Raw genomic sequence first — 50,293 nt, forward strand, 5'->3', positions numbered from 1 at the left:
TTAGACTTCCAGCGGGTGTTCGTTATCGACCCGTCACTGCGTGTGTCCTCCGTCGCCATGGCACGGAGGACGCGGCCCGCCGGCCAAAAGTCACAGGGGCCGCAAGCTAGGTGACACCGATGGTTGACAACGAACAGCCGGACTGGAGCTTCTGGTGCTTCGTCATCGCTCTCCTGGACCTGGCACTCCAGGTGATGACGAAGTAGATGCTCCGCCCGGCAGCTCGCTTGTGGTGAGACAGGGCCGCTCCAGCCAGCCAGGCTGGACGGTCCTGTTTCGTTGTGCGGCCGGTGCAACACTTTCTGCATTGCTTGGCCGCTTGCCATTGTACCTTCCATCCCCGCAGATTCGTAATTCGGGATCCTCAATTGCTCGCCTGTTGGACCGAATGACGCTTGTTGAACGATGCTGCGTCCTTGAGCTCTGTCTGCTTCCGCCGGGAGGCTGCTGCGGGATGGCCCCCACAGTCTCACGGTAGCGTTCTTGCAGGTCAGCGCCTTCCTTGTAGGCGATGGTCGCTGTAGTGCTGGCTTCCCAAGCCCTGGCTTGATGGATCCGCCAGCTCAGTTAGGGCGTGCACGGCAGCGTCCATGCGGTCTGGGGAGTCCATGCCAGGGATCCAGGTGACCATCTGTCGTTCCAGGTCAGGGAACTCCCCCACGTGGTGGACGTGGCCCTGTTCATACAGTTGGGCGATGGGCTCTGCCCTCAATCGTTTGCCTTGCTTCGCGTTGACCTCGATGAGCCGGGGCATCGGACGGCCCTCGGTCCGGCCGGATCGTTGCAGCTCCTGCCATGCCTGGATGAGGACCTGTTTGGTCATGTCGCCGCCGAAGTTCGTCTCGACAACGAAGGCGTCTGCGTCGATGTCCAGTGCGAGGAGGCAGGCCTCCAGGCCCCAGGCGTTGGCGCCGTGCCTGCCTGAGCGGTCGGCGAAGAGGTAGTGCTCTCCGTCGCTGTCGCGGCCGGCGGCGATGATGCCGGTCTCGTCGTTGACGGTGCCTGACCCGCCGGAGGGGTCGATCGCTACGAGGCTGCGGGTGAGGTTGACGCCGCGGAAGGCGGCGGGGCTGATGCGGTTGCTGGTGATCCACGACCATTGCCAGACTCCGCCCTCGAGCGGTCTGGGCTGCTGTTGGTAGAGGGCCCACCAGACGCGTTCACCTACGGATTTTCGGATGCGGGCGTAGTCCTCCTCGTTGTACCGCTCGGGCCAGAGGGCGTCGCCGGGTTGCCGGCCGAGGGGGTCGTCGGGGGTGAGGGCGATGGCGGGCAGGTCGATGACGATCCAGTCGTCTGGTTCTTCTTTGAGGAGCCGTCCGGAGAGGTCGTCGTCGTCCCAGCGGGTGTTTACGAGGAGGACGGACCCTTGGGGTTCGAGGCGGGTGAGGAGGACGGACTGCCACCAGTCCCAGACGCGGTCGCGTTGGGTGGGGCTGCCGGCGTCCTCGGAGCCTTTGAAGGGATCATCGACGCAGGCTACGTGGGCGCCGCGGCCGGTCAGAGGGCCTCCGACGCCTGCGGTGACCATGCCGCCTTCGTGGCCGTCGATGTCGAACCGGTTCGCGGCCTGCGACCCGTACTTCAGGTTGATCCCCAGCATGGGAGCGTGTTCGGTGATCGTGTTGCGGATCCAGCGGCCGTGGTCGTCGGCGAGGTGCGCTGCGTAGGAGGCGAGCATGAACCGGTGCTCGGGCTGGCGGCGCAGGTACCAGGTGGGCCCCCAGCGGGAGGTGCGCCGGGACTTCCCGGCACGTGGGGGCATCGTGACCATCGCTCGGATCCGTTCCCCGCGGGCGATGCGCTGGTAGATCCGGTCGATGATGTCGAGGTGCCTGGCCTGCATCTCCTTGCCGTGGGTGAGGACCGCGGCGAGGGCGCCCGGGGAGCGGTCCATGGCCAGTTCGGCTTCGACTGCGGCGAGCTGGGCGCGGAGGTCACTGGAGGCAGTGCGAATGATGTGCCGGCGCTCGGGGGCGGGCAGGGCCCGGTAGCGGGCGAGGATGCCGTCAGGCACTGCTGTCGCCAGGCTGGCCGGGCGGGTCCTCGTCGTCTGGGGTGGGGCCGGGGCCGGCGTTCATGATGGCTTCCAGTTCCGCGTCGCTGGCCTGGCTCATCTGGAGGGGGCCACCGTTGGCGCCGGTGATCTCGGACTTGACGGGCATGTCGAGGCCGTTGAGTTTGGCGCGGCGGTCCATGAGGCGGAGGACGGTGTCGACGGCTCGCATGTCCAGGGCGTGGTCGACGACGTTGCCTTCCTTGTCGAAGACCGGGGAGGGTTTGGTGGCGCGGGGCCAGGCGGCCTCGAGGAGCTGGTCGAGGCGTTCGTTTTCCTGCTGCCGGTAGGCGCTGGCCTCGGCGGCTTCTTCGTCGCGGTGGTTTTCGAGGGCGCGGATGAGGTCTTTGCGTGCGTCGCCGGGGCTGCTGTAGCCGAGGGCTTCGATGCGTTCGTCGTCGTAGCGGACGCCTTGCCGGCGCAGCTCGAGGAGCTTGGTGCGGCGGACGGTGACTTCATCGCGCTTGAGTCTGGACCAGGCCATGGCGGTGGGGCTCCCGCTGGGTTGCGTGTGTGGTTGTCGGCCCCGCGCCTACTGGGATGATCGCTGATTTCCGGGCGGGTGTTCCCCCCTTGCCATGTGAGCGGCCCCCGTCGCGCCCGGCGGGGTGGGGGCGTGGCGGGGGCCGTTGATGCTCGGGGAGCCGAGGGGGGCGGGCCCGAGCGGTTGTAGGCACGGCCCAGGTGTACTGGCTGATACCAGTGGGCGCGGGGACACCCTGGAGGCTCCGGCAGTCCTCCCGGGCCGTGCACTTCTGATGCTGCCGTACATTCGGCGGTTTGTCTGAGGTGCCCTTCCCCCCTGGCGTGCGTCAGCCCCCGGTGGGGTTCCGGGGGCTGGTCGCTTCGGTCGCTGCCCTACGTCTCGTCGGTGATGGGGAGGCGGCCGAGGGCGTAGGTGCCGCGTTCGCGGCCGCAGTCGGCGCCGCGGTGGATGAGTTCCTTGCGGGTCATGGCGCTGAGGGTGTTGTCGAGGGTGGAGCCGGAGACGCCGGAGACGCGGCTGATGGTGTCGCGGCTGGTGTAGATGGTCTCGATGCCGGCGGGGTCGGTGAAGCTCTGGAGCGCTTCGAGGATCTTCTCTTCGGCGGTGGGGGGCTTCTTCGGGCCGAGGTCGATACCGGAGAGGAGAGAGGCGGTGCCGTCGCTGGGGTCGCTGTCGGTGCCGTCTTCGTCGCCGAGGATGGGCGTGGCGGCGATCTCGTCGCGGTCGTCCCAGTCGGGCCAGTCGGCGGGGTAGGCGATGGCCGTCTCGTCGATGTAGGGGGCGGCGGACTCGAGGATGAAGGTGCGCATCATCTCGGCTGCTCCGCCGGGGCCGAGGGTGTAGCCGAGGCCGAACGTGGACTTGGGGTCCTTCAGGGTGACGGTCTCGTCGTACACGAGGGGCCGTTCGACGTCCCAGGAGGCGGGAATCTGGCCGGGGTCGACGCCCTCGAATCCGGTGGTGACGAGGTGCTGCTGCCCGGAGTCGGAGCGGAGCATGACGAGGGATCCGCCCTGGATGACGTTCATGCGGAGGGCGGTGGAGCCGCCGAGCTTGTCGGCGTTCACGGCCTGGTTGACGATCGTGAGGATGATGCCGAGGGAGCGTGCCTTGGCGGCGAGCGCCTCGAGGATGATCCCGGCTTCCTTCTTGTGGTCGACGAGTTCGGACAGGGGGACGTGGGCTTCGTCGAGGATGACGCGGACCCAGGGCCGATCCGGGGTGGCGACGAAGTTCTTCATCTTGAGGCGGGCGGATTCCTTGATGCGCCACTGGAGGAGGGCGTAGGCGACGCGGAGGGCGCCCATGACGCCGTCTTCGCCGAGGCCGTTGTAGCAGGCCATGGTTTCGACGTCGGGGTTGGAGGAGCCCTTGGGGTCGCCGTTGATGATGGCGTGGCCGTTGACGTGGTCGGCGAGGGCGACGATCTGGACGAGGCCGCCTTTGCCGGAGCCGGTGACGCCGGCGATGAAGAGGTGGCGGGCTCCGAGGTGGGGGTCGGTGAACTGGATGCGGGCGGGGAAGCCGGAGACGTGGCGGCCGACCTGTACGTATCCGCCGTCGGAGATCTTCAGGACGTCGGTGCCGGGGAAGGGGACGCCTTCCTGGAGGGGGTTGTGCTTCATGAGGCGAATCTCGCCCTTGCGGGGGTCGCCGGGGACGGGGTTGTAGGAGCAGAGGAGGGTGTTGGTGCGGAGGGCGCCGGCGAGTTCAGCGCGGTCGGGTACGGGGATCTTGTTGATGGTCTCGCCGGCGATGACGTAGGCGACTTCGCCGCCGGTGTTGGGGTCGGTCTGGACGTCTTCGAGGTGGGTGTCGGCCATGACGCCGCCCTTGCGGCCGACCCATTTGCGCCAGGCGCCGGCGAGGGTGTTGGGGTCGAGTTCGGCAGGGGGCTGGAGGTTGACGGTGATGGTGGCTTCGCCGGAGTGCGCGCCGGGCTTGATGGTGATCCAGGAGGCGTGGGCCTGGTAGGGGGTGGCCTGGTAGGCGGAGGAAACGGTGTCGTCGGTGACGGTGACGGCCTGTCCGGGCCGTGCGGTGATGATGCCGTTCCAGCGCAAGGCGGAGAGGGTGCGGAGTTCGAGTTCCTGGCCTTTGTGGGTGCCGGTTTCGTGGTTGGAGATGATCTGGTACCAGCGGTGGACGATCTGCTTGGCGGGGGTGTCGACGGTGACTGCCGCGGGTGTTCCTGGTGGGGCGGTGATGTGGGGGGTGGTCTTCCGCTGGCGGGCGAGGATCTTGCGGAGCTTGAGGGGGACGACGGCGACGGCGGCCCACCAGCCGAGGGAGACGATGCCGGGGATGGGGTTTCCGGCGAGGTCGAGGAAGCCGGCCATGAGGGCGTCGGTTCCTGCGGGGCCTTGGGCGGTGCCCATGAGGAGGGCCATGCCGCTGGTGAGGGTGGAGGTGAAGAGGGTGGTGCGGTGGCCGCGGATGATGTCGCCGGCGGGCAGCTGGTGGAGGAGGTTGTCGGGGAGGCGGTTCATGTAGTTCGCGGCGAGGAATCCGGCGGTGCCGCCGTAGGTGATGGCGCCGAGGATGGCGGCGCTGCCGTCGAGGAGGGGTGCGGTGATGCCGACGCCGATGGGGGCGGCGATGGTGGTCCAGGCGATGGCGCGTTCGGTGGCGGCGGGGCGGGCGGGGGCGGTGGTGGGCTGGCTCATCGGGGTCTCCATCGGCGTGTAGACGGTGGGCTGGGGGCGGGGGCCGGGGGCTATTCCTGGGTGAGCCAGCCGCGGTCGACGTCGTAGATCTCGCGGCCGACGGAGGAGCGGGCGGCTGCTTCCCCGATGCGGGAGTGGCTGGCCTTGTTCTGGTCGTGGGCGGCCTGCGCGGTGCGGGCGGTGGTGTCTCCGGCGGCGGCGTAGTCGGCGGCGGCGGCCGCGACGCCGTCCATGAGGCGGGCGACGTCGCGGGTTTCGGCGACGGTGGCCTGGTCGACGCGGAGGGCACCGATGGATTCGGCGACGCGGGCGGTGTCCTTGGCTTCGTCGGCGATGGCCTTGGCGTGGCCGACGATGGCTTCGCTGGAGCGGGCGATGTCCTTGGCGAGGGCGGAGGTCTGCTTGGCGAGCTGGCCGTAGGTCAGGTCAGGCATTGGCGTGCCCCATCTCTCGGTAGAAGTTCATGACGGCGGGCGCGGCCTCGGGGGAGTCGATGACGGCCTTGTAGATGCCGCCGTAGCGGGTCTCGGTGTTGGCGTGGAGCGCCTTGCAGGCTTCGCTGGATCGGACGGCCCGCTTGTGGATCTCTGCTGCCTTGGTGGCTTGGACCTGGGCGGCGTCGGCGAGCGTGGACAGTGCGGCGACGAGCTTGTCGCCGCCCTTGACGCCGCGGGCCTGCTCGAGGAGCTGGGTGATCTGCTTGGCCTGCTCGTTGGCGTGGTCTTCGAGGGTGCGGGTGGCTTCGGCGACCATCGTCATGCGGTCGGTTTTGCCCTGGAGCTGCTGCTGGAAGTTGCGGAGGGTGCGGACTTCGCCGCGGCTGATGGTGGGGCGGGCCGCGGTGTCGCCGAGGTGGACGTGGGTGCTGTCGACGCCGGCTACGGGGACGGGCTGCGGGCCGGGGGCGTGCGTGGGCTTGGGCGGCACCTGCTGCTGGTAGTCGGCGCTGGAGGCGGTCTGGGTCACGGGGGTGTCCTCCGGGCTGGTGCGGGTCTTCTTGCGGTCGTTGTGGGCTTTGTCGAGGCGGGCCTTTTCCCGGCTGGCGGCTTCGGTGGTGTCGCGGTAGCCGTCGCGGGTGCCGTCGCGCCAGGCGGTGGCGTGCGCGACGGCTTTGGCGGCGCGGGTGCCGTCGCGGTAGCCGGCCTCGCGGGAGGACTGGAGGTTGACCCTCGGGGTGAGGGTGCGGGCGGTGTCGGGGCGGCGGCTGGTGTCCTTGCCGGCGTTGGGGGCTTTGGTCAGGTCGACTTTCTGGGGCGTCTTGGGGGTGCCGTCGGCGGTGGGGGGCTTCTTCTGCCCGCTGCCCGTGGTGTCCGTGTTGGGGCGGCCGGTGGCGTTGTCGGGCTTGGCCTGGTCTTTCGGGCTGGTGTCCTTGTCCGTGGCGGGCGTGGTCTTGCTGCTGGGTGTGGTGGTCTTCCCGTCCTTCGGCTTCGGGGCGGGCGTGCTGCTGCTCCCGCCCCTGCTGTCCTTGGGGTTGTCCTTGCCGGGCTTCCCGGCCGGGCCCGAGTCGCCGGGCTTCCCCGTGCCTCCGGTGTCCCCGCAGGTGTTTCCGGTGCTGGCCTGCTTGTCCTTGCCGGTCTTGGAGCGGGTGCCGCCGTCGGCGCCGGACTTCCCGGCGGTCTGCTTGTCCGCGCCTCCTCGACCCTTACCGGCGTTGCCGGAGGTGGAGGGGCTGCCCGATCCCCCGCCCGTTCCGCCGCGCCCCGGACCACCATTGCCCTTGGGGCCGGTGCCGCCGCCGCTACGGCCGACGTCCTGCTTGTGGCCGCCCGCAGTGCCGCGTCCGCTGCCTCCACTGCCGGGCTTTCCACTCCCGGCCGGTCCCGACGTGTTCTTCGGGCCCGCGCCGGCCGCCTTTCCGGGACCGCTGGACTTACTGCTGAGGGACTTACCAGCGGTATTCGTCTTGCTGCCCTTGCCGGAATTACCGGAGCCGCTGTCGACCTTTTCGGACCGGTTGACGGTCACTGTTTCCTTGACCTGACGGGCTTTCGCCTTCTCCTTCTGAAGGTCGAGGCGCTTGTTCCGGGCGTCGGCGCCCTTCTTCCAGCGTTCCGCTCCGGCGAGCATCCACGCCTTGATGACGCTCTGCTGCTGCTTCGCGGACGCCGCCTTTCCGTTCTTTCCCGGCTCGTCCGCGGGGGCGTCTTCGGCGGTGAACACGGCGCTGCTGGTGTCGGTGACAGCCTGTTCTCCGTCGGCCGTGAGGGTGGTCGCGCCGGGGCCGAGAGTGAACGGGGTGCGGGTGGCTTCGATGGGGGCGAGGAGCCCGGCCACGCCGGTCGGCTGCTGCCCTGCGCCGCTGCTGGCGGGGGTGGTGGGTGCAGTGTTGGGGGGCGGGTCGTGGGGGCCGGGGACGGCCGCGGGGACCGTGTCGCTCGCCATCAGATTCCTCACTGTGGGTAGTTACTACTACTGGTGGATCACCCGTCGGGAGCCGGTGATCGGCTCCCTGGGGGCGGTAGTAGGCCGGTAGGAGCGGGAGAGGGGCGGTAGTAGTAGCTACGTCTGGCTACTCTTCGTGAGCTTCTTCGTTCCGGCGAGGGCGATGAGTCCGAGGGCGCCGGCGCCGATGAGGAGGCCCTGCGTGATGCCCCCGTCGTCGCTGCCGCTGGTGTTGGTGCTGGCGCCGGCGGCCTGCATGGACGCCTGGGTGGCGGTCGGGTACTTGGCCTGGCAGTCGTCCTGGACGGACTGGTAGGTGACGCCCATGAGCTTCCCGACGAGCTTCTGGTTGACCTTCACGCAGGCGTCGACCTGCTTCTTCCGCTCGCTGTTCTCGGTGCTCTGCTGTTCCTGTGCGGCGGTGTTGGCCTTGTTGAGTTCCCGCTGCATTTCGAGCTGGAGTTGCTGCTGCTTGAGGGCGAGTTCCTGGGCCTTGACGTCGGCGTCGGCCTGCTGCGCGGTGTACTGCTGCCAGCCGAAGAGGCTGCCGCAGGCGATGACGGCGGTTCCGATGCCGATGGCGGCCTTTCCTCGGGGGGTGAGGCCGGTCTTTACGGGCTGCGTGTAGGCGGGCGCGGGCGGCGGCCCGTAGGGGGTGGGGTCGCCGTAATTGGCGTGGGAATTCGGCTGGATTCCCTGAACGATGCGCTCGAATTCGTCGGGGCTGTTCATGGCTATTCTCCGTGGTTTCGGGCGGCGCTGGCGGATGCGGTGATGAGGTGTTTGACCTGGGGGAATGTGCGGGTGGGGAGGTCGTTCCAGGCGTGGAAGGGCATGTCTTCTCCGTCCATGCGGAGGGTGTGCTGGAGGTAGTCGACGGCGCGTGCTCGGCTGGCGGGGGTGACGTGTCCGGTGCGTTCGAGGAGGGTCTGGGCGCCGCGGATGCACATGCGGCCGGTCGGTGAGAAGTCGAGGCTGCGGCACCAGCCGTAGCGTTCGAGGACGGCCAACGTCTGGGTGAGGTGGTCGGACGGGCGGAGCGGGATCGGGTTCTGCCACAGGCCGAGGGCGGCCGCGGTGTTGCGGATGCCGGCGGGGATGAGGAGGTGCCAGCGGGTGGGCCAGTCGGGGGCGGCCGGTACCGGGAGGGGGGCCGGGGCCGGCCGGACCGCGGGGCGGGGGGCGCGGGTGGGGGCCGCGGACGGGGCGGCCGTCCGCGGCTCGGTGATCGTGTGGCGGCGGCTCACAGGTAGCCCCCGTCGGTGGTGTTGCGCGCCTTGATGCGGGACAGGACGGTGCGCACGTATGCGGCGTCCGCTTCGATGCCGTGATGCGCGAGGCGCTTCACGATCTGCGGCGCTGACGCGGTCGGGTCCGCATCACGGACGACACGGACCGCCGCAGCCTTCGACAGGCCCTGAAGCGGAAGCGCCTCGCTGTCGCGCAGCAGGGGCGCCTCACCGATGATGCGGGGCGTCTCAGCGGGGGCCAGTGCTACGCGCGACTCGGGCGCATCATGCCGCTCATCAGGGACTTCATCGACCGCATCGGTACGGTCCAGTGATGCGGGGGCGGCGGTCAGTTCGAGGGGGCGGCGCCTCTGAAGCTCCCGTGCGCGGTCCTGGCGCGTCACCTCGATGTCGAAGTCCGTGGACACTTCGGCCATGAGGAGTTCGGCGCGCATCGTGCGGCGCCGCATCTCTGCGGCGTGCTGCGCCTCTTCGAAGACGAGGCCGCGCTCCATCTCGGCAAGGGTGGCCTTCTCCTCGTCGGTGAGTGCGGCGGGGTCGCGCATGTCGGCGAGGGCGAGGGCCCAGACGACCTTGGCTCCGAGGGGGAGGAAGGGGCCGGCGTAGGCCATGGCGAGGTTGTTGTCGGCGATGCCGTGCCAGACGAGGAAGCTGGCGACGGCGAGGAGGGCTGCCCAGCCGAAGCAGGCGACGGGCCACCTCTTGCCGGCGATTCGTACGCCGCGGTACTCGGCGTAGATGACGGAGCCCCATACGGCGTCGGCACAGGCGGCGACGGTGATGCCGGCGGGTCCGGCGCCGAGGAGGTCGAAGAGGCTCCAGGTGGTCCAGATGAGGGAGCCGAAGGACAGGAGGGCGGCGAGCTTGATGAGGGGGGACGTCTTGGCGGTGGTGGCGTTCACTGGACCTCTTCCTTTCGGTGAGCGGTTGTGGGGGTGGTCAGGCGGCGGTGGTGAGGTCGGCCGGGTTGGTGGCGGCCAGGGCGTCGATCTCGGCGAGGTTGATCTCGGTCTCGAAGTCGGTGGTCGTCCAGGTGGTGGAGTCGTTGCCGTGGGCCTTCGCGAACTCGGGTCCGGTCATGGGGGCTGCTCCTTTGCAGCTGGTGGGTGGTCCGCTGGTCGTGCTGGGGGCCGCACCCCGCAGGGGGGTGGTCGGGGTGCGGCCTCCGGCGGGGCCAGAGGTGGGGCCCGGCCGTGTCGGCTCGGTCCGGGCCCCGGTCGGGGGTGGTCAGGCGGCGGGGATGCGGATGTCGCTGATGCGGCCGGAGGGGTCCACTTCGACGCGCATGTCGCAGATGACGCAGTGGTGGGAAGCGGGGCCGTCCGTCACCGCCTGGCGGGTCGTCATCGGGCGGGCGTGGCACTTGAGCGACTTGTTGGGGTCGATCTGGTCGCCGACTCGAACACGGGTGAAGTGGTCGGTGGTGATGGCGGACATGTTGGGTTCCTCTCGGGTCAGGTGCCGTCGATGGCTGCGCTGGTGTCGGATGCGGCTTGGTGGAGTTCGGGGTCGGTGAGGGCGAAGCAGGCGCGTTCACCGGCGAGGGCGGCGTTCTTCTGCTGGTCGAGGGGGAGGGTCCGCAGGGCGGGGTTGGTGTCGGGGTCGGAGAGGCGGGCGATGAGGAGGCCGATCGCGGAGACGACGTTCGTGCCGTCGGAGGCGCCGGCCAACGTGGCGATGAGGGTCTGGGTGCGGTCGACGGTGTGCCGGGTGAGGGCGAGGAGGCGCAGGCCGGAGAGGATCTGGTCGATGGCGGGGTCCTGGACGGCGGCGAGGTCTTCGAGGAGGCCGGCGAGGTCGTCGTCGAGCGGGGGGACGGCGTTGTCGGCGGTGTGGACGTGGCCGGCCATCACAGCTCTCCGTCCCAGTCGGAGACGGCCTCGTCGAACGCGGCGACCGCGCAGTTCGGGTCTTCCTGCGCGACCTGCATGAGGAAGCCGGCGTCGAGGCCGATGCAGTACTCCTCCAGTTCCGCTTCGAGGACCGGGTCGACGGCCACGGTGGGGGCGGGCGGGAGGGTTTCCTGGTGGGCGGCCTTGGTGGCGTTCCACTGGGCGAGGGCTTCGGTGGCGGCTTCCAGGTCGGCGGTGGACAGGCTGGCGTCGCCGATGAACTGACCGGTGGGGCCGAGGAGCATGATCCGGCCGGCGACCTCGGTGTCCTGGGACAGGCCGAGGATCTGCTCGATGAGCGCCATGAGGCGGAGGTCGTTCTCGTTGGGGTTGTCGCGGTTCATCGCTGGCCACCGCCTTCCAGGAGGTGGAGCTTGGGGCGGCTGGTGATGACCGGGTTGTGGGCGTGCTTGGTGCGGAGCGCGTTACCGCGGAAGACGGTGGCGTCGGCGAGTCCGCGGAGGTTGACGGGGTCCAGGTCGGCGTGACCGAGGACCAGGCTGTGGTCCGGGACGAGCAGCGTCGCCGTGATGCGGAGCTGGCCGAGGTCGATACCGGGGGCCGGCACGAACGGGGGCAGGGCACGGAGCGCGTCGAGGAAGGCGATACCGCTGCGCTCGGCGTACTGCCGGTGGAAGTCCTCCATCAGAGCGTCACCGCCTTGAGGACGCGGTCCGAGCCGGTCCAGGTGGCGCCGGTGTAGTGCTCGGTGCCGGCGTGGATGTCGCGGACGAGGACGGCGAAGCGGGCGGCGTTCCGCTTGAGGATGCGGCGGGCTTCGGTGAGGTCGGTGATGACGGCGCGAACCTCGAAGGTGCCGGACGCGTTGTCGTAGACGGTGCCGGGGGTCCGCGGACCGATCTGCGCGGCGGTGACTCGCCGCAGGGCTTCGTCAGCCTGGCCGAGTGTGGTCGTGGTGGAGTGCTGTACCGGTCGGATACGGTTCTGCATGGCAGTCGCTCCTGTTGAGGCGGGTAGCGATCTGTCGGGTCCTTCGGGGCCCCTGAGCGGCCTGGGTGTGCTACCACCCGGGCCGTTCGGCGTTTCCGGGGCTCCGTTGTTCCCGACGACCACCAATGTAGCGCCCTCGCGCTCCTAGCGCTAGTACTCGCGCTGGAGGTTTCTTTCGGCTAATCTCAGGGGTGTACCGCTGCGCTCCTAGAGCGCGGCAGCTAACGACAGAGAGAGGAGGTCGACCCATGCGCGACACCCCCGGATACGCGGAGATCGCCCAGCACTTCCGGCGGCAGATCCGTGACGGAACGCTGAGGCCCGGCGACACACTGCCGAGCTTCAAGGCGGCTAGCGACCAGTTCGGCGTGGCGCACACGACCGTGAACCGCGCCTACCGCGTCCTCAAGATGGAAGGGCTGACGCACGCCAAGCCTGGCGTTGGAACAGTCGTATCCAGCCCCGTCAGCAACAACATCGGCACCCGTGTAGCCCTGCACGCGGCTACCGGTAGCGCTCTCGATGGCGGTGAGGAGTCGCGAATCCTGGAGGTTGGAACGACCGGCGCCGACGAGCTGGTGGCTTCACGGTTGGACGTTGCCCCCGGCACGCCCGTGCAGGTCCGCCGGCGTGTGGTCAGCCGGAACGGTCACCCCATCCACCTGAGCAGCAGCTACTACCCGGCCTACGTGGTCGCGGTGACTCCCGAGCTGACGGAACCGGTGTCTACCGGTGCGTCGCGGGAGCTCGCGGCGTCACGGCTGGGGATGGCTCAGGACCAGGTGCTGGAGGAAGTGACGAGCCGGCACGCCACAGCCGCGGAGAAGGATGCCCTTGGGCTGACCGCGTCCGAGGTGGTCGTCACTCAGGTGGTCCGGACGGTGACGCTGGAAGATGGACGCGTTGTCGAGGTGGCCGTCAAGGTCGCTCAGGGTTCCACGATCCTGCGCTGGACGACCTCGCTCCGTCCACAGGAGTAACAGGAGGCAGCTCTGCAAGTTAGAACTGTCTAAGTAATACGGCCGACCGCACCCAGCGGCACGGCCGGCCGCCCTACTTGCCGTTGCCCTGCGAAGACGTCGGCAGTAGGGAATCCCCAACCAAGGAGATCCGCCATGAGCGTATCGCCTTCGCTTCGCACTGTGCGAAGCGGACCGCGATCAGGGGGGCCACTGTGAGCCCCCGCAACCCCAACAACGCTGGAGAGACCCGCCTCCCGCCCGCCGTGACCTTCGGAACCGGCGCCGAACTGCTGGTCAAGCTGGGAATCGTCAGCAGCATCACCCGCGAAGGCGTCCGGCACATCGCGACGTCCGAGCGGTACGAGAAGCACTGGCCGTTCGGCCCCGACAAGGCCCACCCCTACGGAGAGGGCGCCGGCGCGCTCCTCATGGCCACAGGCCCGTTCCTCGACTTCTTCCGGGACGTCTACCAGCAGGTGGACGAGAACGGCGATCTGATCGCCCCCACGGCTTCATGAACGCATTACGGGTTCTGGGATCGCAGCCCCAGCGCCCGGACACGCAGAACGGCCGGCCTTCGAGGAGGTTCGCAGCTACCTCGGGCCGACCGTTCAAGCACACCCAGCGGCTTGCACCCCGCTGGCTTCGGAAGCTCCACCCTGCAAAGAAGTGAGGTCCTCCTAATGAGGAAGCCTACTCGAACCCACTGGTATGTCGACAAGAGGACCCTCTTGATCCTCCGCACGCCGGAGGCGGCCAGGTGACCGACGCGAAGAAGAGGCCCAGCTCACTGGCCGACAATCCGCCGCTGGAGCTGTACGGCCCAGAGGATGGTGGCTGGTACACCACGCGTGTGTACGACTGGATCCCTCTGTGCCCTCAGCTGCGTGACGCGGACGTCCGGGGCTACCTGGTACTGCGATCCCTGGTGATCGAGAAGTTCAAGAACCCCGTCCGAAAGCTGACCCTGCTGGACCTGTGCGAGCTGATCCCCAGTCCGACTCCGGGGCAGCCCAGCAGCCTCACGCGAGTGCGTGGCATCCTCCAGGCCCTGTCCGCTGTCCAGCTCATCGCTACGCCCGATGGCGATCCGGTGAAGACGTCGTCGCGGGCCTCGGCGGCCAGCAAGACGATCCGGATCCGGGTGAACGATTTGCCGCCTGAGGGCTACGCGGGCTGGCGGAACACGGAGGACAAGTTGTCTCACGTGCAGCGTCTGCGGTCTGCGGCCGAGGCGGGTCGGAAATCCGACCCGGTTGGTTCGGGCGGCGCCACCGGTGGGGGTGCGGGTCGGAAATCCGACCCGGCGGGTCGTAAATCCGACCCCGGGGGTCAGAAATCCGACCCGGATCCGGCGAATGACCAGCCAGAACCCGATGTCCCTCTGGATTCTTCAGTTGGAACGAGGTCGGGGATGGATGTGCCTTCGGCACGTAGTGCCGTTGGCGTGCGTAGCACTTCTTCCTCAGGTAGTAGCGAAGCTGAGGACGGAAGCGGCTTCGCCGCGGCGGGCAAAGAAGGCTCGTCGTCGGATCAGGAAGACGGAACAGCGGGCGTGCCGGAGCAGCGGAAGTCGGATGGCCCGGAGCTCTCGAGGGACCAGCTGGCAGCCGTGCGTGCCGTAGAAGCGCTGTTGCCTCCCACTCTGCTGTCGCTGCTGCCGTATCAGCAGTTCCCCAAGCGGAACCGTGCCGCAGTCCTCGAGGCGCTGGAGTCCCGGACGGTGGAGCAGCTCCGGGATCGGGTGGCCCGCCGGTGGGTTGCCTACGGGTACGAGCCGGCCCTGCACGAGGGCAGCATCACCCAGCCGATCGGTGCCGCCCTGGAGCTGATCGTCCCGCCGCGGTACTGCCCGGACTGGTCGTGCGAGGACGGCACGATGATCGATACCGGTGTGGAGTGCCGGGCCTGCCTCGAGCGGCGCGCGTCTCGCCGGGCCGCCCGCGCGGCGGGCCTCGAGGTCAAGACGGGCAGCAGCAAGACGGGCGGTGGTGGGCGGATGCCGGAGTGCGTCATCTGCCGGGCCCCGTTCCCCGGTGCGGTCCCGGACAGCGGCGAATGCCTTACCTGCCAGAAGGAGACCGAGGCCGCTCTGGCGGCCCTCAGCGCTCGCCTGGACGCTCCCGACCTCGCCTGGGAGTCGTGGGCCGCGCCGGCCGCCGACGGCCCGGCAGAAGACGACGAGAACACCGGCTTGGACGAGGAAACCGTACGGCTACGCGCTCAGCTCGCCCGCCAGTTCGGCACGCCCGAGCAGGTAGAGGCGTACTGCACCGAAGCCCCGTTCTAGCTTCTCGCGGGCCTGGCCAACATCCTGCCAGGCCCGCCCTCGACAAGGAGAATCACGGCATGGCCGTCTACCGATCCCGCCCCCTCCCCTTCATCACACTGCCGCGCGAAGTCCTGCTGAACGGCAACCTGACCCCCACCAGTCGGCTCCTGTACGCCCTGCTGCTGTCCTCCCTGGACGTCGACATGGAGTTCAGCCAGATCGCCACCTTGGCGGGCCTGCGCCACCCTGACGAGCTCTCCCCCTACCTGGAAGAGCTGGCCCAGATCGGCGCCGTGGAGGTGGGTGACCACGAGGGTCGCGGGTCAGTCCTGACCGTGCATGAGATGCCGGTCGTCCCCCAGCAGCGAACCCACACCTGTGTGCCCTGCGAGGACTGCGGCGACTGTTCCTGCGAGTACATCAAGGGCGTCTGCCGGCCCTGCTCCGAAATCCGACGCACCAATGATCAAGCGAAGCGGGACATTGACCGCTGGAAGCGGCAACTTGAGGCCGGCGCCACCTACGCCATCGGTCAGCACGCCGCCCGACTGCACCGCTGGGACTGCCCGACGCTGAACACGCCGGAGAAGGGCATGGCGCGCCTCGAGGAGCAGAAGCCCTACGCAAAGAACGGCGGTTACTACTGGTCCAGGCTGCCGGACCTTTACACGGCCGATGAGCTGCGTCAGAAGGGCTCACGGAAGAAACACTGCGCCGTCTGCGGCCCCGACCCGCTGTAGCACGCTCGTCCATCTCCCGCACGTCTGGCGTACCAATTCGAAGGAGTGCCTGTGCCCCTGCTCGACACACCCTGGCCGCCGATCAACGAGATGATCGACCTGCGCCCCGGCAGCGTGACCACCGTTGCCTCTCTGCCGACCGCAGGACGGTCCACGTTCACCCTGAACATGGCCCTGCACAACGCCCTGAAGGGAACGTGCACCCTCTACACGTCCAGTGAGATCGACGCGGAATCGCTGACGGAGAAGGCCGTGAGCGCGCTCTATGGCATTGACCTGCGCCACCGTGAGGCTCCGCTCGGTGGCTGGGACGTCTTCAGCGCCAGGACCAAGGCAGAGGTGGTTTCCCTCCCGCTCTACCTGCACGCAGCCACGCAGGAAACGCCAGAAGCGGCCTTCGAAGCTGGAACGGTCACCAGTGGCCAGCGCGGGCGCAAGGTTCGACTTTGGGTCCTGGACTCGCTCGCCCACTTCAGCCCGTTCGTCCATGCCGATGACGGAGTCTGGGACTTCGAACAGTCCATGACCCAGCTGCGCCGCATCGCGGAGCGGGAGCAGATGGCAATAGTCGTCACTGCCTGCGCGGAGAACCAGTCGGAAGACGAACTGCTCACCCTCGAGCACGTGCCGTCCCCCGTGGTGAAGCTCTCCGACCAGGTTCTGATGCTGCACCGCGAAGGCGCATACTGGCAGAACGGTCCGGCGTCCGACGTCGCCATCGTTACCCGGCTCAAGCCCGAGCTCGAGAAGCCGGCGACGCTTCGCTTCAAGCCTCGTCTGTGCCGGTTCAGTTCCCTCGAGATCGACATTTGATTTAGGGAAGTGCATTCGGCAAGCGCGCCCCCAGGTTCTCAAGCTTGGGGGCGCCGTCGTTTCCGGCCGCGCTCGACCAGCACTAGCGATCCCGCCGGCGTCCTCGGGTTTGCGGGCCCGGGGACGCCGGCGCTTCCGTCCCCAGTCGCCCCGTTTCCACAGTTCAACCACCATTGTCAGACCCACCCCGTAGCGTGGTACGTCCTACTCGTAGCAGCTGCGGGGGGTACCCATGGACGACGACCTCGAGCGGGACAGCGACGAAGAGCTCTACCGCAACCCGGTCTTCTACGAACCAGCCGAACGCATCCTGGACCTCAGCCGGCCAGACCTCGGCCTGCCGAACGGCGAAGAACTTTTCGCCTACCTGCTCGCCATGCGCGGCCGCCGTGTCCCCGTGGAACGCCGCGGGCTGATCTGCCCCGACTGCCGGGACCTTCGACGCCGGCGCGTCCCCATGTACCTCGTCCAGCGTGACGGCGTCTGGCTCGCCTCCCACTACCGCAAGCCCGGCGAGAAGCCCATCAGCCACGAGTCCGACGAGCACCTCGCCCGCAAGGAACGCGTCGCGACGGACGCCGAGGACCACGGCTTCCCTGCGGAGGCCGAAGTGTCGGCGGCTGACGGGCACGCCCGCCTCGATGTCCGGATCCAGGGCGCGGATGGCATCGTCCTGGGCTACGAGCCGCAGCTGAGCGTCCAGACCGCCCGGGGCATGAGCAGGCGGGAGGGGTTCCGGCGTCGCGGCGGGATCCGGTCCGTATGGGACTTCACCGACCCCGACCATCCAGGAGTGGGCGCTGTTCCGTACGTGAGGACTCCGAACCTGCCGGCGTCCGTGATCCGCGTGCAGAAGAACCCGATCGCGGTCCGGGACGGCAACTTCGTCCTCGAGGAGGGGCATTGCAGCCCGGCCGGGAGCCTCGTGCGCTGCCCGAACAAGCCGTTCGACCCGCAGAACCCCACCGCCGACGGCTACTGCGACGGCTGGCACCGCATCCTCACGCCCATCCACCAGTCGTCCGCCTACGACGGCGGCGGCGAGGGGGAACTGACGCTGACCCGATTCATCGTGGAAGCAGCCGCCGGGGAGCGTGTCCCGTTCCAACACAGGGGGCAGCACGGGTGGCTTCCCTCCGAGCACTGGCGGAAGTACCTGGAAGCGAACGGGCCCGTCCCTGCGGACGACGGAAAGGAGCGCGCCCTGTCCGTGCGGAAGGGCGACCGGCTGGTCCGGTGCACCGAGGACCGTCCAGCCTCCGAGGTCCGAGCTGAGCCGAAGGAGAGGCGCGGGAGTCGCACGATCGTCCTTGAGAGCCGCGCCGCCCAGGAAGTGGAGGCAGCCGAAGTTCCTGTCGACGCGTCGGGGCAGCCGATCCCGCTCTGTCGCTTCGGCTGTGGTGCGCCTGCAAGCCTGCGGGGGCCGGAAGGTCTACCGGAGCACTATTCGTGCCGCAGGAAGCACGAGGACACACAAGGGGCCGCAGGAAAGGCGGCGTGAGGTCCTCCTGCGGTGCTCGTGAGTGCTTGAGGTGAGGGTGAACCTCGTCATCCCGGGCCCCGGCTGCCGAACCCCTTACGGCGCCGGGGCCCGCGCACGTCCGCCGGCTACGAGGCGGTGAGTTCGTCCGTGGTCATCGTCAGCGACACCGTTCCCGGCCCCACGAGCAGCGTCGCCACATACCCGCCGCACGCCACTCCCTCCCCCAGCGTCTCCTCCGACGACCCCGCACAACCGCCCTCCGCATACGCGGTGGACGCGTCCTCCACGTCCTGGATCGCGTCCATCGTCTTCGGGTAGGCGGCGGTCGCGCCCGCGGTGTCGATGGCGTCCCGCACGTCGTACACCAGCTCCGTCAACTTCGTGATGTGGTCCACGCAGGCCTGTGATCCGACGGTCTTGCACACGTTGTCGTGGTCGCCGGCGGTGGCGGCGTCCAGCTTCGGCTGCCACTCGGTGGACAGCGTGGGTGCGGCCGCGGGCGTCGTCTCGGACGGTGCAGCAGAGGACGTGGCCGGCGCCGGCGAGGCCTCCGGCTTCCCGTCCTCTCCTCCGTCCCCGCTGGAGCAGCCGGCGGCGAGCGCAGCAACGAGCAGAGCAGCTGCGGCGGTAGCGGTGTGGCGCATGGAGTCCCCCCAGGTGTAGATCACTGCGGGCATCATCCGCGCACGCGGCAGCAGCAGGAAGAGAAGTCACCGATCCGTGACGGTCACGCCCCCTTCTGCCCCCACGCCCAGTGATCCCGGCAGTCCGGACACTGGTACACCGGCACCCCCGGATCCGGCACCCCCGACTCGCCCTCCGGACAGTCCGATCCGTCCCCACGCCCCACGCACGTCTGCGCCCGTGTATCCGCCATACGTTCGACCGTGCGGCGCCGCCGGTCGGCCGGGGAGGGTGCCCACAGGGGCGCACCGGCGTACAGCACCGACACGACGCCCCAGCATCCGCCAACCACCCCACCAGCCCGCCCCAAGCTGAAAAACTGACCGACACTACCGACGCCAAGGAGTACCGCCGTGAACGTCACAAAGAACCCCGACGGAAGCCACAACCCGCCCTACGACGAGAACTGGCCCCCACACCTCGAGGTCAAGTGGACTGCGGGCGTCGCTGCCTGCGAGACCGGGTTGCGTATCCACGTCATCGACCTGGACAACGACAAGTACGCGGTGCACGTCGGCGGCAGCGGCCAGAGCCCCATGGACCGGGAGAGCGTGTACGCGTACCTGGACGGGGTCGTCGCTGGCGCGCGGGAGGCCCGAAAGGCATCCCGGGATGGAGCGTCGACCGCGTGAGCGAGCGTCGGGCCCGGACTGGTGAACTGTGCACCTGCGGACGACAGGCCGTCACCGTCTATTCCAACACTCGGTTCGGCGACGTCGGACATTGCGCAGTCGAAGGCGCAGCGTTCCAGCCTGTTTTGCCGTGCCCGTGGTGCGGGACGAACGAGCCACACGAAGAGTCCTGGGGCGACCCGGCGCGCTGCCCCAACTACACCCTCCGACCGCCGGCCACCCGACCGTGAGAGCCGTCAATCTGTAGAGCGCGTCTGACGGGCGTTCACCGCCCTCCCAGGGCAGCATGGGTGCCGCGCCCCCGGCACCGGGGGATAGCGCCCGCAGAGCGCCCCCACGACCCGCCCCTACGCGGCGAGGGGAAAGCTGGAGGACACCCCCGGGACATCTGCCCGGGGGTTTTCTCATACCCACGCTCGTAGAGCCATGGCGTTCGCCATAGATTATGAGTTAGTCTGGCATCCACAGGACCACCACGCGCAGGGGGCAACACACCCCCACCGACCGCGACATCCTGACCACACCCCGGCCCCGAACACGGGAGACCCCTCCATGAACGACACCCACAAGCCCGCACCGTTCTACTGGGACGCCGAGACCAACCACTGCCCCCACAAGCCCATCCCCCCGCGCAACACCGACGCCTGGGACCAGTGGATGGCCCTGGGCCACCAGCCCTACGACGACGGCATCCTCTGCCTGTCCGCACCCGCCGCCACCTGCTGCCCGGCCTGCTCTGCCGAGCACGGCGACATGGTGCCCTGGGAGCGCTGCGAGGGCCGCGACCACATCCGTCCGGCGCGCGGCATCGCCCCCAACCCGGAGATCGAGCACCAGGCGATCCCAGTCTGGGTCGGCAGTCTGGAGTGCCTGGAGCGGGAGTGTGAGGACTTCTTCACCGACGACGGCGCCGAGAAGTTCGACGTCGAAGCGTGCTCGCACGTCCGCGAGGAGACCGCGTGTTCGTGCCAGGCCCTCGGGTCGGGTGAGTACTCGCTGGGGTCGCGCCCGGCACTGACCGCCGCCGTGTGAAGGCAAGCCGGCCCGGGGCGCGCTTATCGCCCCGGGCCTGGCCCTGATCATCCCACCCCGACCCGCTGGAGGATCCGATGACCGACCAGACCACCGCTGACACCCGCGAGCACCTGCGCCTGCTGGCGCTGAGCCTGGCCACGGGCTCGGCCCTCGTCGAGCCGAGCGTGTTCGACGCCGCGATCGATGCGCACCGGGCCGCCGTCCTCCGTGAAGTCGAGGCCGCCCTGAGCGAGCGGGCGAAGCGCCTCACGGGCGAGTTCAACGACAGCGACATCCTCCACGAGGACGGCCCGGCCGCCACCGTTGCGACGTGGAAGCGCGCGGCCGAGCTGGCGCGCCGCATGGCCGACGAGACGGCAGCCACCGAGACGCAGGTCGCCGTTCCCGTGCAGCACGCGCCCGGCAAGGCCATCCGGTGCCCCGACTGCCGCACCAAGGGCTACACGGTCTGCCAGGACGAGCCTGCCGTCACCGTGCACGCCTGCCCCGGCGCCGACGACAACGGCTTCAGCCCCTGCTGCAAGCGCCCGCCCTTCGAGTTCCGAGGCGAGCGCCTGACCCGCGATCCCGACAAGGTCACCTGCACCGGGCCCGCCGCCGGGGCGCGGCAGGACGGGAGCGCGTCATGACCGCCTTCGTGCGCGCCTTCGTCTTCTGCGACGGCTGCGGCCAGCCGCTCGACAACGACACCGTGCCGTCTGCCCGCAGCATCAGCGAGGCCCTACGCGACGCCAAGCGGCGCAGCTGGGTCCGCAAGCGCGGCGGCCGTGACCTCTGCGAGGGCTGCGCCGCCGGGGCGCGGCAGGACGGGGCGCAGTGATGCCGACCTGCCCGACCTGCGGCGCCAAGAACATCATCGTCCGGCTACGCCGCTGGCCCTGGCGCCGCACCCAGTGGTGGCGCTGCTACGGCTGCTTCAACAAGTTCCAACAGGAGGCGTGATGGACACACCAGTCAAGGTCGGACGCTGCCAGCACTGCCAACAGATCCGCCCCGTCTTCCCCTACACCGCCACCTTCGACAACGGCGACCCCATCTGGACCACCCCCTGCCCCGAATACTGGACCCACCACACCGTCTGGCTCTGCGCCCGCGACTGGAGCCACGCCGAAACCTGCCGGGTCAACGGCCGCACCTTCCACATCGAACACGGCCTCGTCATCTTCACGCAGGACCAGCCGCGTACCCGGATCTGGGCCGGCGGCCGCGAGCTACTCACCCAAGCCGACGAAGACCTCACCACCTGCAAGGCCATCCTGGCCGTAACGGAGGCATGATGCCGAAGCGAGTCCAGCGCCGCCGCATCAGGGGCTGGCGCGCCCCCGACGGCGCCGTCTACGTCGGCCGCGGCACCCGCTGGGGCAACCCGTTCATGCTCGCCCCTGCCGCATCTCAGCGAGGCGGCCTGCTGGACATGTGGGCCGTCGAGTATCGGGGCCGCAAGCTCGGCCGCTGGGACGACAGCGCGGACGCCCGCGCGGACGCCGCTGACCGGTATCGCCGGTGGATCCAGGAGGCCGAGCAGGGCGACCTCGCCGAGGCCGCGCGCGCCGAGCTGTCCGGCCGGGACCTCATGTGCTGGTGCCCGCCCGGCGAACCGTGCCACGCCGACGTCCTGCTGGAGGTCGCGAACCGGGCGGCGCCGTGACCGATCGGTTCACGCGCTGCCGGTATTGCCCCCGCATGCTGACCAGCGAGGAGTCGATACGCCGGGGGTATGGCGAGAAGTGCGGCCGGGACCGCGGCCTCATCCCACCGAAGCGACGCCCCGCAGCCCGGCCCCGCGTCCGCCGGCTCCCCGCGCCCGTCCCACCCGCACCCGACGCACTCCCCGGACAAGACGCCCTCGACCTCTTCTACATGCAGCCCACCCTCGACTCGATCTGAAGGAATCTCGTGACAGACCAGCCGACCGCCTGGGACCGCCTCCACGACATGATCGACACCACCAAGGCCGAAGCCGCCAACACCACCCCCTCCACCGCCATAGCCGACGCCATCCGCGAATCCGTCGTCAACGCCCCCTCCCTCCGGAACTGCCTCTACCCCGGCTGCCTCCAAGAGTTCGACATGGCCGCCCGCATGAACGGACGCGAACCCGCCCGCCCCTCCTGGTCCGGCGACGGCTGGCACCAGGTCACCCGCGGCCCCTCCCCCGGCTCCCTCTGCCCCGACCACGTCGCCATCGTCACCCGGCACCTCCCCCGCACCGTCGACCTTCCCAACGGCCGCTGGATGGTCGCCTGCGCCTGCACCTGGATGTCCCGCCCGCAGACGTACGGCGGACTCCTCCGCCCCCTGTGGGAGGAACACCTCCTCCTCGCCGCCGGCGAGCTGCCCGCCCCGGTCACGCTCGCCGAGACACCCGGCCGGATACCGCTCGCCGACCACACCGAGGACAGCCTCCGCGACCTGTACGAGGCCCTGGAAGACACCGAACACGACCGTGCTGAGACCCGTGAGGCCGCACAGGCCATGTACAAGTCGTGGGACTGGCACCGGAAGGCCCTCGGAGGCGCTGCACGGGCCGTCACGGCCGTCCGCAACCACATGCGTACTTCCTCCACCGACTGGGCTGCCGAACGTTCCACCGCCTACCTGTGGGGCGTCCTCATCGGCTGGGACGACGACGTCCTCGAGGAGCTCGCCGTCAAGCACCGGTGGAACGAGCACCGCGTGAAGTACGTGCGCGAGATGCGCGCCCTCCTGGCCCCCGTCACCGACTCGCCGCAGGGCCAGGACAACGCGTGACCGGTCAGGCGGTCTTCTCGTACTCTGCCCCCGCCGGCCCGTCCGCGGGGGCACTGTCGTCGACCCGGCAATCCGGGGACTGCGCATACTGGAAGATCAGCGAGTTCATCGTCGACACCCCCCACAACGCTTTCAGGTCGGCGACTTCCTCGGCGAGCTTCCGCTCCGACACGCCCAACCGGCGGGCTACCGTCGCCTGCTGCGCGCCCTCGCACAGGTTCCGCATGATCTCCCGCTGCCTGCGGGTCGTACGGACCCCGTCCAGGCCGGAGCCGGCCACGCCGATCGACTCCCGCATGTCCCCGCGGCGCTTACGGAGCTGCCCCATCCACGGCCGGGCACGCCTCCACGTTTCCTCGAACGCCCGCGCCAGCATCACCACCGCGGCAGGATCAGTGATCAGCCACGCGGCATGCGGCGGGGAACCCTCCACCAGGTAGTCGGGGACGACAGCCGTCTCCCGATCCACGATGATCATCCGTTCGAACTTGCCCGGCATCGTCCGGTACTGCGCCGACCTCCCGGGCCCTCGAGTCGACATCGTCTGCGCGAACGCCGCGGTCGGCCCGTGGTCTCGGACCGTGTCCCGGTAGACCGTCCGCAACACCACACCGCGGTCCAGAGCAGCCGCATCCCGCGGCGCCGCCACGTCCAGCAGGGCCTGGTCCCGGGGGCCGCCCGGCTGTGCGGCCAGGATCTCTCGCCTCGCGCCGCCGACCACGTCCTGGAGTCGGGCGTTCACCACCGCCTGGTCGTCCAGGTACACGGAGGCGCCGCCCGGGATGCGCAGCTGCACCGCGTCGTACGCCTGGGTGAGCTGCGCCGACAATTCCGGCAGCGCCCGCAGCAGGGCCACCTGCTTCTCCGCGGCCTCGAGGACGTCGTCGAATCGGCGCTGCAACGCGCCCTTCGGGTCCCGGACCGCCGGCACCACACCCGCGGCGTCGGGGGTGATGAGGCCCCACTCGACCAACTCGGCACGAGCCTCGGGGTGCTGGGTGGTGAGCAGCTTGACTTGTTCGGCATTTCGAATTGCGCAGGCCCCGTACAGGCGCAACGCATTCGGCGACAATTCCCGACCGTTACCGTGCGCATCAGCTATGGCCAAAGCCTTGAATCCCCCGTCACACCACACAGATCAACTGCGGATTCCCGCACTGCGAACACCCGCACGAACCAGCCGTTGAAGACTCAAACAGCGTACGGCAACGTAGCCATGGGGCGTCCCCCGACGCTCGTACCCCACATCCTCCCCACACCCAACAACAACTACTGCCAGGTTGTTGAAGGCAAAAGGGGACTCGCAGCAGGATGAGGAACACGAGAACTCGGGCCAGGCGCCCCACTATGCATTCCCCAACCGACAGAAAGGACGACCCTGTGAAGCAGCCCCTGCGAAGGCTCCTCGCCGGCCTGTCCCTCACCGCCGCGACCCTCGGCGGCACCCTCGCCGCCACCGGAACAGCCGCAGCCACGGCCCCGCCTGACACCGCATGGGGCGCACCCGCCCCCACCACCGGCGACGACGGTACCGACGACACCGCCTGGGGCACCCCGCCCACCACCGGCGGCCCGTCCGTCACCCCGCTCGACACCGCCTGGGGCTAGACCCCGGCACGCCCCAGACCGGCCCGGCAGCACGCCCCCAGCACCGCTGCCGGGCCACCCCCATGAGGAGGCAACGTCCGCCCGGAAACCCGGCACCGTAGAGGGCATGGCACCTTCCCCCGAACCACAAGCCGTCGACTACAACGGCCGCCCCCTCCACGTCGGCGACACCGTCGCCTACATCGGCATCGACCCCGTCCGCCTCTGCGAAGGCCGCGTCGTCGTCACCAGCCCTCGCAACATCTGCATCGAATCCGGTCCCCACCTCATCACCTTCAGCGGCCACCCCGCCTCGCTCGGCACCCCTCCGCCACGCCCCCTGGACGGCACCGTCACCCGCAACAAGCAGGAGCAGGAGCCATTCCAGTACCCGCAGGTCGCCCTGACCGACACGGAGAACCGCTACAGCAGCGTCGGACTGTACGTCGGCGACCGCGATCTACCCGCCGACGTTGTGCAGGGCGAAATGATCTCGGAGTCCGGTCCCCGCGTCGTCCTCGACGAGAACGAACGCCGGCACCAGGCCGTCATCGACCGCGTGGACGAGCTACTCGCCGTCATCGAGCGGGTGCGCGCCTTCGCGGCCCGGCTGGAAGAGTTCGCCGAGAACGCCCTCCGAGACGACGACCGGAAGCTCTACGCGGCTGTTGCCAGCGATCTCCGTGCCCGCATCGACCGTGAGGAAGGGCAATGAGCGGCGAGACCAAGACCTTCGGCACCGTGGGGGTCATCGCCTGGCTCATCACAGCCGTCGCAGCCGTCGACATGGCACTCGGGAATCCATCCGCGATCAACGGCGTCATCGGCGCCGGCGTGGGAGCAGCAGCCTTCACGTGGATGGCCTGGACGATGCACCGCGAGGACGAACTCGATCGTCCTCAACCGGTCGTTCCGCGCGTCGACCTGAACCGGATCGCGGTCCTGGAGCACGAACTCCTCGGCATCACGCCCGAGCCCGGTACCCCAGCCGCTCACGCCGTGGCCAGGGCGCAGCCCGTCGATCCGGCTGCGTGTCCCCACGACGATGTCATCGACGTCACCGAGATGGGGCAGGCGCGCGACATGGGCCTGTGTGAGCGCTGCGGCGCCGGGATGGTTGCCGACGACGAAGGAGGATGGCAGCGTCCATGACAGAAGAACCAGAGGAGGGGACGTACGAGCCGGTCATGCTGATCGTGCTCGCCAAGAGCAACGGCGGCCCCTACGACGACGCAGCCGTAGTAGCCGGGATGACGTGCGGCGCCCTGGAGAAGGAACTCGCCATGACGGCGGCCTTGAACACGCTGCCTCACGAGCGGTACATCGACGGCCCTCTGATCAAGCAGACGGATCTCATCGCCATGCGGCACGGGTACAAGCTCGTCGTGGGCGAGGTCGACGAGGCGTCCGGCTGGCAGCACGTGGCGTTCGACTGGGCGTAGCGGGACCCCTTAGGCAGGGGGCAACACCGCGCCGGAATGTGCTGAGACTGAGGTGTATGCCTCGCATACCCGCACGAACCCGCCCCCTCTGCACCCTCGGCGGGATACTCGCCGGCGTCCTCACCCTCACCGCCGCCACCCTCCCCACCCCCACCTACTCCGGGACCGGCTGGAAAGCCCTCACCCAACACGGGATCTACAGCCTCCACCCCGGCCCGTACGACATCGTCTGGGCCGACACCACCGCCCGCACCACACTCACCCGGTACTTCAAGCTGCCCGCAGCGCAGGTCACCCGGTCCGTCGGCGTCCGCATCAACATCACCACCACGCTCGACACCACGCCTCCGACCGCCTGCCCGGCCCGGCACCGCATCGTCGTCCACTACACGCACCAGCCCATGGGCCAGCCCGGCATGAGCCAAGCCCTCCCCTGCCACGCCACCGGCAACAACTCCGCGTGGGGCGGGCACATCCGCATGGACTCCGAGTACTGGACCGTGCCGACCTGGTTCGGGCCGTCCCCGACGGTGAACGAAGCCCGGAGGAAGGACGCGGCCGCGCACGAGCTGGGGCACATCCTCGGCCTCGACCACGCCAACACCGACATCGACCACGACGGGGTCGTGGAGGCCGGGGAGTGCGTCGCCAAGAACGGGCTGCGACCGTTGATGTGCTCCCCGAACCGCGGCCTGCCACTGTCCAAGCCGGGCGGGGGCGCGGGCCCGTTCGTCCACACGCTGGAAGCCGGCCGGTTCTCCAAGGACTTCGACCTGCCCGGCCTGCGGCAACTCCTCGCCAACTACACGCTGCGCCAGAGCTGAGCTCGCGGTTCGGGGAACGGCTGTCAGTGGCGCGTGCCATGCTGAGCGTGGAACGTCTGCCGGGATCAGGCCGGGTCCGGGCAACCGCATCCCTCCCGCATCACGCCGCGCCCGTCGGGAATCACGCCGCAGCGGGGCAGAGGCCCCCGGAGACGTTCCCCGTCCGCCCCGCCCGCGCATCCCCCGTCGCGGCCGGGGCGGACGTACATCTAGGCCTTCGGCGTCGGCAGCTCCCCCGGCTTCACCGGCACCCGCTCCACTTCGGTCGCGCCGGCATCCTTCAGCACCTTCTCCTGCCGATCCGCGGACACCCTGTCGTAGGCGACAGCCGACGCCCGCCGGGTACCGCCCGGATCGGTCCACGTGAAGCCGAAGCTCTCCATCTTGATCGTCATACCGGCATCCTGCCTGCTGCCACTGACAACGGCCTCTGCTACTCCCGCAGCCCCGGCTCGGGGTTGCATACCCCGCACATCTCCACGACCAGCGTCTCGTCCGCCAACGCCTCCCCCACCTCGTGCCGCTCGAGGTAGCCGTGCTCGCCCTTCCAGATCCCGCACCCGCCCCGGTGCAGCACCGACCGGCGATCCCGGGCCGGCTCCAGCTTCCACCGGGCCTCCGCATACGCACGCTGCGCCTGCCGCTTCGCCTGCTCCATCTCCGCCTCCAGGGTGCGGATCTTCGCCCGGGTGTTGTTCAGCTGCCAGGCCAGCCACTCCTCGAGGGCGTGCAGCTTCGCGAGACGTTCATCCGGGGGCAGGTCGCTCATACGTTCGAGTCTACGGACACAAGAAAAAGGCCCGCCACCTGGGGTGAAACAGGTGGCGGGCCTTCGGGGCGTATCACGGACGCGCTGCGGCGTACAGGGCTTCCACCTCGGCCTCGGCGGCATCCACGTGCGGGTTGTCGCGCAGGTGCCAGTAGTTCGCCGGCTCGTCCGGCAGCCACTTCAGGTGCCGCTCGTACAGGTCGAGACCGGCGGTCGTGGCGACGACGTCGCCGTCCTTCCGGCGGGCCAGGCCGCAGATCACGACGATACTCTCGTGCCAGTCGGCACCGAACAGGCTTTTCAGGTAGCGATGCCTGTCCACGTGTTCCTGGTCTGCCGCCTCCTCAATGAGGCCCCGCAGGATGGCCAGGGCATGGAGGACGCTGATCCCTTTGGCATTTTCTGATCTCGCAGTCATCACTTGCCTCCCTTGCCCAGGGTGGGCTGCTTGTTCTGCTTCCCGGATTTGATGAGCTGGTCGACGAGCGCGATGGAGCTGCCGATCATCTCTGCGACCTGCTTGAGGGTGCGTCCTTCTTTGAGGCCGGCGACGGTTCGGGAGCGGTGGGCTTTGATTTCGCGGCCCATGTCAGGGAGGAGTTCCTCGAGTACGGTGCGTGCGGCCTGCTGGCGTTGTACGGGGTCTTCGATGGTGTCGAGGTCGTTGAGGACGGTGGTCGTGGTGTCGGTGATCTGGTGCCTGATCCGAGCGAGGGCGTCTTCCATGGGATGAGGGTAGGCGCCCACCCAACCAATTTCAAGGGGGGGCTTGACGTACTTCTAGACCCCCCTTTAAAGTGGAGTCATCGGAAAGCGGGACCGCCCCGCAACCCCACCCAAGGAGGACCCGATGACCACCACCCGCCACCCCGCGATCCGCACCCTCACCATCGCCGGCCAGCAGGTCACGGTCATCCCCATGACCACCACCGACCTCACCCACCACACCGAGGACATCGACGTCCTCGACCTCCCCAACGACTACCACCACCTCGCCCCCCTCCGCGGCTGGAACATCTACGACGCCACCGGCCAGCACATCGGCCGGCTCTTCTCCCGCGGCGGCATCATGACCGCCGAGTGGTACGACGACATCGACGAGTTCGACTGGATCCTCGCCGAGTGGAACTGCCGCCGCATCGAACGCGGAATCCACCAGATCTTCCTCCTCCGTGACGAGCGCCTCCGTGCCGCCAAGCTGGCCGCACAGGCCAAGGTGCAGGAGCGCGAGGCTGCTTACCTTGTCGAGCTGGCCCACCAGGGCCTGACCCTCGACGAGGACGGCCGCCAGGTCCCCCTCCACCTGGCAGCGTGACCAACACCGCAAGGGCCCCACCCGCGTTCGGGTGGGGCCCTTCGCTCTGGCACTCCGTCTACGCCGCACTCCCGTACTGGGGAAGCGTCTCCCGTACCCGGGCCGCCAGAGCGACCGCGGCGGGCTGTACCGGGCCCCTCCCGCCCGGCATGCCCGCCAACACATCCACCAGCTGGTCCGCGCCGAGGACGTGCACGACGCGTTCCCACGCCGGCACCGGCACGTCCAGACGGCCCGTCCCGGCGACCGGGGAGCCGTGGACGACGATCACCGGCATCACCATGCTGGCCGGCACCCCCAGCACAGCCGCAGTCCCCGACACGTACCCGGCGAACCTCACGATCTGCTCGTGCCGGTCCTGCGACCCACAATGCACCCGACCCCGCACCAACGTCGTCGGACAGGGACGCCCCTCCCACGAACGCCGCCACTTCTTCGAGTCCAGCACGATCACCCCCAGACCGGAAGGAGGGATCAGCACGTGATCGAGGTTGAAGCGCCGGCCGGGCACGGCCAAGTCGTGAAGGACAGTCCACCCGGCCGGTAATCCGGTCAGGAGCTCCGCGGTCTCCTGCTCGCCGATGCTCCCCTGCTCCTGCCGCACCGCGGCCGCCTCGAGCCGCCTGTCCACGGTGTCGACGCCGCACGCAGCCGGGCGGCCTCACGCGCCGTCGACCCACCCGCGGTCACCGGCGGATCTCCAGACGCCAGAACATGAACGCCAGCATCGCCGCAGTCCCCAGGATCATCCCGGTGAAGAGGTTCCCCACCACGAGCAGGGTCTCGTCGATCCCGGGCCAGACCGCGGTCACTGCGAACGGCAAAGCGACCGGGATACCCGCCCCGATCACGACCAAGACCAGGCCCACGGTCCAGGAGGAAGCCTCCTCCAACCACGTGCGCATCAGCTCTGCTCCTTCAGTTCCGGCCTGTGCTTGCGGACGGCGTCCCAGAACCGGCGTGCTGCCTCGTCCGGGGTGTAGCCAGGCCCGTACTCCAGCCGTCCGTCGTCCAGGTGGATGGTGACGAGCGAACCGTTGGCGCCGTCGATGACGATCTGGGACGGCGGCAGCGTGAGGGCGCTGAACACGAGGCCGCTGCCCGCGTACAGGTCGCGGGCCGCTTCGGCGGCTTCGCCGACGATCCGTTCGTTGGCCGTGGTCCGCTGGTGCCCGGGGCAGATGAACGGGTAGTTCGGGTTCGGATCGACGCACAGGGCGCAGTCCTCGGCGTTGCCGTTGCAGCACCACGGGCCGTCGTCTGGTGCGGCGTCCAGGTCCTCGAAGGTGGGGCGGTCGGTCACGGGGTGGTCCTTTCGGTGGGGTGGGGTCGGGCGTGGGCGCGGCGGGGCCGGCCGCGGCGGGCACGGTGCACGGCCGTCTCCACGACCAGGGCGAGGGCGACGGAGATCAGGGTGCAGACGATGACCGCGCCCGGTGACAGGGCGCGGGATTCGGTGAGGGTGAGCCATCCGAAGGCGGTACCGAGGGCTATGCCGCCGACGAGGACGGCCTGGGCGAGGAGCGGGGGTATACGCACGGGCCCTCCCGGGGCGTGATCGGTCTTTCCCGCCGGTGCGGGTGTCTAAGATGCCCGGATTTTCAGGCGTGTCGACGGGGCGTCAATCCCTCCTTCGACGGCTTCATCTCGTACGCCCGACGCGGAGCCCGCAGCTCCACCTCATCGGGCCGGATCAAACCCCTCACCAGGGCCATCGCAACCGCGTTCTCCCGGTTCTTCGCTCCCAGCCGGCGGTACACCTCCCGCCAGTAGTCGTTGACGGTGTGCGGAGACAGGAACAGCAGCTCAGCGATCTCTCGACTGGCGTGGCCGTTCGCGGCAAGCCGGAGCAGGGCCAGATGCTGGGGGAACAAGTGCAGGGGTGAAGGAGCGGGCCCGCTCCCCGAGAGGTGCGGGCCCGGTCGTGCAGGAGCGGTCATGCGGCCACCCCGTACTCCTCGAGGACAGCCGCAGACGGCAGGTACAGCGGATGCCGCGGCTGCCCGGTAGCCGTACGGCCCAGGCAGTGCACGGTCACGCCCCGGGCCCGCAGAATGCCCGTCACCGCATCCGCGCGGCCGCCTTGGACGCCAGCAGCACCCCAGGCGGCTATCACCCGGTGCGCGCCCGCGACGGTGCGGCGGATGAACGCGTCGTTGACGGGGCCGACGGGTTCGGGATGTCGGGTGAGGGCGCGGGGGTCGGCGGAGCGCAGCGCGAACAGGTTCACGACGATCAGACCGCCGGCGCCCTCCCGGACGGCGAAGGACCGGCAACGCCGGATGGTCGCATCGTCCGTCATCGCGTCCGCCGTGGACGGGTTCAGCATCACGTACACGACCGGCGGCACCGTGGGGTCCCAGATCCGGGTGAGGAGGTACCGGTACTCGCGGCGGCTGCTGTCGAACACGGCGGCGGCCAGACCGGTCGGGGTGGACTGCTGCTCTACGTGCACGGACAGTTCAGTGTCGGGGAGCATCTGAAGGACGGTCACGCGCCCACCGCCCGCCGGTACACGGCCAGCAGCCGCTCCATCGCCTCCACGTGCTCCAGGGCCTCGGCGGTCTGCCCGGCCTTGGTGAGGGCGTACGCCCACGCTGCGGAGTCCTGCACGGCGTCCATGTACGCGTGCGGGGACTCGTCGGCGGGGGCGGTCTCGGCCGGGGACGGGAGGGCGGACGGCTCTCCGGCGGCGGGTGTGCGGATTCCGTCGGCCACGTTGTCGAGGAGGTTCACGGCGTCGTCGTCGCGGCCGGTGGCTTCCAGCAGGCGGGCGGCGCGCACCATCTCGCTGGCGGCGATGTCGGTCATCGGACGGACTCCTTCGTGATGGTGGCGCACGGGAAGACCTCCGGGTAGGCGGCCTTCCAGTCCAGCCAGTGCTGCATGACGTCGTCGACGATCGTGTGGCGGAGGTCCATGACCTGCTCCAGCGACAGCGGGCCGGGGTGCTTGGCGTACTCGTACTCGCCGCCGCGCACCTTAGGGCCGGAGGGGACGTAGGTGGGCCCGTACTGCCAGGAGCAGAGCCGGTAGCCCCAGTCGTCGGTGCCGTACTTGATGAAGACTGTGGTGTTGCAGCCGGAGTCGACGTCCAGCGGGCGTCGCAGCAGCTTCGCCTTGTAGCCCGCGTTGAACCAGTGGTGCTTGTACTCGTCGATGAAGCTGGAGAGCATCGCGGCCTCGGCGTCGGTGGGCCGTTCGGCGCTGCCCCAGCTGTACGGCCCGGCGTCAACGTCGATGTAGGCGGCGACGTACTTCCACTGCGGATTGAAGCTGGTGACGACCGGGATGCGCAGTGCGGTGAGCGGGTCGTGTTCGGCGGCATCGGTGCCGAACGGCCATGTCTGGGTGCTGGTCATCGGCTGGTCTCCTTGGTGGCGCGTCGGGTGTAGGGGAGGCGTGCGGAAGCGCGGGAGAGCAGCCCCTCACGGGCCTGTACGGGCCGTACAGGCTGGGCGGGGGCCGCGGGGAGGCTGGTGACGGTGTCGGGGTGCCACAGCTCCACCCACACCCCGCCAGACCGCCACACCAGAACCGTCCGACCGGGCACGTCCACGTCCCAGAACGGGCGCAGGTCCCCCGACTGAGGCAGGGCCAGGTAGTAGTTCCCGGCGAACAGGCGGAGGGCGTGCGCGGCGCCGGGGCCGGCGACTTCCGCCGACAGGACCGGCCTGCCGTCGGCCGCGGTGCGGGTTCGCCAGTCGGGGACGACGGCCTTCAGGTTGCGGTCGGTGGTGAACGACTGCCAGGCGTGGACGGCCTGGAGTCTCGCGGCGGTTACGGTGCTGTCGGGCATGGGGCCTTCTCGGGCTGGTTGGGATGGGGGGGGGCCGCCCGCCGGCTGCGATCGTGCGGGCGGCCCGAACAAGGGGCGGGGGGAGACCGCGCAATCCCCGTAGGGGGCGTGGGGGGCTGCGCCGATGGAACTTAAGCGGCTGTTGCAGCGGACAGCGTGGAGGTGATGGTCTGCTCGGCGGGCACGTCGTCCATGGCGCGGATCAGCTCGCACCCGGAGCACTCGCAGCGCCCGCGGCCCGTGACGCCACGTTCGGCGTGGAAGCTCTGACCGAGGTCGGTGATGAATCCGCGGAGCCGAAGAATTTCCTCCCGCTGCTTCTCCACTAGGCTGATCTCCGGATTCTGCCGCCGGGCCTCTTCCAGCTGACCCTGCCGGTGACCGACCAGACCGGACATCGCCCACTTGGCCCGCTCGGCAGCAGACTTCAGTTCGCGTGCCTGCTCGACAGGAACCCGGCCGTCGGGGAGTTCGGCGGCACGGTGGATGACGGCGTTGATGCTGTGCGCGGACTGGGCAACCAGGTGGCCGAGGTACATGCCAGCCCAGGCGATTCGGTCCTCGGCGGCGGCGCGCCGGGCTGCGGCGTACACGGACTGGTCGTGCTTGACCTGGTCCTGAAGCAGCGAGTTGTAGGCGTTCTCGTGACGACGGGACTCGTTCGCCCAGCGCTCTACTTCTCGGTTGAGTAGGTCGATGTCGGACAGATGGTTGACGTTCTCGCCGAGCCGGGCGTACTCGTCGCGGAGGGAGGCGGCCCTTTCGGATGCGCTCATGGACGTCATGTGGGACGCCTTCCTGTGGTTGGTCTACTGGCCGTAGTGGTCGGACGGGTCGTCGGGTGCGCTGTCGCGGCTGGTGCAGGGCGTGCCGTGGATGCCGGCGGCCTTGTCTTCGGGGGTGGCGTCGCAGTCGCAGTGCATGTCAGGCCGCCTCTGCCAGTACCGACTCGTCGACAAGGCCCATCTCCCGCAGGAAGGCCCGCGCGTCGTCCACCATGCCGTCCACGTCCGTGCGGTCGTGGTCACCGGCCTGCCAGACCAGGAGCCACTGCCCGGGGTTGAGCCGGTAGTCGTCGGCCAGCTCGGGGTCCGTCTCCTCGGTGGTCGGGAGACGGAACACGTCCACGCCGTACTCGAGGTAGGCGTTCGGCTGCCGGGTGGCGACGATCAGCGTGGTGTCGGTGGCGACGGTGGTGAGGATCTCCGCGTTGGGGGTGCCGATCAGGGCGAGGGCCTGGCGGGCGGTGCTGCGTTGGGCGGCTTCGGCTTCGTTGCGGGCCTGGATGTCGAAGAGTTCGCGCTTGCAGCCGTAGCACTCGGCGAGGAAAGGGCCGGCTTCGGGGTGGCGGCGGCAGGTCTGGTAGGTCGGCATGGAGTGCCCCCTGGTGGTTCGGGTGGTGTGTTGTCGGCCCTGCCACTCTAACCCATATTCCATGGCGTACGCCATAGTTCTACAGGGATTCCCGGACACGAAGAAGGGGCCCAGCCCGAAGACCAGACCCCTCCACGCTCAACCGCGGCTCAGAACGGCGGGCTATCGTCCCCACCCGCCCACGCGCCGGCGGCCTGCGTACCCGGCACCCCCGACGCCCACGGATCCTCACGACCCTCCTGGGACGTCTTCCGCTTCGTCTCCTCGTACTGCTGACGCCCCTGCCCGCCACCACCCGAGCTGGTCTTCTCCACCTTCGCCGTGGCGCTGCGGAGCGAAACGGCCACCTCGTCCGCCTCCATCTCATAGACCGTCCGCTTGACCCCCTGCTTGTCCTCGTAGGACCGCTGCGACAACCGGCCCTGCACCACCACCCGCATCCCACGCGTCAACGTCTCCCCGCAGTTCTCTCCCTGCTGACGCCACACCGACACCGGCAGGTACAGCGTCTGGCCGTCCTCCCACGCCTGCTTGTCCCGGTTGTACGTCCGCGGGGTCGAAGCGACGGTGAACTTGCAGACCCCCGCCCCGGACGGCGTGTAGCGCAGGGACACCTGCTCGTCCACGACGTTGCCAACAACGGTGATCACGGTCTCGCCACTCATTTCAGCTCTCCTTCTCTACGCCGCGTACCGGCGGATGGTCTTCGTGGACACTCCGTACTCGCCGGCCAGCTGCCGGACCGGCTCACCAGCCACAGTCCGCTCACGGACCTGGCTACGCTCCTGCGGCGTCAACCGCGCGTTCCCCGCCTGGTAGCCGCCCGCCAGGGACGTATCGGCGTGGCCGCACATGTGCTCCCGCGACGCCTTCAAGCTCTTCGCAGACCGTGCCGCCCGGATCGGGCCGCCACACGACGCGTACCGCTTCCCCGTCACGATCGACCGGATCGTCTCCCTGTTCGAGCTGTACGACATCGCCAGCTCCACGTCCGTCGCCCCGGCCAGAGCCTTCTCCCGGATCGCCACCACCTCCTCCGGCGTGAACGTCCGCAGACTCGGCTGCTTCAACGCCGGGAACGCACGGCCACTGCGCTGGTACTGCTTCCGCAGCCGGTTAACCCAGTTCTCCGTCGTCTTCCGCGGCCACCGGCGCAGATGATCGATGTCGAACAGCGTCATCCCGTTCGCCACGCACTGCTGCACAGCCGTCAGGAACTCCGCATCCGTCAGATCGGTGACCCGGAAGCCCTTCATGAACTTGGCGACCGCGACCTGGTCCACGAAGTCCTCGTCCAGGTCACAGTCCGGCTCGGGGGCAAGGTCCCGTACCGAACGCTCCTCGGACCACGACGGGACGGTCAGGGAGCCGTGCTCGTCGTGGTCGAGCCAGCCCAGTGCTTTTCCCACCGGTTGGTCCGGGTCGACGAGGCCGGCGAGGACGACGATCAGGGCGTCCTTCTCCGGCCCGGTCAGACCAGACAGGACCTGGGCGACGTCCTCGGGTCCTCCGTCACCGTGGACGAGGACGGCGAGGTTCGCCGCTTCGGGCAGCATCCGCTCGGCGAGATCACCACGCTGCTCCGGGCTCAAACGGTTCATGCCGCCCGCACCTCCTCCGCCGCAGCACGCGCAGACGCCGCGATCATGTCGTTGACCCGGTTCACCGTCTGCACGTTCGTCGACAACGCCGACGCCAACTCCAGGCCGTCCAGGCCCTGCGCCCGCAGCGTCAGGAACTCGTCCAACCTGGTTGCGTAGATGTGGTCAGCGACGTTCCTGGTCCGGCCGAACGTCGTCCCGGACCGCCTCTTGTGCAGGGCCAGACGCTCCTTCTCAGTCAGTCCACCCCACACGCCCTGGTCCTGCCGCGTCTCCAACGCCCACGACAGGCAGCGGATCCGGACCGGGCAGCCAGCACAGATCGACTTGGCTTCCGCAGCCTGCATGCGCGCGTGGACGTTGTCGCCGACCGGGAACCAGAGTTCCGGGTCGTGGCGGCGGCATTCGGCTTCATCGCGCCAGTCGCCGGTGTCGGCGGGGGTGAGGGTGGGGGTGGGCGCGGCATTCGTCGTGGGGCGGCGGGTGAGGGTGGTGGTGGGGGTCATCGGGTGGCTCCGGGGAGGGTCGGCCAGGTCGCCTTGTCGAGGGCGGCCCGGTGGGTTTTGGGGAGGTCGGTAATGGGGTGTCCGAGCCAGTCGCGGCCGGCGGCCATGAGGGCGACGGCGTCGGCGGCGTTGTCGTTGCCGTCGGTGGTCCAGTCGGGGAAGCGGCGGCTGATTTGGTCGATGACGGCGCCCTTGGGGGCGTTGCCTTTGCCGGTGGCGTAGAGGGCGCGGGCGTTGGGGGCCATGAGGCCGACGGGGATCTCTCGGGCGTTGAGGTAGTTGTAGATCTCCCACCAGAGCCATCCGCGTTCGTGGGCTCCGCCTCCGCTGCGGGAGACGGCGGGGAGTTCGATGACGACGAGGTCGGGGCGGCCGATGGTGTCGAGGATGAGGGTGCGGACGTGCTGGAGGGCCTCGCGTCGTTCGGGATGGGGTAGGGCGGTGATGGGGCGCTTCTTGTCGGTCCAGCCGACGACGGTGCACCAGCCGTTGCTGGAGGCGATTCCGGTGGCTGTGAGGGAGGGGTCGACTCCGATGACGGTGTTCCAGGGGTCTCGGGGGATGTAGCGCTGGTCGGGGGCGGTGAGGGTCACAGGGGGATCTCCTGTACGGGTGTGGGGCCGGTTCGGGTGGTGCGGAGGTGGGTGGCGTGGCCGGGGCGGTTGCCGAGGTGGAGGTGGCCGCACCAGGTGCAGCGGTATTGCTTGAAGTGGGGTCCGCCTTGGCCGCGTATTTGTCGGGCGCGTCGTCGGGCTGCTTTGCGGCTGGGGAAGGGGGTTTTGCCGTGGCAGGCGGCGAGGTAGGCGTTCATCGGGTGGGTTCGGGGAGGTGGAGGTCGCGGGCGAGGTTGAGGCGGATGTCGTGGGCGATGGCTTCGTTGTGGAGGAAGCGGACGACGATGGCGAGTCTGCGGCGGTGGCCGGCGAGGTCGTTCTCGGCGGAGACCAGGTCGGGGTGCCGGTGGTGGAGTTCGTCGGCGAGTTCGGTGACGTAGGCCTGGTCAGCCATGGGGGTGCTCCCGCGTCCAGGGGCCGTATCCGATACCGAGGGCGAAGGCAACGCGTTGTGCTGCCTGGACGTCGAAGCAGGGCCAGGTGTCGCGGTCGCGCCAGCAGTGGTGTCCGGTTTCGTCGGGGCCGTGGAGTTCGGCTGTGTCGAGGAGCCAGAGGCTGAGTTGCCCTTCGAGGTATCCGTCGCGGCGGCGGAGTTCGGCTGCTGCGGTGTGGAGTTCGCTGCGGGGGCTGGTGGGGCCGATGTCGGCGGCGGGCGCCGCGTAGAGGGCTTCGAGCTGGTCTCGGGTGTCAGCCATCGCGGTCTCCGTCCAGGGCTGCCCGGAGGCGGGAGACAGGGACGGTGTGGGACCAGTCGGTGCCCTCGTAGTCGTCCAGGACCTCGCGGGCCACGGCGATGCGGGCTTCGGCCTGCTGCCGGAACTCGTGCGGGGTGGGACGGCGGCGGCGCTGGATGGTGACGGTGTAGGAGTCGGCCGGGTTCTGTCCGTCCTGGAGGTCGAGAGCCACGGACGGCTCGTTGGCGACTATCTCGGTCTCGAGGTAGTTCTGTGCGCCGTAGCTGTTCAGCATGGTCCGCATGGAGGCGACGAGCGTCAGGAGGATCTCGCGGGCGGGTTCGGTTTCCAGGGTGACGACGCCGTTCTCGATGTTGAGGCCCTTGAAGAGGGTGCCGTCGGCGAGGATCTCGGCGGCGAGGTCTCCGAGGGCGTCCATGACGTGGTCGGCGGCCAGGGTGAAGTCGGGCTTGCGACCGGTGCGGCGCCATTCGGTCCAGGAGGCGGCGAGGGCGTTCTGAATGGCGGTGTGGGCCTGGTTGCGGCGGTGTTCGCGCTGGGTGTCGGTGAGGTCCGTGGTCACGGCTGCGGGTGCTCCTTGGGCTGGTCCTGGTCGGCGCGGGCGGTGAGGACGGCGGCTATCTCGGCGTGAGACAGGGGCTGGGTGTCGGCTGCGGCGGACCGGGCGCGGGTGAGGGCGTCTCCGAGGGCGCGTACCGCGGGGTTCGGTGCGGCCGGCGTGGGGGCGGTGTCGGTGCGCTGGTCGCAGAGGGCGGTGATCTGCCGGGCGCGGTGGAGTTCCTGCGCGGTGTGGATGGTGTAGACGTGGGCGGCGCCGTGGGGGCAGCGGATCGCGGCGTGGAAGGTGGGGGTGTGGTCGGTGGTGGCGTGGGCGGGGGTGTGGGTGATGACGGTGCCGTCGTTGAGTCGGGCGGTGGGGCCGTGCCAGGTGCGGACGGGGATGGGGAGGCGGGCGGTTGCGGAGGCGAGGGCGGCGCGGGCGGCGGCTTGTTCTTGGGCGCCCATGGGGCCGACGAACACGCGGCGGCGGACGGGGAGGGGTTCGCGAAGGTCGACGATGGTGGTGGCGTTGACGGGAGTGTTTTTGGGGCGGGCTTTGGTGGTGGTTTTGCGGGCCCGGGGGGTTGTCTTCTTCGCGGTTTGCTTGTTCGCGTTGCGTGTTCTGGTGGCCATCGTGGGCCTCCGTCCTGGGTTGGGGCTGGGTGGTGCTCCGGTGCTCGTGCTGGGCGGCTGCTAGAGGCCGGCTGCGGTCTGTTGGGCGGCGGCCACGATGCAGTCGGCGGCGTGCAGGTGGTCGGCGGGAAGGCGGTAGTCGTCGTGCTCCCGCTCCGGCTGGCACTGGCAGACCAGGGACTCGATGAAGGCGAGTTCCTTCTTGACGGCGGTCAGCTCGTCCAGGGCTTCGCCGAGTACCTCGGTGCGGACCGCGTTGTACAAGCGCTCCACGCGGGCATCGGTGGTTTCTCGGGGTGTCCACATGTCGCTGAGGAGGCTGACGTACCGCCGGATCTCGTCGCGGGCGGTCATGCTGTCTGCTCGTTCTGCGCGAGGGCGTGGGTGACCTGGATCTGGTGGAGGTAGCCGTCGGCGTAGCCCTGGGCCCAGAGGCGGTCGTACTGGTCGGCCATGGAGGCACGGTCGTGGGCCTGGCGGGCGGGGAGCTTGCTGATGGCGTCGAGTTCGCCGTCGAAGTAGCCGGCGTTGTAGGAGTTGTCGTCGGCGGAGGTGGCGTCCGTGGTGAAGGTCGGCATGGTCATGGTGTGGCCCTTTCAGGCGGCGTGGGGGGTGGGGAGGTCGGCGTCGGGCTGGTCCGTGTCGAGGGCCAGGGCGTGGACACGGATGCGAGGGGAGGCCGGGTTGTCGGGGTCGGTGCGGGTGTGGAGGGTCCACATGCAGACGCCGGAGCCGTGGGGGGCGTCCTGGCAGGTGATGCGGCCGCCGAGGGCGTACCACCAGGTGGTGAGGTCGTCGAGGCTGGTGGTGAAGACGTGGGCTTCGGTGCCGTGGTCGGTGATGCGGGCGTGGGGGAGGTTGTTGAGGTCGGCTGCGGTTTCGGCCTGGATGGCGGGGGTGAGGGTGTGCATGCGGGGCTCCCTGGTGCGGAGGGTGGCTGCTGGGGGCCGGCCGCGCGGTGTCGGCTTCACGCGTGGCCGGCCCCGGTCTTGGGGGTCAGGCGGTTTCGCGGTGCTGGTCGGCGCACCAGGGGCACTGGTGGCGGCCGAGGTTGTAGCCGTCGCCGGGTTCGATGACGTGGGCGTCGGGGTCGGCGGCGTCGAAGATGGTGGGGCACCAGCAGGAGCAGCCGCAGCGGCGGATCTCGGTGCCGTAGGGGATGCGGAGGCCGGCGATGGACGCGGCGGCGAGCATGAGGGCGACGTATTCGCCGTTGTCGGCGGTGTTGTCGGCGAGTTCCATGGCGTGGTCGAAGCGGTCCTGGTCGTCGGTGCTCAGGGTCCGGTAGTTGGCTTCGAGGCGTGCGGGGGCGTGCGTCATCAGGGCCATGGGTGGCTCCGGGTGTTGAAGGGGGGTACTCCGCCTGCCGGTTGAGGGGCTAGGCGTTGTCGGCCCATTCAAAGTAGCCCATATTCCATGGCGTTAGCAATAGGTCTACGGGTGTGGGCATGAGAAAAGCCCCGACCCGGTTCGGGTCAGGGCTCTGTGTCTCGGTTGTGCCGGCGGTAGTCAGGGCCAGTCGGAGGACGCTCTGAGCTTGGCCGCGGTCCGCTTGAAGTGGGCGGTGAGGACGTCGGACCAGTCGACGTACTTTACGGATCCGGTGCGGCCACGGACGCTGACCGTTGTGATTCCGTCCTCTTTCACCCACCGGCGGATCGTGTCCGGGCGAGCGTCATGCCCGGTGCGGGCGAGGAGTGCGGACGCCTCGTTGTACGTGACCGGTTGCTCGAGGTCCTCGATGGACTCGGGGCGCGGGCTGTGGTGCAGTGCGGCCATGGTGGCGGCCTCCCAGATCAGCGGCCGCAGTTCGCAGCTCCAGCAGCCGATACGGGTGGATGGCGAGGCATCCGGTGTGGTGGTGGTGTCGTGCGTGTTCAGTTGTGGTGGTGGTTCTTAGACCGGCGGGTGGGGGTCTAGGTTGCGTTGCGGCGCCAGATTTCTGTGCGCTCGATTTTCTGGGCGGCGAGCCGGGCCAATGTCCAGCTGGTGGAGAGGCCTTCGGGGGTGGTGCAGCGGCGGTTGGTGCAGCGGGCGCGGCGTGCGGCCGAATCCCACATGAGACCCCAGTACCCGCAGCCGGGGCACGGCTGCTTGCAGACCTCGTCGGTCTCGCCGAGGCGTACGGCGTGCTCGAGGCGCTGCTTTTCGAAGAGGTGCTCGCGGTGTGCCTGCTGGGCCTGGTCGGCGTCGCCGGTCGCGTTGATCGACCACTCGTAGAGGTCGGCGCGGGTGGCGGGCATGGGGCCGGCGTCGGGGGCTATCTCGCGGGTGAGCGCGATGACTTCGCCGGCCTTCTCGGCGAGGTAGTCGACGAGGCCGATGTTCAGTGGTGCGCCGGCCGTGGTGGAGGGGTTGCGGCGTTCCTGGGGTCCGTTGGCGGGGTGGTGTCGGAGTTCGGGGGAGTCGAGCAGGCGGAGGGCTTTTGCTGCGGCTGTGGCGGTGTCTTGGCCCATGTGTCCCCGTCCCCTGTTGCTGGCCGTCCCGTGGGGGCGCATGCGGGGCCTGTGTGGGGCAGGGGCGTGCGCGGGTGGCCGGATGCTGTTGCTCCGGGTGTTCCGGACGCCCCATCGTGCCACGAACTGGTCGCGTGTTGAACAGAGTGTGGCAAAGGATCAACGGTTGGTTGCTGTTGTTGCAGTTTGGTGACTGGCGGTAACTGTCAAAACCCCCGGCATATGCGGATGTTCAGGCGAGGAGCCCTGGTGCCGCGGCCATTCCATCGAGCATTCCGACGAGGTCGGCGTGCGCCGGCTTGTCGATGAGGCCCTGGGCGAGAGCGCCGTCCAGGGTGCGGCGCATCAGGCTGAGGCTGATCAGGAACGCTTCGGCGGTGTCCTCGTCGGTGAGAGTCCTTCGGTGGTCGGCGAAGGCTTTCTCGATGGTGGCGGCGAGGCGCTGCTGGGGGGTGAGGTCGCCGGACGGTTCGGGCATGGCCGCCTCCTGGTGGCGGCGGGTACGGCGGGGGCGCCGGAACGCGAACACGGTGGCGGTGCAGCCGTCGCCGGGGTCGGGTCCGGTGTGGGCGGGTTCTGCGGACATGGGGCGTCTCCGCTCCTCCGGCAGATTCGGGAAGGTCCTCGTACAGCCTGGTATTCGCAGTACCGGGCCCTGTAGGTTGCACGCCGACTGCCAGTCCGGTGTGCGGGTGCTTACTGTGTCACTTTGTACGGTAGGTGGGGTAGACACGTCTGAGTATTGAGCAGGTAATGACGCGTGTTCTGGCCAAAGTGTGACGTGCTGTAGGCCGAATCCCAACACCCGGTGACTACTTGCGGGTTGCATGAAAAATGCCCCGCACTGGCTGCGGTGGGGGTGCGGAGTTGCCGACAACACACCGCCCGGCTTCCAGTGGGGGCCGAGACCTCACGGGCGCAGGCCCGTCCGGTAGACGTCAGTCTAGTGCGGAAGCCCTTTGCGGGGGAGCCCCTTGCTGCCCCTGGCCGTCTCAGTTGCGGCCGGTGGGGTGTGGGGGTGGCCGGGAGTGGCGCGGGTTCTGCCGCGGTGGCCGGGATACGGCCGGTGGGCTGCGATCCACGCGGCCGCTCCCGGCCGTGCGGCCACCAACCGGATCGGTGTGGTGGCGGGTTCCACCCAACCCGCAGATATATGCACCATGGAAGTCCGGTCTGGGGGAGATCACTCGTGTGAGTGACGCAGAAACCCCGGCAAGAGTGGGCAACTGACCCAGATTCAAGACGGCAGGTCGGGCCGTGTCCGGAACGCAGAAAGGGGGCCCCGCCCTCCCGTCGGTGGACGGGGAGGCGGGGCCCTCGGGCTGTTCAGTGGGCGGTGTCGGCAGTCTCGTCGACCAGGCCCCGGGCCAGCTCTTGCAACCGCTGCGGAGCGCGGTCCCGGGCCATCCTGTTGATGATCTCCACCAGTTCGAAGAACAGGTCCTCGTCGGGCATCTTCGCCCCGACGAGCATGGCGACCGCGCCGGGCTTGTCCCACTCGATCGGCCGCGGGGACCGGGCCTCGGCGGGCGTGGACCGCGGTTCGGGGATCACCTCCGTCGCGGGCGGTCGGACGGAAGTCGGTGCAGTTGTCTTCTCTTCTGACGGCGTCGGGTCGACGGACCCACTAGGTGGGGAAGGCGTCGGCGCCGGCGTGAGGGCAGGCGCCGGAGCCGTTTCCGGCCGGTCGGCGTATACCGCGGTATACGCGTCGGGCGTCTTCTCGGGCTCGGCGGCCGTCGTCTTCGGCGCGCGGGTGACCGGAACCGGTGTCGGTGCCTGGGGCTGCTCTTGGTCTGCCTTCCACGCGGCGTACTGCTCTGCGGCGGGCAGGGAGGCGTAGCGGCGCATGTCCCGGAACGCGGTCAGCTTCCCCTCGAGGACGAGCTGCACCATCTCATCGGAGAGCCGCAGCAGGCCGATCCGCTGGTTGAACCACGCCTTGGACTTGCCCATGGCGCGGGCGGCCGCGGCCTGGTTCCCGTCGTGGAGTTCAAGCATGGCGCGCAGGCCGTCGGCTTCTTCGATGGGATTGAAGTTGGCGCGCTGCACGTTCTCGGACAGGACCGCGGCAAGGAACCGGATCCGGGACTCGGTGAGGTCGTGCCGCAGGAGCAGGTCGACGGTGCCGAGGCCGACCTGACGTGCTGCGCGCCAGCGTCGTTCGCCGGCGGCCATCACGTACCGGCAACTGTCGGGCAGCTGGCCGGCGTGCTCCGGGTACAGCTTGAGGTAGGCGGCCTTGTTCACGGCGACGCACGGCTGGAGCTGCCCGCCGCGCATGTCCTCGCCGAGTTCGGTGAGCTCGGTGTCGTCGAACGCCCGCCGCGGGTTGAGGGGGGTGGGGGCGACGGTGTCCGGGTGTACATGGATCAGGTCGGGGCGGCTGGCCCCGGGTACGGCCTCTACCTTGCTTCCGGCGAGCGAGGCGAGGGAGACGCGCTTGCCGGCCATCAGCGGCGCCCTCCGTAACCGCGCTCCAGGGCGAGACGGAAGTAGTCCTCGCGGGCCCGGAGGGTGGTGCCGTTGTCGGCGTACTGGGTGACGACCTTGCCTTCGGACGCCGCACGAGTGTGGATCTTGTAGCGGCGGATGACGGTCTTCGCCCGGGGCCAGCCCATCGCGTCGATGTAGGCGATGGTGTCCTCGAGGTCGGCTTTGCCGTCGCGGGGGTCCCAGGCGTTGATGACGACCGTGTACGGCAGGCCGCGGGGGACGATGACCCGTTCGATGGTGCGGGCGGTCGGGTCGAAGGCGAGCGGCTCCGGAGGCATGGGGACGAGGACGTCATCGGCGATGTCGAGGGCGGCGGCGAGGATGTGCTCGTTCTCGAGGCTGCCGGGGGTGTCGATGAAGATGTGCTGCCGGTCGTCGCTCTGGCCGAGGACGTCGTGGGTGACGGCGGCCAGGTTCACGGCGGTCGTGGTCTTACCGACGCCGCCCTTCTGGTTGGCGATGACGTGGATTTGCGCGCCGAGGTTTTTGAGGTCGGCGAGGCTGTCGGGGTCTTCGTGGGCGGCGGCGAAGTCGAAGGGGAGGTTGTCGCCGACGCGGTCGGCCCACCAGATGGTTGACCCTTGGGGGTCGGTGGACACGACGAGGACTGAGGACGGCATGGGTGCTCCGTTTCCGTGTGCTTCCCGGGGCGTGGCGCTCCGGTACTCGGACGGGGCATAGCTTCTCAGATGGCCCGGGTGGGGTGTGGGATTGGGCCGGTTTCGGGCGGTGCCGTCGGCCCGGGGCGTATACCGCGGTATACGCCGGGGCTGTTCGTCTGGGCCTGCGATCACGGTCTGTTCGCCGGCGCGTGGGGCGGGAGGGTATACCGCGGTATACGCGCAGAGGGCTCTCCAATCAGTTCAGTGGTTCGTCCTCGTCGTCCTCGAGGAGTTCGTCGGCGTAGGGCTGCCCGTCCTGGTAGGCGGCTTCACGGAACAGGGCGCGGTGGTCGCGGGTGAGCGGGGGCCGCGGGTAGGTGATGCGCGGCTTGGCGGCCCGGACGGGGGTGGGGGCGGTCATCGCGGGCTCCCGGCGGTGGTTAGGAGCACCGGCATGTCGACGGGCTCGGGTTGGAGGGTGGGTGCGTTGTGGAGGCGGGCCCATTGGTCGAGCCAGGCGCGTTCGTCGGCTTCTTCGGCGGCGTGCCAGGCGGGGGTGTGGGTGAGGACCATGGGCGGCTCCGATCGTGCGGGGTGATCGCGACCACGGTGCACCAGGAACCGCCAGCGTGTTGCCCCCTGCCGTGGACCTTCGTTGTTCACAGCAACCTGCGTAGGAGGACGGGATGAGTAGGAACAAGGACGCAGTCCGGCTGGCCGTGCTGAAGGGTGTGTCGTACAGCATGGCTTTGCGGGTAATCCGTGAGGCCCATGCTGAGTCGCCGGACGAGTCGCATCATGCGGTAGCGGTGCGTCTGATTGAGGCGGAGGAGACCCGGTTGGCAGCCGTTCCGGTCAAGACTGTTACGGCGATGTTCCTGGAGCCGAGGGCCCAGTAGTCAGGCGGCGCCGAAGAGCCGGCGGGGTCCACTGCCGCCTGCCTTCTCGCGGCGGGCTCGGGCGATGGCGGCCTGGCGGACGGCTTCCCGTTCGTCGACCTGGGCGGCCTCGAGTCGGTCGGTCTCCCACACGGCGTCGCGGTGCTCGGTTTCGGGTTGGCGGCCGGCGCGGAGGGCGGCTTCCTGTCGGGTGCGGGCTTCGATCTCGTAGGGGTCGATGCGCTGGTGTTGGGTGCCGCGGTGCTCGAGGGCGAGGGCGAGCGTGTGTTGGTAGCCGGGGTGGGCGGTGTCGCGGGTCTTCACGGGCCCGGCCGGTACGGGGGCCTGCTCGGGGTCGAGGGCGTCGGCTGCGGTCCGGTGGTCGCCGCCGGGGGCGAGGACGCGGATGCTGCGGACGGCGGGCTTGCCGAGCTGCCGGTTGAGGTGGGCGACGAGTTGCTGCTGGAAGAGCCGTATCTGGGTGGCGTAGGCCGGGGAGGACGGCCGGAGTTCGAGGATGCCGCGGTCGGGGTCGTAGGCGACGGCTTGGACGGTGGTCGCGAGTTCGGTGGGGGCGATGGTGGCCCACTGGTCGAGGAGGTTGCCGCCGTTGAGGCCGGCGTCCCAGCCTTGTTCGGCTTGGAGGCGTCCGAGGATGTTGCCGAGTCCTTGGGGGTCGCGTCCTTCGCCGCGTACGGGTCGGGGTCCACGGCGGGTCTTCTTCGCGGGCGCGGGTGCGGTTTTGGCGTTGGCGCGGGCGGCGGCGAGCGCCATGCGGGCCAGATCAGCACCGGAACCCTGCTCGGTCACTGGGCACCTCCGTTGATCGCTCGGGCGACGGCAAGGGCGTGTTGAGCGTCTTCGGGCAGTGCAGCGTCCTCGCGGAGTTCGACGCCTTCCCAAGAGGCCAGCCAGCGGGTCACGGGGACCCTCAGCCTGGCCAGGTCAGCGGCAGTGGTGTGGTGGCTTTGGAGGGTCCGAACAGCGGCAGCGATCTCGTCGGCAATGATCATGGCGGGTCTCCTCAGAAGGCGGGGGCGAGGGTGTCGCGGCGGGCGTTGATGGCTTCGAGAGCGAGGGTCTGGTCGACGAGCCGGTTCGTGTACAGGCGGCGGGCGTATACCTCTCCGCGCATTTCGATCGCGAGGAAGATCAGGCTGGGGTTCTTCATAGCGTCCACGCGCATGTCGACGACCTGCTGCTTGGTGAGGTCTTCGAGCGCCAGCGGCGACTCGTCGACCGGCGCATTGCCGGGTGCCAGGTGCTCCCGGATGGCGGCGAACGCCTCGTCGATGGCGCGGCGGGCAGCAAGGCTGCGGGGGCCAGCAACGGGGGCGTCATCGAAGCCGGTGTGACGGTCCTTGGCAGCGGCCCGGGACTCTTCCCACATGGTCACGTAGCCGGCGCGCATCGTGGCGGTCATGCCTGCCTTGCCGCGGAGGCGGTCGGCAAGCATCCCGGAGGGGCGGCGGACGCCGTGGGCGGGCATGGGAATGGATTCGGCGACGGCCTGGACTTCGCGGACAGTCCAGCCCGCGTCTGAGAAGTCCTTCAGCACCCAGGAGACCCTCGGGACCGAAGCGCCGTGCAGCCACGGAATGGTGGTGACGGCTTCCTTGCCGAACTGGTAGCGGCGGCCGACCTTGTTCAGGGTTCGCGGTCCGCGGTTGGACTTCTTCGGGGTGGGGGACTTGCTTGGCCCGCTTGCGAGCTTGCTCTCAGGGGGGGAGTAAGTGCGGTCCGCAGAAGAAGTGCCAGAAGTACCCACCTGCATTGGGGTGCAACGGGTACGGCCCGAAACGGGGGTACGGCGGGGTCGGCGGCGGGTCTTCCGGGCGGCCTTCTTGGCGAGCTTTCCGAGGAGGGGACGGTGCTCGGGGGCGGCGCCGACGGGACGGCGTTGCACCCCTTCACCGGTGGTGCGGATACCGAGGGCGGTGTCGAAGACGGTGGGGATGGTGCGCTCGTACACGGACGCCTGGTTGCCCTCGCCGCGGACACGGGTGCCCTTGCTGCGGTACACGAGGAGGCCGGCCTCCCGCAGCATGCGCAGGTGGTACTTCACGGACCGTTCGGACACCTTCGTCTTGCGGGCGAGGTAGGCGATGCCGGGGCGGCACTCCTTGAGAGCGGAGATTTCCTGGGCGATGGCGAGGGTGGTGTCGTTCATGGCGCGGGGGCCGTCGGTGTGGGGGGAGGTGTAGATGCCGCTGCCGTGGACCCAGTGGACGGCCTGCATCCAGGAGTGGGCGCAGGTGGTGATGCGGCCGGTGGTGGTGTGCAGCCACTGGTGCGTTGTGGGCACGGCGAGACGGGTTTCGGGGCACTGGGTGTCGTCCGTGCGGGGGGATGTTCCTCGCGAAACGGGCGCCGAGGAAGCGCCAAGCTGACAAGAAGGGGTGCGCTGAGGCACTATGTACCTGCCGTCCTGCGGACATGAGAAAGCCCGCCTGGTGGTGAAGGTGGTTCGGAGAGAACCTGGAAGTCGCTCGCTCGGGTTGGCGCCCGGCGGGCCTTAGATCGGCATTGGCGTGCTGATCCGTGGTACGAGGGCCGCAAGGGCCGGGTAGGTGTTGGCGCACCAAACCGGGGAAGCGGCCAGGGCGGTCGAGGAATCTCCCGCCCGACAGTGGCTACGTCATTCGAACCTCAGCTCCGTCTTGTCGGGGTCGATCAGGTCGGCCGCATCCTGGTAAGCCAGGTGAATCGGGCCGACCTCTCCGGGGTCGTAGTCGTGGTCGCGGATCCGGTCCGCCAGTTCCCGGGCGTAGGCGCGGAGCATGTAGTCGGCAGCTTGGAGGTCGCGGTGTCCCTGCTCGTTGGTCCAGGGCTCCAGCGCACCGAGCAGGGCGCGCTCGGCGGGGCCGCGAGTGTGGGAGTGGACGAACTGGCTGTCGCTCATCGCTCGACCTCCGTCAAGCCGTAGCCCTCGGCGAGAAGCGGGCCATGCAGCCGCTCCACGTCGCGGCGAAGCATCATCGGCATGTCGCCTGCCGAAGGCAGGAGCACGCTGTCGCCGTCGTAGGAACGCCCGGTCGACCACCAGACTTCCGCGTCGCGGTCCACGAGCCTGACCCAGTCGCTGGGTACACCCACGAGGCAGTCCTCGCAGATGTCGCTGACCATGTCCTCGGGGACGGGAGTCGTCCCGCCCGGGGCGGTCATGCGACTGTGGGGGTAGTGGGGACAGGGCCCGGCTGCGTCGGCGGTGTGATCTTCACGCCGTATACGCACAAACTTCGGGTGGACCTGTCTACGGGGTCGAGTCCCCGGGTACTCTTGGCCATCGTCGGCACCTTCGTGGAAGTTGAGTGTCGGCCCGGCCCCGCTCCTGGTGTTACCAGCACCAGGGAAGCAGCGGGGCCGTTCCTTATTGTCTTGTGGCCAGCGACCGAAACTGAGTGGCCGTCTGACGTGTACCACATGCTACCGGTTACGCCCATCGCCTGTCCCACCTTCCTTCCCCCGTGTCTCTAGTACTACTGGTCACACCACAAGTGACGGCCAGTCAGTGCCCGCGCTCCGCCTCGCCGTCCGCCGGATGCTCCGGAGCCACCAGACGCCGCGACCGCGCCACCGAACCCGCCATCGCATGGAACCCCGCCTCCGTCAACCGGCTGTGCAGAACATGCAACCGGTCCCCCCGCGCACGGTCGTCCCCCGCCACCTGAGCCGCCCGCCAACCCACCACCACAGCCCGCTCCCACACCGCCTGCAACACCACCGGATCCAGATCCGGCCACAAGTCCCGCGGCAACTTCTCCGGACAGCCCACGGTGTCCAGCTCCGCAGCCGCCAGCACACCAGCCAGATACTCGCCCGACGACATCGCCCGCCCGGTCAGTACCGCGTCCGCGCGCATCACCTCGAACCCCGCATCATCGAACGGGACGCCCTGAGCGTCATCGGACGAGGCGGGCGTGGTGGCAGGGGTGTTGCTCATGCGGCGGTCTCCAGGCTCGTGGTGGTGGGGTACAGGGTGGTGACCGAGGCGCCGGCGGCCTGGTCGTCGAAGTCGAAAGCGAGCTGCCCGGGGACGGACACGACCCGCCGGCCACGGCGCCCGGCCCGGCGGCGGCCCGACCGGAACGGCGAGGACTCGGCAGGACCCGCGGCGCCCGGCCCAGCGGCAGCCTCCGCGGCCGCCACCTCCTGGCGGTCCAGCAGCCCCCGATCGACCGCCGCGTCCAGCAGCTCCGCACGCGACGCCGACTTCGGCAAACTCAGCTGCGTCTTCAGCCGGGCTATCTGCCACTTCGCCGTCCGCAGCCCCTCCAGCCCCGCACCCAGCCCCGCAGCCACAGCCACCAGCTCCGGGTCCGCGTGCCGGGCCAGGCCGCGCAGCACCGCGAGCTTCTGCTCCGTCCGCAGTTGCTCCACCGGCACCGGCACGGGAGCCGCCACCGGCACCGGCGCCGCCTGCCGCTCCTGCACCAGAGCCTTCGTCCGCTCCAGCGCCGTCCGCCCGCCCAGGATCGCGAACGGCTCCGGCAGTTTCCCCTCCGGCGTCAGGCTCGATCCGTAGGCGAGGCACTGCACCATCACCGGGCAGCCCACGCACACGTCGACCGCGGCAGACTCCCGCGCCTCCCGCACCTCCCGCTCCTCGCCCCCGTCCACGTCCGGGGCCTGCCACGCGTCCACCGACACGGAGTTGTCGCCGGCCGCCACACGCGGGTTGTCGGGGTCCGGGGCACACCCCCGATACCGGTAGTACGGATGATCCGACAGCGCGGCCAGGGCGACCGCAGCACTCAAACGCTCGGGCTGGCTCACAGGGAACCCCCTTCCGGGTCATGGGCAGAAAGAACAGAGTCGAGAACCTGGTCGGCCTCGCACAGAACCGCGCCGGCCAACACCGCGGGACCGAGCCGCCGGTTCAACCGGTCGACGATCACCGACATGTCGTGGTGATGCAGACCGTCCGCCAGACGACGCGCGGCGCGCTCCGCATCCAGAGCGCGCCGCAACCGCACCAACCGGACCACCCCCACCGCCACCCCGAGGGCGGCGAGCGCGGCAACCACAGGTCTTGCAGGTATCGAGCATGCTGGCACTGCACTCACCTCCCTCGGTGGTGTGCCAGACGGATGGACAGAAACCAGG

Annotated in this window: 79 protein-coding genes and 1 pseudogene; 22 read left to right on the plus strand and 58 right to left on the minus strand. The window is 69.4% G+C overall.

What is annotated here, in order from left to right:
* Window positions 1-490 precede the first annotated feature (490 nt).
* The 14 genes from SAM23877_RS36155 to SAM23877_RS36215 form a co-directional block, all read right to left on the minus strand.
* A complete protein-coding gene (locus SAM23877_RS36155; RefSeq protein WP_244903111.1) occupies window positions 491-2,017 on the minus strand; it encodes a terminase large subunit domain-containing protein in 1,527 nt (508 codons plus the stop codon).
* Entirely contained in the window at window positions 2,010-2,540 is a 531-nt protein-coding gene (locus SAM23877_RS36160) for a hypothetical protein (protein WP_053143193.1), read from the minus strand. Before SAM23877_RS36160 ends, SAM23877_RS36155 begins: the two co-directional genes overlap by 8 nt.
* A gap of 374 nt (window positions 2,541-2,914) precedes the next feature.
* A complete protein-coding gene (locus tag SAM23877_RS36165) occupies window positions 2,915-5,209 on the minus strand; it encodes a type IV secretory system conjugative DNA transfer family protein (protein ID WP_053143195.1) in 2,295 nt (764 codons plus the stop codon).
* A 50-nt stretch (window positions 5,210-5,259) separates the two neighbouring features.
* Window positions 5,260-5,643 carry a hypothetical protein gene (locus SAM23877_RS36170; protein ID WP_053143198.1) on the minus strand — a complete coding sequence of 128 codons (384 nt, stop codon included), beginning with the start codon at window positions 5,641-5,643 and terminating at the stop codon, window positions 5,260-5,262.
* The gene (locus SAM23877_RS36175) at window positions 5,636-7,591 is read right to left on the minus strand and encodes a hypothetical protein (protein ID WP_053143200.1); all 1,956 of its coding nucleotides are present in this window, start codon (window positions 7,589-7,591) and stop codon (window positions 5,636-5,638) included. Before SAM23877_RS36175 ends, SAM23877_RS36170 begins: the two co-directional genes overlap by 8 nt.
* 117 nt (window positions 7,592-7,708) lie before the next feature.
* Entirely contained in the window at window positions 7,709-8,323 is a 615-nt protein-coding gene (locus SAM23877_RS36180) for a hypothetical protein (RefSeq protein ID WP_053143202.1), read from the minus strand.
* 2 nt (window positions 8,324-8,325) lie between these two features.
* Window positions 8,326-8,838 carry a DUF6197 family protein gene (locus SAM23877_RS36185; protein ID WP_053143204.1) on the minus strand — a complete coding sequence of 171 codons (513 nt, stop codon included), beginning with the start codon at window positions 8,836-8,838 and terminating at the stop codon, window positions 8,326-8,328.
* Complete coding sequence (locus SAM23877_RS36190) at window positions 8,835-9,743, minus strand: hypothetical protein (protein WP_053143206.1); 909 nt, start codon at window positions 9,741-9,743, stop codon at window positions 8,835-8,837. Before SAM23877_RS36190 ends, SAM23877_RS36185 begins: the two co-directional genes overlap by 4 nt.
* Window positions 9,744-9,780: 37 nt before the next feature.
* On the minus strand, window positions 9,781-9,921 hold the full coding sequence (locus SAM23877_RS39925; protein WP_159042056.1) for a hypothetical protein: 141 nt from the start codon (window positions 9,919-9,921) through the stop codon (window positions 9,781-9,783).
* Between the two features lie 147 nt (window positions 9,922-10,068).
* Window positions 10,069-10,278 carry a hypothetical protein gene (locus SAM23877_RS36195; protein ID WP_053143208.1) on the minus strand — a complete coding sequence of 70 codons (210 nt, stop codon included), beginning with the start codon at window positions 10,276-10,278 and terminating at the stop codon, window positions 10,069-10,071.
* 17 nt (window positions 10,279-10,295) lie between these two features.
* The gene (locus SAM23877_RS36200; protein WP_053143210.1) at window positions 10,296-10,691 is read right to left on the minus strand and encodes a hypothetical protein; all 396 of its coding nucleotides are present in this window, start codon (window positions 10,689-10,691) and stop codon (window positions 10,296-10,298) included.
* Entirely contained in the window at window positions 10,691-11,077 is a 387-nt protein-coding gene (locus tag SAM23877_RS36205; RefSeq protein ID WP_053143212.1) for a hypothetical protein, read from the minus strand. Before SAM23877_RS36205 ends, SAM23877_RS36200 begins: the two co-directional genes overlap by 1 nt.
* Window positions 11,074-11,379 (minus strand): hypothetical protein, encoded by a 306-nt coding sequence (locus tag SAM23877_RS36210; protein WP_053143214.1) that lies wholly within the window; start codon window positions 11,377-11,379, stop codon window positions 11,074-11,076. The genes SAM23877_RS36205 and SAM23877_RS36210 overlap by 4 nt, the downstream gene beginning before the upstream one ends.
* The gene (locus SAM23877_RS36215; protein ID WP_053143216.1) at window positions 11,379-11,684 is read right to left on the minus strand and encodes a hypothetical protein; all 306 of its coding nucleotides are present in this window, start codon (window positions 11,682-11,684) and stop codon (window positions 11,379-11,381) included. Before SAM23877_RS36215 ends, SAM23877_RS36210 begins: the two co-directional genes overlap by 1 nt.
* A 248-nt stretch (window positions 11,685-11,932) precedes the next feature.
* On the opposite strand from SAM23877_RS36215, the gene SAM23877_RS36220 reads away from it, so the two are divergent.
* The 6 genes from SAM23877_RS36220 (at window position 11,933) to SAM23877_RS36245 (ending at window position 17,972) form a co-directional block, all read left to right on the plus strand.
* Complete coding sequence (locus SAM23877_RS36220) at window positions 11,933-12,664, plus strand: GntR family transcriptional regulator (RefSeq protein ID WP_053143218.1); 732 nt, start codon at window positions 11,933-11,935, stop codon at window positions 12,662-12,664.
* 194 nt (window positions 12,665-12,858) lie between these two features.
* Complete coding sequence (locus SAM23877_RS36225; protein WP_159042057.1) at window positions 12,859-13,164, plus strand: hypothetical protein; 306 nt, start codon at window positions 12,859-12,861, stop codon at window positions 13,162-13,164.
* A gap of 242 nt (window positions 13,165-13,406) precedes the next feature.
* Entirely contained in the window at window positions 13,407-14,936 is a 1,530-nt protein-coding gene (locus tag SAM23877_RS39930; RefSeq protein WP_159042058.1) for a hypothetical protein, read from the plus strand.
* A gap of 59 nt (window positions 14,937-14,995) precedes the next feature.
* On the plus strand, window positions 14,996-15,658 hold the full coding sequence (locus SAM23877_RS36235; RefSeq protein WP_244903112.1) for a hypothetical protein: 663 nt from the start codon (window positions 14,996-14,998) through the stop codon (window positions 15,656-15,658).
* A 51-nt stretch (window positions 15,659-15,709) separates the two neighbouring features.
* A complete protein-coding gene (locus SAM23877_RS36240) occupies window positions 15,710-16,471 on the plus strand; it encodes a P-loop NTPase family protein (protein WP_053143223.1) in 762 nt (253 codons plus the stop codon).
* A 232-nt stretch (window positions 16,472-16,703) separates the two neighbouring features.
* A complete protein-coding gene (locus SAM23877_RS36245) occupies window positions 16,704-17,972 on the plus strand; it encodes a hypothetical protein (protein ID WP_053143225.1) in 1,269 nt (422 codons plus the stop codon).
* Between the two features lie 107 nt (window positions 17,973-18,079).
* Here the strand turns inward: SAM23877_RS36245 and SAM23877_RS36250 are convergent, their stop codons facing one another.
* Window positions 18,080-18,622, minus strand: coding sequence for a hypothetical protein (locus SAM23877_RS36250; RefSeq protein WP_053143228.1), 543 nt, complete (start codon window positions 18,620-18,622; stop codon window positions 18,080-18,082).
* A gap of 369 nt (window positions 18,623-18,991) precedes the next feature.
* Here SAM23877_RS36250 and SAM23877_RS36255 point away from each other — a divergent pair, with 369 nt between their 5' ends.
* The 9 genes from SAM23877_RS36255 (at window position 18,992) to SAM23877_RS41900 (ending at window position 23,056) form a co-directional block, all read left to right on the plus strand.
* The gene (locus tag SAM23877_RS36255) at window positions 18,992-19,270 is read left to right on the plus strand and encodes a hypothetical protein (protein WP_053143230.1); all 279 of its coding nucleotides are present in this window, start codon (window positions 18,992-18,994) and stop codon (window positions 19,268-19,270) included.
* A 552-nt stretch (window positions 19,271-19,822) separates the two neighbouring features.
* On the plus strand, window positions 19,823-20,302 hold the full coding sequence (locus tag SAM23877_RS36260) for a hypothetical protein (protein WP_053143232.1): 480 nt from the start codon (window positions 19,823-19,825) through the stop codon (window positions 20,300-20,302).
* Between the two features lie 77 nt (window positions 20,303-20,379).
* Window positions 20,380-20,934, plus strand: coding sequence for a hypothetical protein (locus tag SAM23877_RS36265; RefSeq protein ID WP_053143234.1), 555 nt, complete (start codon window positions 20,380-20,382; stop codon window positions 20,932-20,934).
* Window positions 20,931-21,125: a hypothetical protein gene (locus tag SAM23877_RS36270; protein ID WP_053143236.1), complete on the plus strand. Its 195-nt coding sequence runs from the start codon at window positions 20,931-20,933 to the stop codon at window positions 21,123-21,125. Before SAM23877_RS36265 ends, SAM23877_RS36270 begins: the two co-directional genes overlap by 4 nt.
* Window positions 21,125-21,247, plus strand: a complete 123-nt coding sequence (locus tag SAM23877_RS41895; RefSeq protein ID WP_280518096.1) for a hypothetical protein — start codon at window positions 21,125-21,127, stop codon at window positions 21,245-21,247. Before SAM23877_RS36270 ends, SAM23877_RS41895 begins: the two co-directional genes overlap by 1 nt.
* Window positions 21,247-21,582, plus strand: coding sequence for a hypothetical protein (locus tag SAM23877_RS36275; protein WP_053143238.1), 336 nt, complete (start codon window positions 21,247-21,249; stop codon window positions 21,580-21,582). The genes SAM23877_RS41895 and SAM23877_RS36275 overlap by 1 nt, the downstream gene beginning before the upstream one ends.
* Entirely contained in the window at window positions 21,582-21,953 is a 372-nt protein-coding gene (locus tag SAM23877_RS36280) for a DUF4326 domain-containing protein (protein WP_053143240.1), read from the plus strand. The genes SAM23877_RS36275 and SAM23877_RS36280 overlap by 1 nt, the downstream gene beginning before the upstream one ends.
* Entirely contained in the window at window positions 21,950-22,192 is a 243-nt protein-coding gene (locus SAM23877_RS39935) for a DUF6011 domain-containing protein (RefSeq protein WP_425314800.1), read from the plus strand. Before SAM23877_RS36280 ends, SAM23877_RS39935 begins: the two co-directional genes overlap by 4 nt.
* Window positions 22,193-22,201: 9 nt before the next feature.
* Window positions 22,202-23,056, plus strand: a complete 855-nt coding sequence (locus SAM23877_RS41900) for a hypothetical protein (protein WP_053143242.1) — start codon at window positions 22,202-22,204, stop codon at window positions 23,054-23,056.
* Between the two features lie 4 nt (window positions 23,057-23,060).
* On the opposite strand, the gene SAM23877_RS36290 is transcribed toward SAM23877_RS41900, so the two are convergent.
* A complete protein-coding gene (locus SAM23877_RS36290; RefSeq protein WP_159042060.1) occupies window positions 23,061-24,128 on the minus strand; it encodes a phospholipase D-like domain-containing protein in 1,068 nt (355 codons plus the stop codon).
* A 308-nt stretch (window positions 24,129-24,436) separates the two neighbouring features.
* On the opposite strand from SAM23877_RS36290, the gene SAM23877_RS36295 reads away from it, so the two are divergent.
* The 5 genes from SAM23877_RS36295 to SAM23877_RS36315 all read left to right on the plus strand — a co-directional run bounded on the left by SAM23877_RS36295 (window position 24,437) and on the right by SAM23877_RS36315 (window position 26,909).
* Window positions 24,437-24,664 (plus strand): hypothetical protein, encoded by a 228-nt coding sequence (locus tag SAM23877_RS36295; protein ID WP_053143246.1) that lies wholly within the window; start codon window positions 24,437-24,439, stop codon window positions 24,662-24,664.
* A 106-nt stretch (window positions 24,665-24,770) separates the two neighbouring features.
* Entirely contained in the window at window positions 24,771-25,358 is a 588-nt protein-coding gene (locus SAM23877_RS36300) for a hypothetical protein (protein WP_053143248.1), read from the plus strand.
* A complete protein-coding gene (locus SAM23877_RS36305) occupies window positions 25,355-25,795 on the plus strand; it encodes a hypothetical protein (RefSeq protein ID WP_053143250.1) in 441 nt (146 codons plus the stop codon). Before SAM23877_RS36300 ends, SAM23877_RS36305 begins: the two co-directional genes overlap by 4 nt.
* Complete coding sequence (locus tag SAM23877_RS36310; RefSeq protein WP_159042061.1) at window positions 25,792-26,085, plus strand: hypothetical protein; 294 nt, start codon at window positions 25,792-25,794, stop codon at window positions 26,083-26,085. Before SAM23877_RS36305 ends, SAM23877_RS36310 begins: the two co-directional genes overlap by 4 nt.
* 56 nt (window positions 26,086-26,141) lie before the next feature.
* Complete coding sequence (locus SAM23877_RS36315) at window positions 26,142-26,909, plus strand: M10 family metallopeptidase domain-containing protein (protein WP_053143253.1); 768 nt, start codon at window positions 26,142-26,144, stop codon at window positions 26,907-26,909.
* Between the two features lie 209 nt (window positions 26,910-27,118).
* Here the strand turns inward: SAM23877_RS36315 and SAM23877_RS36320 are convergent, their stop codons facing one another.
* From SAM23877_RS36320 to SAM23877_RS36335, 4 genes are all read right to left on the minus strand, one after another.
* Complete coding sequence (locus SAM23877_RS36320; protein ID WP_053143255.1) at window positions 27,119-27,304, minus strand: hypothetical protein; 186 nt, start codon at window positions 27,302-27,304, stop codon at window positions 27,119-27,121.
* Window positions 27,305-27,342: 38 nt separating this feature from the next.
* Window positions 27,343-27,678 (minus strand): DUF6233 domain-containing protein, encoded by a 336-nt coding sequence (locus tag SAM23877_RS36325; protein WP_053143257.1) that lies wholly within the window; start codon window positions 27,676-27,678, stop codon window positions 27,343-27,345.
* A gap of 73 nt (window positions 27,679-27,751) precedes the next feature.
* Window positions 27,752-28,096 carry a hypothetical protein gene (locus SAM23877_RS36330; protein WP_159042062.1) on the minus strand — a complete coding sequence of 115 codons (345 nt, stop codon included), beginning with the start codon at window positions 28,094-28,096 and terminating at the stop codon, window positions 27,752-27,754.
* Window positions 28,096-28,404, minus strand: coding sequence for a hypothetical protein (locus SAM23877_RS36335; protein ID WP_053143261.1), 309 nt, complete (start codon window positions 28,402-28,404; stop codon window positions 28,096-28,098). The genes SAM23877_RS36330 and SAM23877_RS36335 overlap by 1 nt, the downstream gene beginning before the upstream one ends.
* A 124-nt stretch (window positions 28,405-28,528) precedes the next feature.
* On the opposite strand from SAM23877_RS36335, the gene SAM23877_RS36340 reads away from it, so the two are divergent.
* Window positions 28,529-28,993 (plus strand): hypothetical protein, encoded by a 465-nt coding sequence (locus tag SAM23877_RS36340; protein WP_053143263.1) that lies wholly within the window; start codon window positions 28,529-28,531, stop codon window positions 28,991-28,993.
* A gap of 58 nt (window positions 28,994-29,051) precedes the next feature.
* On the opposite strand, the gene SAM23877_RS36345 is transcribed toward SAM23877_RS36340, so the two are convergent.
* The 30 genes and pseudogenes from SAM23877_RS36345 to SAM23877_RS39945 form a co-directional block, all read right to left on the minus strand.
* A complete protein-coding gene (locus tag SAM23877_RS36345) occupies window positions 29,052-29,624 on the minus strand; it encodes a nuclease-related domain-containing protein (protein ID WP_053143265.1) in 573 nt (190 codons plus the stop codon).
* Window positions 29,625-29,679: 55 nt separating this feature from the next.
* Window positions 29,680-29,898, minus strand: coding sequence for a hypothetical protein (locus tag SAM23877_RS36350; RefSeq protein WP_053143267.1), 219 nt, complete (start codon window positions 29,896-29,898; stop codon window positions 29,680-29,682).
* A complete protein-coding gene (locus SAM23877_RS36355; protein ID WP_053143269.1) occupies window positions 29,898-30,296 on the minus strand; it encodes a hypothetical protein in 399 nt (132 codons plus the stop codon). Before SAM23877_RS36355 ends, SAM23877_RS36350 begins: the two co-directional genes overlap by 1 nt.
* On the minus strand, window positions 30,293-30,532 hold the full coding sequence (locus SAM23877_RS36360) for a hypothetical protein (protein WP_053143271.1): 240 nt from the start codon (window positions 30,530-30,532) through the stop codon (window positions 30,293-30,295). The genes SAM23877_RS36355 and SAM23877_RS36360 overlap by 4 nt, the downstream gene beginning before the upstream one ends.
* A gap of 62 nt (window positions 30,533-30,594) precedes the next feature.
* Window positions 30,595-30,867, minus strand: a complete 273-nt coding sequence (locus tag SAM23877_RS36365; RefSeq protein WP_053143273.1) for a response regulator transcription factor — start codon at window positions 30,865-30,867, stop codon at window positions 30,595-30,597.
* Between the two features lie 62 nt (window positions 30,868-30,929).
* Window positions 30,930-31,472: a DUF1643 domain-containing protein gene (locus tag SAM23877_RS36370; RefSeq protein WP_079030876.1), complete on the minus strand. Its 543-nt coding sequence runs from the start codon at window positions 31,470-31,472 to the stop codon at window positions 30,930-30,932.
* An 11-nt stretch (window positions 31,473-31,483) separates the two neighbouring features.
* Window positions 31,484-31,804 (minus strand): hypothetical protein, encoded by a 321-nt coding sequence (locus SAM23877_RS36375; protein ID WP_053143275.1) that lies wholly within the window; start codon window positions 31,802-31,804, stop codon window positions 31,484-31,486.
* Window positions 31,801-32,355 (minus strand): hypothetical protein, encoded by a 555-nt coding sequence (locus tag SAM23877_RS36380; RefSeq protein ID WP_053143276.1) that lies wholly within the window; start codon window positions 32,353-32,355, stop codon window positions 31,801-31,803. Before SAM23877_RS36380 ends, SAM23877_RS36375 begins: the two co-directional genes overlap by 4 nt.
* The gene (locus SAM23877_RS36385; RefSeq protein WP_053143278.1) at window positions 32,352-32,792 is read right to left on the minus strand and encodes a hypothetical protein; all 441 of its coding nucleotides are present in this window, start codon (window positions 32,790-32,792) and stop codon (window positions 32,352-32,354) included. The genes SAM23877_RS36380 and SAM23877_RS36385 overlap by 4 nt, the downstream gene beginning before the upstream one ends.
* Window positions 32,793-32,923: 131 nt before the next feature.
* Window positions 32,924-33,568: a hypothetical protein gene (locus SAM23877_RS36390; protein WP_159042063.1), complete on the minus strand. Its 645-nt coding sequence runs from the start codon at window positions 33,566-33,568 to the stop codon at window positions 32,924-32,926.
* A gap of 148 nt (window positions 33,569-33,716) precedes the next feature.
* A complete protein-coding gene (locus tag SAM23877_RS36395; RefSeq protein ID WP_053143282.1) occupies window positions 33,717-34,166 on the minus strand; it encodes a hypothetical protein in 450 nt (149 codons plus the stop codon).
* A gap of 149 nt (window positions 34,167-34,315) precedes the next feature.
* Entirely contained in the window at window positions 34,316-34,831 is a 516-nt protein-coding gene (locus tag SAM23877_RS36400) for a single-stranded DNA-binding protein (protein WP_053143284.1), read from the minus strand.
* 15 nt (window positions 34,832-34,846) lie between these two features.
* Entirely contained in the window at window positions 34,847-35,767 is a 921-nt protein-coding gene (locus SAM23877_RS36405) for a helix-turn-helix domain-containing protein (RefSeq protein ID WP_053143286.1), read from the minus strand.
* 176 nt (window positions 35,768-35,943) lie between these two features.
* Window positions 35,944-36,192, minus strand: a pseudogene (locus SAM23877_RS41695) (WhiB family transcriptional regulator); the annotation flags it as partial.
* A 77-nt stretch (window positions 36,193-36,269) separates the two neighbouring features.
* Window positions 36,270-36,866 carry a RuvC family protein gene (locus tag SAM23877_RS36415; protein ID WP_053143288.1) on the minus strand — a complete coding sequence of 199 codons (597 nt, stop codon included), beginning with the start codon at window positions 36,864-36,866 and terminating at the stop codon, window positions 36,270-36,272.
* A gap of 214 nt (window positions 36,867-37,080) precedes the next feature.
* A complete protein-coding gene (locus SAM23877_RS36420; protein WP_053143290.1) occupies window positions 37,081-37,281 on the minus strand; it encodes a hypothetical protein in 201 nt (66 codons plus the stop codon).
* Window positions 37,274-37,582: a hypothetical protein gene (locus SAM23877_RS36425; RefSeq protein ID WP_053143292.1), complete on the minus strand. Its 309-nt coding sequence runs from the start codon at window positions 37,580-37,582 to the stop codon at window positions 37,274-37,276. The genes SAM23877_RS36420 and SAM23877_RS36425 overlap by 8 nt, the downstream gene beginning before the upstream one ends.
* Window positions 37,575-38,144: a hypothetical protein gene (locus SAM23877_RS36430; protein WP_053143293.1), complete on the minus strand. Its 570-nt coding sequence runs from the start codon at window positions 38,142-38,144 to the stop codon at window positions 37,575-37,577. Before SAM23877_RS36430 ends, SAM23877_RS36425 begins: the two co-directional genes overlap by 8 nt.
* Complete coding sequence (locus SAM23877_RS36435; protein WP_159042064.1) at window positions 38,141-38,755, minus strand: hypothetical protein; 615 nt, start codon at window positions 38,753-38,755, stop codon at window positions 38,141-38,143. The genes SAM23877_RS36430 and SAM23877_RS36435 overlap by 4 nt, the downstream gene beginning before the upstream one ends.
* 60 nt (window positions 38,756-38,815) lie before the next feature.
* Window positions 38,816-39,109, minus strand: a complete 294-nt coding sequence (locus SAM23877_RS36445) for a hypothetical protein (RefSeq protein WP_053143299.1) — start codon at window positions 39,107-39,109, stop codon at window positions 38,816-38,818.
* Window positions 39,106-39,339: a hypothetical protein gene (locus SAM23877_RS36450; RefSeq protein WP_053143302.1), complete on the minus strand. Its 234-nt coding sequence runs from the start codon at window positions 39,337-39,339 to the stop codon at window positions 39,106-39,108. The genes SAM23877_RS36445 and SAM23877_RS36450 overlap by 4 nt, the downstream gene beginning before the upstream one ends.
* A gap of 12 nt (window positions 39,340-39,351) precedes the next feature.
* Window positions 39,352-39,666 carry a hypothetical protein gene (locus tag SAM23877_RS36455; RefSeq protein ID WP_053143304.1) on the minus strand — a complete coding sequence of 105 codons (315 nt, stop codon included), beginning with the start codon at window positions 39,664-39,666 and terminating at the stop codon, window positions 39,352-39,354.
* Window positions 39,667-39,751: 85 nt separating this feature from the next.
* A complete protein-coding gene (locus SAM23877_RS36460) occupies window positions 39,752-40,084 on the minus strand; it encodes a hypothetical protein (RefSeq protein WP_053143306.1) in 333 nt (110 codons plus the stop codon).
* A 180-nt stretch (window positions 40,085-40,264) separates the two neighbouring features.
* A complete protein-coding gene (locus SAM23877_RS36465) occupies window positions 40,265-40,534 on the minus strand; it encodes a hypothetical protein (protein ID WP_053143308.1) in 270 nt (89 codons plus the stop codon).
* A gap of 137 nt (window positions 40,535-40,671) precedes the next feature.
* Window positions 40,672-41,211, minus strand: a complete 540-nt coding sequence (locus SAM23877_RS36470; protein ID WP_053143310.1) for a hypothetical protein — start codon at window positions 41,209-41,211, stop codon at window positions 40,672-40,674.
* A gap of 232 nt (window positions 41,212-41,443) precedes the next feature.
* Window positions 41,444-41,797 carry a hypothetical protein gene (locus tag SAM23877_RS36475; RefSeq protein WP_053143312.1) on the minus strand — a complete coding sequence of 118 codons (354 nt, stop codon included), beginning with the start codon at window positions 41,795-41,797 and terminating at the stop codon, window positions 41,444-41,446.
* Window positions 41,798-42,537: 740 nt separating this feature from the next.
* Window positions 42,538-43,665, minus strand: a complete 1,128-nt coding sequence (locus SAM23877_RS36480) for a ParB/RepB/Spo0J family partition protein (protein WP_053143314.1) — start codon at window positions 43,663-43,665, stop codon at window positions 42,538-42,540.
* Entirely contained in the window at window positions 43,665-44,327 is a 663-nt protein-coding gene (locus tag SAM23877_RS36485; protein ID WP_063796839.1) for a ParA family protein, read from the minus strand. Before SAM23877_RS36485 ends, SAM23877_RS36480 begins: the two co-directional genes overlap by 1 nt.
* Window positions 44,328-44,565: 238 nt before the next feature.
* Window positions 44,566-44,730, minus strand: a complete 165-nt coding sequence (locus SAM23877_RS39940; RefSeq protein ID WP_159042065.1) for a hypothetical protein — start codon at window positions 44,728-44,730, stop codon at window positions 44,566-44,568.
* Window positions 44,727-44,882, minus strand: coding sequence for a hypothetical protein (locus SAM23877_RS39945; RefSeq protein ID WP_159042066.1), 156 nt, complete (start codon window positions 44,880-44,882; stop codon window positions 44,727-44,729). The genes SAM23877_RS39940 and SAM23877_RS39945 overlap by 4 nt, the downstream gene beginning before the upstream one ends.
* A gap of 113 nt (window positions 44,883-44,995) precedes the next feature.
* Here SAM23877_RS39945 and SAM23877_RS36490 point away from each other — a divergent pair, with 113 nt between their 5' ends.
* On the plus strand, window positions 44,996-45,208 hold the full coding sequence (locus SAM23877_RS36490) for a hypothetical protein (RefSeq protein ID WP_053143316.1): 213 nt from the start codon (window positions 44,996-44,998) through the stop codon (window positions 45,206-45,208).
* Here SAM23877_RS36490 and SAM23877_RS36495 read toward each other — a convergent pair whose 3' ends face one another.
* The 8 genes from SAM23877_RS36495 to SAM23877_RS36530 form a co-directional block, all read right to left on the minus strand.
* On the minus strand, window positions 45,209-45,997 hold the full coding sequence (locus tag SAM23877_RS36495) for a DciA family protein (protein ID WP_053143318.1): 789 nt from the start codon (window positions 45,995-45,997) through the stop codon (window positions 45,209-45,211). It abuts the gene before it with no gap.
* Window positions 45,994-46,200, minus strand: coding sequence for a hypothetical protein (locus SAM23877_RS36500; protein ID WP_053143319.1), 207 nt, complete (start codon window positions 46,198-46,200; stop codon window positions 45,994-45,996). The genes SAM23877_RS36495 and SAM23877_RS36500 overlap by 4 nt, the downstream gene beginning before the upstream one ends.
* Window positions 46,201-46,211: 11 nt before the next feature.
* Window positions 46,212-47,492 carry a helix-turn-helix domain-containing protein gene (locus tag SAM23877_RS36505; RefSeq protein ID WP_053143322.1) on the minus strand — a complete coding sequence of 427 codons (1,281 nt, stop codon included), beginning with the start codon at window positions 47,490-47,492 and terminating at the stop codon, window positions 46,212-46,214.
* Between the two features lie 333 nt (window positions 47,493-47,825).
* The gene (locus tag SAM23877_RS36510; protein WP_053143324.1) at window positions 47,826-48,089 is read right to left on the minus strand and encodes a hypothetical protein; all 264 of its coding nucleotides are present in this window, start codon (window positions 48,087-48,089) and stop codon (window positions 47,826-47,828) included.
* Window positions 48,086-48,313 (minus strand): hypothetical protein, encoded by a 228-nt coding sequence (locus SAM23877_RS39500; RefSeq protein ID WP_053143326.1) that lies wholly within the window; start codon window positions 48,311-48,313, stop codon window positions 48,086-48,088. Before SAM23877_RS39500 ends, SAM23877_RS36510 begins: the two co-directional genes overlap by 4 nt.
* A gap of 382 nt (window positions 48,314-48,695) precedes the next feature.
* On the minus strand, window positions 48,696-49,130 hold the full coding sequence (locus SAM23877_RS36520; protein ID WP_053143328.1) for a hypothetical protein: 435 nt from the start codon (window positions 49,128-49,130) through the stop codon (window positions 48,696-48,698).
* Complete coding sequence (locus tag SAM23877_RS36525; RefSeq protein ID WP_053143330.1) at window positions 49,127-49,963, minus strand: hypothetical protein; 837 nt, start codon at window positions 49,961-49,963, stop codon at window positions 49,127-49,129. Before SAM23877_RS36525 ends, SAM23877_RS36520 begins: the two co-directional genes overlap by 4 nt.
* A complete protein-coding gene (locus tag SAM23877_RS36530; protein ID WP_053143332.1) occupies window positions 49,960-50,214 on the minus strand; it encodes a hypothetical protein in 255 nt (84 codons plus the stop codon). The genes SAM23877_RS36525 and SAM23877_RS36530 overlap by 4 nt, the downstream gene beginning before the upstream one ends.
* Window positions 50,215-50,293: the final 79 nt, after the last annotated feature.

Origin of the sequence: Streptomyces ambofaciens ATCC 23877 (genome assembly GCF_001267885.1) — a bacterium.
GTDB classification, from domain to species: Bacteria; Actinomycetota; Actinomycetes; order Streptomycetales; family Streptomycetaceae; genus Streptomyces; species Streptomyces ambofaciens.

Excerpts from the sequence above, each read along its gene's own strand:
- SAM23877_RS36510 (WP_053143324.1), bottom strand. The coding sequence starts at position 48,089 with ATGAGCGACAGCCAGTTCGTCCACTCCCACACTCGCGGCCCCGCCGAG.
- SAM23877_RS36315 (WP_053143253.1), top strand. The coding sequence starts at position 26,142 with ATGCCTCGCATACCCGCACGAACCCGCCCCCTCTGCACCCTCGGCGGG.
- SAM23877_RS36460 (WP_053143306.1), bottom strand. The coding sequence starts at position 40,084 with ATGGCCCTGATGACGCACGCCCCCGCACGCCTCGAAGCCAACTACCGG.
- SAM23877_RS36330 (WP_159042062.1), bottom strand. The coding sequence starts at position 28,096 with ATGACTGCGAGATCAGAAAATGCCAAAGGGATCAGCGTCCTCCATGCC.
- SAM23877_RS36215 (WP_053143216.1), bottom strand. The coding sequence starts at position 11,684 with ATGCAGAACCGTATCCGACCGGTACAGCACTCCACCACGACCACACTC.
- SAM23877_RS36340 (WP_053143263.1), top strand. The coding sequence starts at position 28,529 with ATGACCACCACCCGCCACCCCGCGATCCGCACCCTCACCATCGCCGGC.
- SAM23877_RS36450 (WP_053143302.1), bottom strand. The coding sequence starts at position 39,339 with ATGACCATGCCGACCTTCACCACGGACGCCACCTCCGCCGACGACAAC.
- SAM23877_RS36370 (WP_079030876.1), bottom strand. The coding sequence starts at position 31,472 with ATGCTCCCCGACACTGAACTGTCCGTGCACGTAGAGCAGCAGTCCACC.
- SAM23877_RS36350 (WP_053143267.1), bottom strand. The coding sequence starts at position 29,898 with ATGCGCACGTGGTTGGAGGAGGCTTCCTCCTGGACCGTGGGCCTGGTC.
- SAM23877_RS36375 (WP_053143275.1), bottom strand. The coding sequence starts at position 31,804 with ATGACCGACATCGCCGCCAGCGAGATGGTGCGCGCCGCCCGCCTGCTG.
- SAM23877_RS36265 (WP_053143234.1), top strand. The coding sequence starts at position 20,380 with ATGACCGACCAGACCACCGCTGACACCCGCGAGCACCTGCGCCTGCTG.
- SAM23877_RS36390 (WP_159042063.1), bottom strand. The coding sequence starts at position 33,568 with ATGAGCGCATCCGAAAGGGCCGCCTCCCTCCGCGACGAGTACGCCCGG.
- SAM23877_RS36175 (WP_053143200.1), bottom strand. The coding sequence starts at position 7,591 with ATGGCGAGCGACACGGTCCCCGCGGCCGTCCCCGGCCCCCACGACCCG.
- SAM23877_RS36300 (WP_053143248.1), top strand. The coding sequence starts at position 24,771 with ATGGCACCTTCCCCCGAACCACAAGCCGTCGACTACAACGGCCGCCCC.
- SAM23877_RS36455 (WP_053143304.1), bottom strand. The coding sequence starts at position 39,666 with ATGCACACCCTCACCCCCGCCATCCAGGCCGAAACCGCAGCCGACCTC.
- SAM23877_RS36200 (WP_053143210.1), bottom strand. The coding sequence starts at position 10,691 with ATGGCCGGCCACGTCCACACCGCCGACAACGCCGTCCCCCCGCTCGAC.
- SAM23877_RS36165 (WP_053143195.1), bottom strand. The coding sequence starts at position 5,209 with ATGAGCCAGCCCACCACCGCCCCCGCCCGCCCCGCCGCCACCGAACGC.
- SAM23877_RS36210 (WP_053143214.1), bottom strand. The coding sequence starts at position 11,379 with ATGGAGGACTTCCACCGGCAGTACGCCGAGCGCAGCGGTATCGCCTTC.
- SAM23877_RS36180 (WP_053143202.1), bottom strand. The coding sequence starts at position 8,323 with ATGAACAGCCCCGACGAATTCGAGCGCATCGTTCAGGGAATCCAGCCG.
- SAM23877_RS36475 (WP_053143312.1), bottom strand. The coding sequence starts at position 41,797 with ATGTCCGCAGAACCCGCCCACACCGGACCCGACCCCGGCGACGGCTGC.
- SAM23877_RS36260 (WP_053143232.1), top strand. The coding sequence starts at position 19,823 with ATGAACGACACCCACAAGCCCGCACCGTTCTACTGGGACGCCGAGACC.
- SAM23877_RS36485 (WP_063796839.1), bottom strand. The coding sequence starts at position 44,327 with ATGCCGTCCTCAGTCCTCGTCGTGTCCACCGACCCCCAAGGGTCAACC.
- SAM23877_RS36405 (WP_053143286.1), bottom strand. The coding sequence starts at position 35,767 with ATGAACCGTTTGAGCCCGGAGCAGCGTGGTGATCTCGCCGAGCGGATG.
- SAM23877_RS36520 (WP_053143328.1), bottom strand. The coding sequence starts at position 49,130 with ATGAGCAACACCCCTGCCACCACGCCCGCCTCGTCCGATGACGCTCAG.
- SAM23877_RS36425 (WP_053143292.1), bottom strand. The coding sequence starts at position 37,582 with ATGGCTGACACCCGAGACCAGCTCGAAGCCCTCTACGCGGCGCCCGCC.
- SAM23877_RS36220 (WP_053143218.1), top strand. The coding sequence starts at position 11,933 with ATGCGCGACACCCCCGGATACGCGGAGATCGCCCAGCACTTCCGGCGG.
- SAM23877_RS36235 (WP_244903112.1), top strand. The coding sequence starts at position 14,996 with ATGGCCGTCTACCGATCCCGCCCCCTCCCCTTCATCACACTGCCGCGC.
- SAM23877_RS36270 (WP_053143236.1), top strand. The coding sequence starts at position 20,931 with ATGACCGCCTTCGTGCGCGCCTTCGTCTTCTGCGACGGCTGCGGCCAG.
- SAM23877_RS36170 (WP_053143198.1), bottom strand. The coding sequence starts at position 5,643 with ATGCCTGACCTGACCTACGGCCAGCTCGCCAAGCAGACCTCCGCCCTC.
- SAM23877_RS36245 (WP_053143225.1), top strand. The coding sequence starts at position 16,704 with ATGGACGACGACCTCGAGCGGGACAGCGACGAAGAGCTCTACCGCAAC.
- SAM23877_RS36305 (WP_053143250.1), top strand. The coding sequence starts at position 25,355 with ATGAGCGGCGAGACCAAGACCTTCGGCACCGTGGGGGTCATCGCCTGG.
- SAM23877_RS39925 (WP_159042056.1), bottom strand. The coding sequence starts at position 9,921 with ATGACCGGACCCGAGTTCGCGAAGGCCCACGGCAACGACTCCACCACC.
- SAM23877_RS36335 (WP_053143261.1), bottom strand. The coding sequence starts at position 28,404 with ATGGAAGACGCCCTCGCTCGGATCAGGCACCAGATCACCGACACCACG.
- SAM23877_RS41895 (WP_280518096.1), top strand. The coding sequence starts at position 21,125 with ATGCCGACCTGCCCGACCTGCGGCGCCAAGAACATCATCGTCCGGCTA.
- SAM23877_RS36470 (WP_053143310.1), bottom strand. The coding sequence starts at position 41,211 with ATGGGCCAAGACACCGCCACAGCCGCAGCAAAAGCCCTCCGCCTGCTC.
- SAM23877_RS36490 (WP_053143316.1), top strand. The coding sequence starts at position 44,996 with ATGAGTAGGAACAAGGACGCAGTCCGGCTGGCCGTGCTGAAGGGTGTG.
- SAM23877_RS36275 (WP_053143238.1), top strand. The coding sequence starts at position 21,247 with ATGGACACACCAGTCAAGGTCGGACGCTGCCAGCACTGCCAACAGATC.
- SAM23877_RS36500 (WP_053143319.1), bottom strand. The coding sequence starts at position 46,200 with ATGATCATTGCCGACGAGATCGCTGCCGCTGTTCGGACCCTCCAAAGC.
- SAM23877_RS36280 (WP_053143240.1), top strand. The coding sequence starts at position 21,582 with ATGCCGAAGCGAGTCCAGCGCCGCCGCATCAGGGGCTGGCGCGCCCCC.
- SAM23877_RS36435 (WP_159042064.1), bottom strand. The coding sequence starts at position 38,755 with ATGGCCACCAGAACACGCAACGCGAACAAGCAAACCGCGAAGAAGACA.
- SAM23877_RS36205 (WP_053143212.1), bottom strand. The coding sequence starts at position 11,077 with ATGAACCGCGACAACCCCAACGAGAACGACCTCCGCCTCATGGCGCTC.
- SAM23877_RS36445 (WP_053143299.1), bottom strand. The coding sequence starts at position 39,109 with ATGACCGCCCGCGACGAGATCCGGCGGTACGTCAGCCTCCTCAGCGAC.
- SAM23877_RS36395 (WP_053143282.1), bottom strand. The coding sequence starts at position 34,166 with ATGCCGACCTACCAGACCTGCCGCCGCCACCCCGAAGCCGGCCCTTTC.
- SAM23877_RS36380 (WP_053143276.1), bottom strand. The coding sequence starts at position 32,355 with ATGACCAGCACCCAGACATGGCCGTTCGGCACCGATGCCGCCGAACAC.
- SAM23877_RS39940 (WP_159042065.1), bottom strand. The coding sequence starts at position 44,730 with ATGACCGCCCCCACCCCCGTCCGGGCCGCCAAGCCGCGCATCACCTAC.
- SAM23877_RS36195 (WP_053143208.1), bottom strand. The coding sequence starts at position 10,278 with ATGTCCGCCATCACCACCGACCACTTCACCCGTGTTCGAGTCGGCGAC.
- SAM23877_RS39500 (WP_053143326.1), bottom strand. The coding sequence starts at position 48,313 with ATGGTCAGCGACATCTGCGAGGACTGCCTCGTGGGTGTACCCAGCGAC.
- SAM23877_RS36465 (WP_053143308.1), bottom strand. The coding sequence starts at position 40,534 with ATGGCCGCACTGCACCACAGCCCGCGCCCCGAGTCCATCGAGGACCTC.
- SAM23877_RS36160 (WP_053143193.1), bottom strand. The coding sequence starts at position 2,540 with ATGGCCTGGTCCAGACTCAAGCGCGATGAAGTCACCGTCCGCCGCACC.
- SAM23877_RS36325 (WP_053143257.1), bottom strand. The coding sequence starts at position 27,678 with ATGAGCGACCTGCCCCCGGATGAACGTCTCGCGAAGCTGCACGCCCTC.
- SAM23877_RS36480 (WP_053143314.1), bottom strand. The coding sequence starts at position 43,665 with ATGGCCGGCAAGCGCGTCTCCCTCGCCTCGCTCGCCGGAAGCAAGGTA.
- SAM23877_RS36310 (WP_159042061.1), top strand. The coding sequence starts at position 25,792 with ATGACAGAAGAACCAGAGGAGGGGACGTACGAGCCGGTCATGCTGATC.
- SAM23877_RS36420 (WP_053143290.1), bottom strand. The coding sequence starts at position 37,281 with ATGGCTGACCAGGCCTACGTCACCGAACTCGCCGACGAACTCCACCAC.
- SAM23877_RS39945 (WP_159042066.1), bottom strand. The coding sequence starts at position 44,882 with ATGGTCCTCACCCACACCCCCGCCTGGCACGCCGCCGAAGAAGCCGAC.
- SAM23877_RS36400 (WP_053143284.1), bottom strand. The coding sequence starts at position 34,831 with ATGAGTGGCGAGACCGTGATCACCGTTGTTGGCAACGTCGTGGACGAG.
- SAM23877_RS36320 (WP_053143255.1), bottom strand. The coding sequence starts at position 27,304 with ATGACGATCAAGATGGAGAGCTTCGGCTTCACGTGGACCGATCCGGGC.
- SAM23877_RS36385 (WP_053143278.1), bottom strand. The coding sequence starts at position 32,792 with ATGCCCGACAGCACCGTAACCGCCGCGAGACTCCAGGCCGTCCACGCC.